Annotated in this window: 49 protein-coding genes, 2 tRNA genes and 1 riboswitch (1 of these 52 only partly in view); of the genes, 22 read left to right on the plus strand and 29 right to left on the minus strand. The window is 63.5% G+C overall.

Features of this window, described 5'->3' with window-relative positions; translation table 11 throughout:
• From IF10I1_RS12350 to rfbC, 5 genes are all read right to left on the minus strand, one after another.
• Positions 1-668: tetratricopeptide repeat protein (locus tag IF10I1_RS12350; RefSeq protein WP_186424519.1), on the minus strand; the 668-nt coding region annotated here is incomplete at its 3' end.
• Positions 669-1,769: 1,101 nt separating this feature from the next.
• Positions 1,770-2,639, minus strand: coding sequence for a glucose-1-phosphate thymidylyltransferase RfbA (gene rfbA / locus IF10I1_RS12355; RefSeq protein ID WP_186415239.1), 870 nt, complete (start codon positions 2,637-2,639; stop codon positions 1,770-1,772).
• 10 nt (positions 2,640-2,649) lie between these two features.
• The gene (rfbD, locus tag IF10I1_RS12360; protein ID WP_186393067.1) at positions 2,650-3,543 is read right to left on the minus strand and encodes a dTDP-4-dehydrorhamnose reductase; all 894 of its coding nucleotides are present in this window, start codon (positions 3,541-3,543) and stop codon (positions 2,650-2,652) included.
• Positions 3,543-4,589 carry a dTDP-glucose 4,6-dehydratase gene (gene rfbB / locus IF10I1_RS12365; protein WP_186393068.1) on the minus strand — a complete coding sequence of 349 codons (1,047 nt, stop codon included), beginning with the start codon at positions 4,587-4,589 and terminating at the stop codon, positions 3,543-3,545. Before rfbB ends, rfbD begins: the two co-directional genes overlap by 1 nt.
• Before the next feature lie 5 nt (positions 4,590-4,594).
• Entirely contained in the window at positions 4,595-5,167 is a 573-nt protein-coding gene (rfbC, locus tag IF10I1_RS12370; protein ID WP_186393069.1) for a dTDP-4-dehydrorhamnose 3,5-epimerase, read from the minus strand.
• 967 nt (positions 5,168-6,134) lie between these two features.
• On the opposite strand from rfbC, the gene galE reads away from it, so the two are divergent.
• Entirely contained in the window at positions 6,135-7,139 is a 1,005-nt protein-coding gene (galE, locus tag IF10I1_RS12375) for a UDP-glucose 4-epimerase GalE (protein ID WP_082205862.1), read from the plus strand.
• Between the two features lie 146 nt (positions 7,140-7,285).
• Here galE and IF10I1_RS12380 read toward each other — a convergent pair whose 3' ends face one another.
• The 3 genes from IF10I1_RS12380 to IF10I1_RS12390 all read right to left on the minus strand — a co-directional run bounded on the left by IF10I1_RS12380 (position 7,286) and on the right by IF10I1_RS12390 (position 8,953).
• The gene (locus IF10I1_RS12380; RefSeq protein ID WP_186393071.1) at positions 7,286-8,371 is read right to left on the minus strand and encodes a hypothetical protein; all 1,086 of its coding nucleotides are present in this window, start codon (positions 8,369-8,371) and stop codon (positions 7,286-7,288) included.
• The gene (locus IF10I1_RS12385) at positions 8,368-8,631 is read right to left on the minus strand and encodes a hypothetical protein (RefSeq protein WP_186393072.1); all 264 of its coding nucleotides are present in this window, start codon (positions 8,629-8,631) and stop codon (positions 8,368-8,370) included. The genes IF10I1_RS12380 and IF10I1_RS12385 overlap by 4 nt, the downstream gene beginning before the upstream one ends.
• Positions 8,632-8,878: 247 nt before the next feature.
• Positions 8,879-8,953, minus strand: a tRNA-Gln gene (locus tag IF10I1_RS12390).
• 313 nt (positions 8,954-9,266) lie between these two features.
• Between IF10I1_RS12390 and IF10I1_RS12395 the strand changes: the two genes are divergently transcribed.
• Positions 9,267-9,343 (plus strand) — tRNA-Pro (locus IF10I1_RS12395).
• A gap of 376 nt (positions 9,344-9,719) precedes the next feature.
• Here IF10I1_RS12395 and IF10I1_RS12400 read toward each other — a convergent pair.
• Positions 9,720-10,205 carry a peroxiredoxin gene (locus IF10I1_RS12400; protein WP_055455123.1) on the minus strand — a complete coding sequence of 162 codons (486 nt, stop codon included), beginning with the start codon at positions 10,203-10,205 and terminating at the stop codon, positions 9,720-9,722.
• 144 nt (positions 10,206-10,349) lie between these two features.
• A complete protein-coding gene (locus IF10I1_RS12405; RefSeq protein WP_186393073.1) occupies positions 10,350-11,258 on the minus strand; it encodes a protein-disulfide reductase DsbD domain-containing protein in 909 nt (302 codons plus the stop codon).
• Positions 11,259-11,430: 172 nt separating this feature from the next.
• Here IF10I1_RS12405 and IF10I1_RS12410 point away from each other — a divergent pair, with 172 nt between their 5' ends.
• From IF10I1_RS12410 to IF10I1_RS12430, 5 genes are all read left to right on the plus strand, one after another.
• Positions 11,431-12,027, plus strand: a complete 597-nt coding sequence (locus IF10I1_RS12410) for a YqgE/AlgH family protein (protein WP_244274451.1) — start codon at positions 11,431-11,433, stop codon at positions 12,025-12,027.
• A gap of 200 nt (positions 12,028-12,227) precedes the next feature.
• Positions 12,228-13,634 carry a threonine synthase gene (gene thrC / locus IF10I1_RS12415; protein ID WP_186424520.1) on the plus strand — a complete coding sequence of 469 codons (1,407 nt, stop codon included), beginning with the start codon at positions 12,228-12,230 and terminating at the stop codon, positions 13,632-13,634.
• A gap of 228 nt (positions 13,635-13,862) precedes the next feature.
• Positions 13,863-15,149, plus strand: a complete 1,287-nt coding sequence (locus IF10I1_RS12420; protein WP_186424521.1) for a pitrilysin family protein — start codon at positions 13,863-13,865, stop codon at positions 15,147-15,149.
• Between the two features lie 27 nt (positions 15,150-15,176).
• Entirely contained in the window at positions 15,177-15,815 is a 639-nt protein-coding gene (locus tag IF10I1_RS12425) for a GNAT family N-acetyltransferase (protein WP_186424522.1), read from the plus strand.
• A 58-nt stretch (positions 15,816-15,873) separates the two neighbouring features.
• Positions 15,874-18,747, plus strand: a complete 2,874-nt coding sequence (locus IF10I1_RS12430; protein ID WP_371341221.1) for an EAL domain-containing protein — start codon at positions 15,874-15,876, stop codon at positions 18,745-18,747.
• A gap of 256 nt (positions 18,748-19,003) precedes the next feature.
• Here IF10I1_RS12430 and IF10I1_RS12435 read toward each other — a convergent pair whose 3' ends face one another.
• From IF10I1_RS12435 to ispH, 4 genes are read right to left on the minus strand one after another with little or no spacing between them, the layout of a single operon-like run.
• Positions 19,004-20,029: a diacylglycerol kinase family protein gene (locus IF10I1_RS12435; protein WP_186424523.1), complete on the minus strand. Its 1,026-nt coding sequence runs from the start codon at positions 20,027-20,029 to the stop codon at positions 19,004-19,006.
• The gene (gene rnhA, locus IF10I1_RS12440; protein ID WP_186393076.1) at positions 20,026-20,502 is read right to left on the minus strand and encodes a ribonuclease HI; all 477 of its coding nucleotides are present in this window, start codon (positions 20,500-20,502) and stop codon (positions 20,026-20,028) included. Before rnhA ends, IF10I1_RS12435 begins: the two co-directional genes overlap by 4 nt.
• A complete protein-coding gene (locus IF10I1_RS12445; RefSeq protein WP_186424524.1) occupies positions 20,499-21,464 on the minus strand; it encodes a homoserine kinase in 966 nt (321 codons plus the stop codon). Before IF10I1_RS12445 ends, rnhA begins: the two co-directional genes overlap by 4 nt.
• A gap of 6 nt (positions 21,465-21,470) precedes the next feature.
• Positions 21,471-22,466, minus strand: a complete 996-nt coding sequence (ispH, locus tag IF10I1_RS12450) for a 4-hydroxy-3-methylbut-2-enyl diphosphate reductase (protein ID WP_058897807.1) — start codon at positions 22,464-22,466, stop codon at positions 21,471-21,473.
• Between the two features lie 196 nt (positions 22,467-22,662).
• On the opposite strand from ispH, the gene IF10I1_RS12455 reads away from it, so the two are divergent.
• The 6 genes from IF10I1_RS12455 (at position 22,663) to gcvPB (ending at position 28,795) form a co-directional block, all read left to right on the plus strand.
• Complete coding sequence (locus tag IF10I1_RS12455) at positions 22,663-23,301, plus strand: hypothetical protein (protein WP_123193669.1); 639 nt, start codon at positions 22,663-22,665, stop codon at positions 23,299-23,301.
• A 181-nt stretch (positions 23,302-23,482) separates the two neighbouring features.
• A riboswitch (glycine riboswitch) is annotated at positions 23,483-23,597 on the plus strand.
• Positions 23,598-23,766: 169 nt separating this feature from the next.
• Positions 23,767-24,933, plus strand: coding sequence for a glycine cleavage system aminomethyltransferase GcvT (gcvT, locus tag IF10I1_RS12460; RefSeq protein ID WP_186424525.1), 1,167 nt, complete (start codon positions 23,767-23,769; stop codon positions 24,931-24,933).
• Positions 24,934-24,975: 42 nt separating this feature from the next.
• Positions 24,976-25,347, plus strand: coding sequence for a glycine cleavage system protein GcvH (gene gcvH / locus IF10I1_RS12465; RefSeq protein ID WP_186393080.1), 372 nt, complete (start codon positions 24,976-24,978; stop codon positions 25,345-25,347).
• 3 nt (positions 25,348-25,350) lie between these two features.
• Positions 25,351-25,854, plus strand: a complete 504-nt coding sequence (locus tag IF10I1_RS12470) for an OsmC family protein (protein WP_050471953.1) — start codon at positions 25,351-25,353, stop codon at positions 25,852-25,854.
• 5 nt (positions 25,855-25,859) lie between these two features.
• Complete coding sequence (gene gcvPA / locus IF10I1_RS12475; protein WP_186393081.1) at positions 25,860-27,206, plus strand: aminomethyl-transferring glycine dehydrogenase subunit GcvPA; 1,347 nt, start codon at positions 25,860-25,862, stop codon at positions 27,204-27,206.
• On the plus strand, positions 27,203-28,795 hold the full coding sequence (gene gcvPB, locus IF10I1_RS12480) for an aminomethyl-transferring glycine dehydrogenase subunit GcvPB (protein WP_186393082.1): 1,593 nt from the start codon (positions 27,203-27,205) through the stop codon (positions 28,793-28,795). Before gcvPA ends, gcvPB begins: the two co-directional genes overlap by 4 nt.
• 110 nt (positions 28,796-28,905) lie before the next feature.
• On the opposite strand, the gene IF10I1_RS12485 is transcribed toward gcvPB, so the two are convergent.
• Entirely contained in the window at positions 28,906-29,193 is a 288-nt protein-coding gene (locus IF10I1_RS12485; RefSeq protein WP_050471950.1) for a YciI family protein, read from the minus strand.
• 3 nt (positions 29,194-29,196) lie between these two features.
• Entirely contained in the window at positions 29,197-29,814 is a 618-nt protein-coding gene (locus IF10I1_RS12490; protein ID WP_186393083.1) for a TetR/AcrR family transcriptional regulator, read from the minus strand.
• Between the two features lie 426 nt (positions 29,815-30,240).
• Here IF10I1_RS12490 and tyrS point away from each other — a divergent pair, with 426 nt between their 5' ends.
• Complete coding sequence (gene tyrS / locus IF10I1_RS12495) at positions 30,241-31,506, plus strand: tyrosine--tRNA ligase (protein WP_050471948.1); 1,266 nt, start codon at positions 30,241-30,243, stop codon at positions 31,504-31,506.
• Positions 31,507-31,656: 150 nt separating this feature from the next.
• Here tyrS and IF10I1_RS12500 read toward each other — a convergent pair whose 3' ends face one another.
• The 6 genes from IF10I1_RS12500 to IF10I1_RS12525 all read right to left on the minus strand — a co-directional run bounded on the left by IF10I1_RS12500 (position 31,657) and on the right by IF10I1_RS12525 (position 36,429).
• Complete coding sequence (locus IF10I1_RS12500; RefSeq protein ID WP_186393084.1) at positions 31,657-32,445, minus strand: hypothetical protein; 789 nt, start codon at positions 32,443-32,445, stop codon at positions 31,657-31,659.
• Between the two features lie 292 nt (positions 32,446-32,737).
• Positions 32,738-33,160 carry an arsenate reductase (glutaredoxin) gene (arsC, locus tag IF10I1_RS12505; protein ID WP_050471946.1) on the minus strand — a complete coding sequence of 141 codons (423 nt, stop codon included), beginning with the start codon at positions 33,158-33,160 and terminating at the stop codon, positions 32,738-32,740.
• 3 nt (positions 33,161-33,163) lie between these two features.
• Positions 33,164-34,222, minus strand: a complete 1,059-nt coding sequence (gene arsB, locus IF10I1_RS12510) for an ACR3 family arsenite efflux transporter (protein WP_186393085.1) — start codon at positions 34,220-34,222, stop codon at positions 33,164-33,166.
• Between the two features lie 3 nt (positions 34,223-34,225).
• The gene (locus IF10I1_RS12515) at positions 34,226-34,753 is read right to left on the minus strand and encodes an arsenate reductase ArsC (RefSeq protein ID WP_186393086.1); all 528 of its coding nucleotides are present in this window, start codon (positions 34,751-34,753) and stop codon (positions 34,226-34,228) included.
• 10 nt (positions 34,754-34,763) lie between these two features.
• Positions 34,764-35,147 (minus strand): helix-turn-helix transcriptional regulator, encoded by a 384-nt coding sequence (locus tag IF10I1_RS12520; RefSeq protein WP_186393087.1) that lies wholly within the window; start codon positions 35,145-35,147, stop codon positions 34,764-34,766.
• 142 nt (positions 35,148-35,289) lie between these two features.
• Positions 35,290-36,429, minus strand: coding sequence for a site-specific DNA-methyltransferase (locus tag IF10I1_RS12525; protein WP_050471942.1), 1,140 nt, complete (start codon positions 36,427-36,429; stop codon positions 35,290-35,292).
• 434 nt (positions 36,430-36,863) lie between these two features.
• Here IF10I1_RS12525 and IF10I1_RS12530 point away from each other — a divergent pair, with 434 nt between their 5' ends.
• From IF10I1_RS12530 to IF10I1_RS12550, 5 genes are all read left to right on the plus strand, one after another.
• Positions 36,864-38,372 carry an AMP nucleosidase gene (locus IF10I1_RS12530; RefSeq protein ID WP_371328547.1) on the plus strand — a complete coding sequence of 503 codons (1,509 nt, stop codon included), beginning with the start codon at positions 36,864-36,866 and terminating at the stop codon, positions 38,370-38,372.
• Between the two features lie 124 nt (positions 38,373-38,496).
• Positions 38,497-39,153: a ceramidase domain-containing protein gene (locus IF10I1_RS12535; RefSeq protein ID WP_186393088.1), complete on the plus strand. Its 657-nt coding sequence runs from the start codon at positions 38,497-38,499 to the stop codon at positions 39,151-39,153.
• Between the two features lie 78 nt (positions 39,154-39,231).
• Positions 39,232-41,526 carry an NADP-dependent malic enzyme gene (locus tag IF10I1_RS12540; RefSeq protein ID WP_058897795.1) on the plus strand — a complete coding sequence of 765 codons (2,295 nt, stop codon included), beginning with the start codon at positions 39,232-39,234 and terminating at the stop codon, positions 41,524-41,526.
• A 94-nt stretch (positions 41,527-41,620) separates the two neighbouring features.
• Positions 41,621-41,947 (plus strand): chorismate mutase, encoded by a 327-nt coding sequence (locus IF10I1_RS12545; RefSeq protein WP_122519442.1) that lies wholly within the window; start codon positions 41,621-41,623, stop codon positions 41,945-41,947.
• 370 nt (positions 41,948-42,317) lie between these two features.
• Positions 42,318-43,748: a DEAD/DEAH box helicase gene (locus IF10I1_RS12550; RefSeq protein ID WP_123195596.1), complete on the plus strand. Its 1,431-nt coding sequence runs from the start codon at positions 42,318-42,320 to the stop codon at positions 43,746-43,748.
• Positions 43,749-43,950: 202 nt separating this feature from the next.
• Here the strand turns inward: IF10I1_RS12550 and glyS are convergent, their stop codons facing one another.
• Positions 43,951-46,029, minus strand: a complete 2,079-nt coding sequence (gene glyS / locus IF10I1_RS12555; RefSeq protein WP_186393089.1) for a glycine--tRNA ligase subunit beta — start codon at positions 46,027-46,029, stop codon at positions 43,951-43,953.
• A gap of 365 nt (positions 46,030-46,394) precedes the next feature.
• Between glyS and IF10I1_RS12560 the strand changes: the two genes are divergently transcribed.
• On the plus strand, positions 46,395-47,885 hold the full coding sequence (locus tag IF10I1_RS12560; RefSeq protein WP_208977650.1) for a bifunctional diguanylate cyclase/phosphodiesterase: 1,491 nt from the start codon (positions 46,395-46,397) through the stop codon (positions 47,883-47,885).
• A gap of 175 nt (positions 47,886-48,060) precedes the next feature.
• On the opposite strand, the gene IF10I1_RS12565 is transcribed toward IF10I1_RS12560, so the two are convergent.
• From IF10I1_RS12565 to IF10I1_RS12585, 5 genes are all read right to left on the minus strand, one after another.
• Complete coding sequence (locus IF10I1_RS12565; RefSeq protein ID WP_058897792.1) at positions 48,061-49,017, minus strand: glycine--tRNA ligase subunit alpha; 957 nt, start codon at positions 49,015-49,017, stop codon at positions 48,061-48,063.
• Between the two features lie 424 nt (positions 49,018-49,441).
• Positions 49,442-49,624 carry a hypothetical protein gene (locus tag IF10I1_RS12570; RefSeq protein WP_050471935.1) on the minus strand — a complete coding sequence of 61 codons (183 nt, stop codon included), beginning with the start codon at positions 49,622-49,624 and terminating at the stop codon, positions 49,442-49,444.
• A 96-nt stretch (positions 49,625-49,720) separates the two neighbouring features.
• Positions 49,721-50,584: a S49 family peptidase gene (locus IF10I1_RS12575; protein WP_058897791.1), complete on the minus strand. Its 864-nt coding sequence runs from the start codon at positions 50,582-50,584 to the stop codon at positions 49,721-49,723.
• A 51-nt stretch (positions 50,585-50,635) separates the two neighbouring features.
• Positions 50,636-51,346, minus strand: coding sequence for a PilZ domain-containing protein (locus IF10I1_RS12580; RefSeq protein WP_186393091.1), 711 nt, complete (start codon positions 51,344-51,346; stop codon positions 50,636-50,638).
• 78 nt (positions 51,347-51,424) lie between these two features.
• On the minus strand, positions 51,425-52,459 hold the full coding sequence (locus IF10I1_RS12585; RefSeq protein ID WP_050471932.1) for a uracil-DNA glycosylase family protein: 1,035 nt from the start codon (positions 52,457-52,459) through the stop codon (positions 51,425-51,427).
• A gap of 269 nt (positions 52,460-52,728) precedes the next feature.
• Here IF10I1_RS12585 and IF10I1_RS12590 point away from each other — a divergent pair, with 269 nt between their 5' ends.
• Together IF10I1_RS12590 and IF10I1_RS12595 are read left to right on the plus strand one after the other, a co-directional pair.
• Positions 52,729-54,405: an electron transfer flavoprotein-ubiquinone oxidoreductase gene (locus IF10I1_RS12590; RefSeq protein WP_186393092.1), complete on the plus strand. Its 1,677-nt coding sequence runs from the start codon at positions 52,729-52,731 to the stop codon at positions 54,403-54,405.
• Positions 54,406-54,921: 516 nt separating this feature from the next.
• Positions 54,922-56,154, plus strand: coding sequence for a cell wall hydrolase (locus IF10I1_RS12595; protein ID WP_094462275.1), 1,233 nt, complete (start codon positions 54,922-54,924; stop codon positions 56,152-56,154).
• Between the two features lie 203 nt (positions 56,155-56,357).
• On the opposite strand, the gene nadC is transcribed toward IF10I1_RS12595, so the two are convergent.
• Positions 56,358-57,183, minus strand: partial view of a carboxylating nicotinate-nucleotide diphosphorylase gene (gene nadC, locus IF10I1_RS12600; RefSeq protein ID WP_186393093.1) — the 3' portion only. It continues 35 nt past the right edge of the window; the window shows 826 of its 861 coding nt (coding positions 36-861); the start codon falls outside the window, past its right edge; the stop codon is at positions 56,358-56,360.

Consider the following 57,183-nt stretch of genomic DNA (forward strand, 5'->3'; position numbering starts at 1 on the left):
TCGGTGCCCAGGCCTGCAATGAGTGCGCGGGCAACGTTGATCTGTCCGGATGTATGACCGGCATCGGCTGCCTCTTGGAAATACTGAAGGGCCTTGACGGGATCTTTGTCGACGCCAATACCGTCCCTGTAGATTTCCCCGAGACGGACATAGCCGGAGGCATTCCCAGCTTCTGCGGCGCGGGTCAGGTAGTCAGCGGCTCTGGCACCATCCACCGGAATGGGGCCACCGCGGGTATAAAGATCGCCAAGGGTGTAGAGAGCCCAGCGGTCGCCAGTCTCTGCCACTTCGCTCAACAGGGCCAAGCCCTCTTCGGGCTTTGCTTCGGTGCCCAGGCCTGCAATGAGTGCGCGGGCAACGTTGATCTGTCCGGATGTATGACCGGCATCGGCTGCCTCTTGGAAATACTGAAGGGCCTTGACGGGATCTTTGTCGACGCCAATGCCGTCCCGGTAGATTTCCCCCAGGCGGACGTTACTCCAGTCGTTCCCGGCTTCTACGGCACGGGTCAGATAGTCAACGGCCCTGGCGCCATCCACCGGAATGGGGCCGCCGCGCGAATAGAGATCACCAAGGATGTGGAGGGCATCCCTGTTGCCCGCCGAGGCCGCATCTTCCAGGTGCTGCAATGCGGTCTGCAACGCGGCTTCGTCCGTGCCCTGCCGCACGATCTCGCGCAGTTCCTGTATGCTCGGCGTCTCCGGTGCTGTCTGGGCGTAACTGTCAGAGGCTCCCGGCAGGACTGTTGCAGACGAGAGCAAAAGACATATGGCGGCCGTCCTGCCGAAACGGGGCAGAGCGGCGCGGCGCCAAAAAGAACTGGTCTTTCCACTATTTAGGTCAAGATTTAGATCAAGGTTCAGGTATGGTATTGGCATGGCAAATTGCCTCCGAAATGCAGGTGAAAATCAAGTATGAGAATGATCGTGATCATTAAAATTTTAAACAGGCATGTCAACCTTTGTCATTTGATTTGACGGCTGTTTATGTATTTCTGTGTATTTACTGAATATAGTTGATGTTCTTTATTTGGAGGGAATTTTTACCGCGTCAATGTTCGTGCCGGGTGATAAATAAAACAGCAAGTCTTACGGTGTGTAGCCGGGGCGGACAGGTGATGCCAACTCCCGATAAGCTTGACGCATCGGGATCCGGTACAGCCTGAGCGGCATCCGCGTATTTTCACGGCGTCATGCGGCAGCATTGCGGCGCCTTGATATTGAACGGCGTCATACCCGTCCTGACCGGACGCCACGGGCACATGACCCTGTAGGCCAGGAGCGGATTTCCAGAAGACGGGGCATCGTCCGCTGGCTGCGGCCTTCGCTGGCAGCAGGGCGTTGAAACCGGTCATGCAAATACGAGCCAGCAACGCAACGGCCGCAGACAGATTTGTACCTGCTGTTTTTTTGAGAAAAACATGCGCTTGCCGGAAATGGCTCGGGTCTGTGTGTTGAATGAATCTGCTAAAGCCGTGCTTGCAGTGTGCCGCCGGGGACCAGTCAGCATGAAACTCCGGCGGTGAAGTTTGCAGTGATGAGCAAAGTCTGGGCCGGGCTATCCGGGCTCGCTGTTGGGCAGAGGAGAGGAACTGCGCCACTGCGAAGCTTCACCTGGAAGGCGCTGGACATTTGGCAGGCGATTACAATTTCTATACACGAAACTGTTATACAAATGCTCGATGAGCTTGACTCATCGAGCATTGGTTAAGCCCATGCGGCGCTTGAGCATTTTCAAGGCGTGATGCGTCAGCGTCGAAAGCCTTGGTATTAGCTCCGGTGGGCCAGCGCACGCACATAGGTGGCATAGTTTCCCTTGCCTTGCGCGCCCGGTGAGGCCAAAAGCGCAGCGTCATCGATGAAGCCCATCCGCCAGGCTACCTCTTCCAGGCAGGCGATCTTGAAGCCCTGGCGCCGTTCCAACGTGGCAACAAACTCGGCCGCCTCCAGCAGGCTGTCCGGCGTGCCGGTATCAAGCCAGGCATAGCCGCGGCCCATGATCTCGACGGAGAGCGTGCCGGCGTCCAGATAGCAGCGGTTGAGGTCTGTGATCTCCAGTTCGCCGCGGGCGGAGGGCTTCAGGCTGGCGGCATAGTCGACGACCTTCTCGTCGTAGAAATAGAGGCCGGTGACTGCCCAGCTCGACTTCGGTTTTGCCGGCTTTTCCTCGATCGAGACCGCTCGCATCGAGGCATCGAAAGCCACCACGCCATAGCGCTCGGGATCATTGACATGATAGGCAAAGACGCTCGCGCCGTCAGGCCGTTCCGCTGCGCGGCGCGTCAGTTCTGGCATGCCGTGACCATAGAAGATGTTGTCGCCGAGGATCAGGCAGGATGGCCCGCCAGCGACGAAGTCAGCGCCGATGATGTAGGCCTGCGCAAGGCCATCAGGGCTTGGCTGTTCGGCATAAGATAGCTCAAGACCCCACTGTGAGCCGTCACCCAGAAGGCGCTGGAAGTTTGGCAGGTCGTGCGGCGTCGAGATGATCAGGATCTCACGGATGCCTGCAAGCATCAGCGTTGACAGCGGATAATAGATCATCGGCTTGTCATAGACCGGCATCAGCTGCTTCGATGTGACCAAAGTCATCGGGTGAAGCCGCGTGCCGCTGCCACCTGCAAGAATAATACCTTTCATGCTTCATCCCCTAAAACTGAGCTTCTGTGTTTATCGTCTTGACAATGTGACTGATTGAACTGTGCCAATCGGGAAGCTGCACGCCATGGACATTGAACAGCTTGGTGCCGTCCATCGTGGAATTAGCCGGGCGTGCTGCCGGAACCGGATAGTCGAGCGCTGCTATCGGATTGACCTGGACCCGTTTCCCCAGAAAGGGCTCGGCCTCAAGAAATACGGCACTGGCGAGCTCCGCCCAGCTTGCCGTGCCTTCCGGAACCATGTGAAAGGTTCCGCGCAGCGCGGTGTCTTCGGGGCTGCGCAAAAGATTAGCAGCAACGCTCAAGATGCCGTCTGCAACATCAAGTGCTGAGGTGGGCCCGCCATATTGGTCTGCGACGACATTGATTGCATCGCGAGTTGAACCAAGACGAAGCATCGTCTTGACAAAATTGTTCCCGAAAGGACTCACAATCCATGCAACGCGAAGGATCACATGATCCGGATTTGCGGCGGACACTGCAAACTCACCGGCAAGCTTGGAGGCTCCATAGACGTTCAGCGGCCCGACGGGATCGCTTTCCACCCAAGCTGTCTCTTTCGTGCCGTCGAAAACATAGTCGGTTGAGAGATGGATAACGGGCACGCCAAGATTGCGCGCAGCGGCGGCAATAAGGCCTGCCCCGCCCGCATTGATACGCCAGCACGAGTCGCGGTCCGTTTCGGCTTTGTCGACTGCCGTGTAGGCGGCTGCCGATACGATCACGTCCGGCTTGAGCCGCTCGAGCGCCGGAAAAACGGTAGCCTGATCGAGAAGGTCAAGATCAGGCCGCCCGGCCGGAAGGATGGTTGCTCCAGAAATCGGCCCCCGTTGGGCCAGGGCCGATACAACTTGTCCCTTCGAGCCGGTGACCGCGATCCGCATCACAGCGTCCCCAGTCTTTCACCGGTGTAGACCTTGTCGCGCAGCGGCCGCCACCACCACTCATTCTCCAAGTACCATTGAACAGTCTTCTCGATACCGCTGTCGAACGTTTCCTCTGCGCGCCAGCCGAGTTCGGTTTCAAGCTTCGTGGCGTCGATCGCGTAACGGTGGTCATGCCCCGGCCGGTCGGATACGAACGTGATCAGCTCGCTGCGCGGCCGGTCTGCAGGCTGCAGCTTGTCGAGAATAGCGCAGATCGATTGCACCACATCGATGTTCTTGCGTTCATTGCGGCCGCCGACATTGTATTTCTCGCCGAGCCGGCCAGCGCCGCCGATCAGATGCAGGGCCTTGGCATGATCCTCCACATAGAGCCAGTCACGGATGTTTGTGCCGTCGCCATAAACCGGCAGCGGCTTGCCGTGAAGCGCATTGAGGATGATCAGCGGGATCAGCTTTTCGGGGAAGTGATAGGGGCCATAGTTGTTGGAACAGTTGGATACCAGCGCTGGAAAACCATAGGTCCGCTGCCAGGCAATGGCCAGATGGTCGGAAGCTGCTTTCGAGGCGGAATAGGGCGACGACGGATCATAGGGCGTCTCCTCATGGAAGAGACCCTCCGGCCCGAGCGAGCCATAGACTTCGTCGGTGGAGACATGCAGGAAGCGGAAGGCCGCTTTCGCTTGAGCCTCCAGTCCGGACCAATATCTCCGGGCCGCCTCGAGCAGCGTAAAGGTGCCGATGACATTGGTCTGGATGAAGTCCCCGGCCCCCGTGATCGAGCGGTCTACATGGCTTTCGGCGGCCAGGTGATAGACCCGGTCCGGGCGGAAACTGGAAAAGGCCTCATCCATGGCAGCGCGGTCACAGATGTCGGCCTTCAGGAAACGGTGGTTCGGACGGTTGCTGACAGCCGTCAGTGATTGCAGGTTCCCCGCATAGGTCAGCTTGTCGACGGTCAGCACGTCGGCGCCCGCCTCTACAACAAGATGGCGCACAAGCGCAGAACCGATGAAACCGGCACCGCCGGTAACGAGAATACGCATAAGAATCAGGCTCCTGTGGCCATATACTGAAAGGGTGGGGCGATTGCGGCAAGGACTGGCGCAGCACGGTCCTTGGGCGAAAGGGTCAGTGCCTCTTCAGCCATGGGCCAGCCGATGCCGAGCGCCGGATCGTTCCAAAGGATGCCGCGGTCATGTGCGGCTGAGTAGTAGCTCGTCACCTTGTAGAGAACCGCCGTATCTGGCTTCAGCGTCACGAAACCATGAGCGAACCCCACAGGAATCCAGAGCCAGGCACCATTCTCCGGGGACAACTCGGCAGTGACATGCTGTCCGTAGGTGGGAGAGCCGGAGCGGATGTCGACAGCAACGTCGAGGATCGAGCCCGAGAGGCACCTGATCAGCTTGCCTTGGCCGGCAGGCTCCAACTGAAAATGCAGGCCGCGCAACGTGCCGGCCGCTGCCGACAGGGATTGGTTGTCCTGGACAAAACGGACAGGCCCCACCTCAGCCTGAAACAGGTCTTCGCGAAAGATCTCGCTGAAGAAGCCGCGATCATCTCCGTGGCGTTTGGGGGTGATCTTGATCACGTCTGGGATGGCTTGCCGTTCAAAAAGCACTTGGACCCCCGGGGCTTAATGGTTATCGGACTGTATTGTATACGTTCTTGCGCGCCAGCTTCAAACCCCTGTCCTCGCCCGCTCCAGCGAACCCAAATGGAGCGCTGTCATGCAGCTTGCGGGCGTGGCGCGATTGGAGACTTTAGCCTCCGCTAGGCCCTCCAGGCACGAAAGGCGATTGTGGGGGAAGTGCACCCTGCCCGCAGTCTTGAGAGCGGTCCAGTCCATCCGAATGCCACCAGCCTTCGTTCCGCCGGAAATAGTCCGGAAACCGAACCAAGCCACTCTTTAAATGATAGAAGGTCGTTTGTGTTGCCTTCATCTCGACTTCCTGGCCGCCCGATGCCGCAAGATTTACACTACCCCAATCTCTCGACACCAAGCAGGACAATGGCGTCAATCAGTGCTGCGGGGATTGATACACTCCAAAAGGTGCCATGAAGAGACAGTGCAAGATTCTTCGGCGCAGTTGGTAGCCGAGTTTCCTGCCGGTTTCAATTCGATATTGCCAACAGACTGGCTCAAGGTGGCTTGGCCAGCTTCCGAACTTGAGGGAAACGAACTTCCTGTTCCGGGCGGGTTTAAACACAGGAAGTGTATAGAAGGATGAGGAGACATGACCATATATCTGGGGGCGCTGCTGTGCAGCAATCCGCCTTCCAGCCGGCAAGAGCAGATGGCGCGGAAAATTTGCTTTTGGCCCTTGCCATAAAAGACCCATGCACCGAGAAGGACCCGTTGCGCTAGCTGAGCTAGCTTCGCGGTTTGAGCGGCTGCTGAGGTTTTTGGGCGAGCACGCGTGCTCTGAAGGAATTCATGCGCTTTCCGGAGATGTTGCTGACCCGCGTGTTGAATGGCAGGGCTTCCCCCGCGCTTGCAGTCTGCCGCCGCATGGGGCAAAGCTGCCATGTTTGCGGTGGCGGGCGGCCGCCGGTGCAGGCTTCGTTTCGAAGGAAAGACATCTGCCATGACGACACTCATCACCGGCGGCGCCGGCTATATCGGCAGCCACATGGCCCATTGCCTGGTGCGGGCGGGGGAGAAGGTTGTTGTGCTCGACAATCTCACCACCGGCTTCGGCTGGGCGCTGCCTGCTGAGGCACAGCTGGTGGTGGGCGATGTGGCCGATGCCGCGCTGGTGGGCCGCCTGCTGGCGGATCATGGCATCGAGGCGGTGATCCATTTCGCCGGATCCGTCATCGTGCCGGAATCGGTTTCCGATCCGCTGAAATATTACCGCAATAACACCTCTGCCTCACGCAGCCTGATCGAGGCCTGCGTCACGGCCGGGGTGGACAAGTTCATCTTTTCCTCCACGGCCGCCGTCTATGGCGATCCGCTCAGCGTGCCGGTGCCGGAGGATGCGCCGCTGGTGCCGCTGTCGCCCTATGGCATGTCCAAGCTGATGACGGAGCTGATGCTGAAGGATGTCAGCGCTGCGCATGATTTCCGCTACACGGCGCTGCGCTATTTCAATGTGGCCGGGGCTGATCCGGAGGGCGCGACGGGGCAGAGCACGCCGCAGGCAACCCATCTCATCAAGGTGGCCTGCGAGACGGCACTTGGCCAGCGGCCGCAGATGAGCCTGTTCGGCAGCGATTACGACACCGTGGATGGCACGGCGGTGCGCGACTATATCCATGTGAGCGATCTTGTGGAGGCGCACCGGCTGGCGCTTTTGCGCCTGCGCGATGGCGGGGCCAGCGCGGTGATGAACTGCGGCTATGGCGAGGGCTATTCCGTGCGCCAGGTCATTGAAACGGTGAAGGCCGTTTCGGGCATTGATTTCAAGGTGGAGGAAGCCCCGCGCCGGGCGGGCGATTCGCCAAAGGTGGTGGCGGACAGTGCCCGCGCCCGGCAGGAACTGGGCTGGCAGCCGAAATACAATGATCTTGAGCTGATCGTACGCCATGCTTTCGCCTGGGAGGAGACGCTGAAGGCCCGCCGGGTCAATTCGCTACAAGAGGGGTGACGGGAGGCGGCGGGAACGCATCAGGCTTCCGGTGCTGGCGCATCACGCCTTGAAAGGGCTCAACCGCCGCACGGGCTTGAGCACCTCCCGGTGAGCCGGGCTCACCGGGAGGTGGTATAAACGGGCCGCTGCCGCCACAGGCCGGGTCACCGCCAGCCCACAGCCGTCACCAAAGGCGCTGCGCCAAACGGGCTTTCCGGCACGGACAGGCCGGCCGGGCCTGCGGCCGTGGCGGCGCTTGTGTCCAGTGTCAGCGTTGCAGCGGTTGCGGCAGTCAGCGTCACACTGCGGGTGCCTTGCGGCAGATGCAGGGTGAGCGCGTCCGCCGGCCGCAGGACAGGGCTGCCGCGCGTCGGCACCGGGGCGGCCAGCCCCCGCGCGGACAGGCTCGCGGCGGGCGAAAGCTCCAGATGCGCACCGGCGATCCGCAAGGTCAGGTCGAAAGCGCCGGAAAGGGTCAGTTCCAGCCCGAATCTGAGGCGCGACGTCCCGCTGTTCTGGACCGTCCAGTTCTTGCTGAAGTGCGCAAGCTCCAGGGCGGCGGCGGACGGGACGACGGTTTCGATCTGCTTTGTGAGATAGACATTGCCTGCGGCCAGTTCTGTCAGACGCAAGCGGCAGGTGACGTTGCCGAGGCTGCCGGCCGCAAGCACCAGGTTCAGGTTGCTGAGAACTGCCGCGCTGCTCCCCGCTGTGATGCCGAGGTGCTGGTCTTCGGCATTGGAAAAGTAAAGCTGCAGGTCCGTGGCAGTGGAATTGCCCCAGAAGCGGACATCCACGTAAGGAAGGCCGCCAGAGCTGCCTTTGGCGGTGAGCCGGGCCCGGATGGTGGAGCCATCCACCCGGGATTGCCACCAGCTGCCGGGCAGTCCGTTCAATGTGTCGGTGGTGGAAAGGCTTGCCCCGGTTCCGGTGCTGTCCGCAATGGCATTGCTGACCGCCGGAGAGAGAAACAGGCCAAGGTCCGTGCGGGCAGGCACATGGGCGGCAAAACCCTGATAGCTGCCGGTACTGTCAGGGGCGAGGGCTTCGCCGCCGCGCGTCAGGCTGAAGGCGGCGGCCGGGGTGATGCTGCGCCCGCCTGTCATATAGCGGTGCTTGCGGAAGTCGGCGGCATAAAGGGCCCCGCGCGGCCACCAGCCGCCGCCCTGCATCGGGGCCGCAAGGCCAAGACCCAGCATCGGCCCCAGACAGAGGCTGGGTGCCGCGAGCGAGGGAACGGCGGCGCTCACAGCAGGCCAACCAGGCCGGAGGCGGTGGTGCCGGTGGCCTTCACCGCCGTGGTGCGCAGCGGCAGCAGGCAGCCATCGGGCACATTGGTGAGGGTGATGGCCGCGCCGCTGCGCAGGGTCAGGGCGAGCGAGCCGCCCGTGCCCACATAGATTGCGCGCACCACTTCGCTCAAGGCGGCGCTGTCGCTGGGGGTGATGGAAAAGCCGTGGCTGGCGGGGGCGGTCAGGCCGGCGCCATGGCTGTCGAAGCGGTCCGTCATCGCATCTGTCTCCTTGCAGCAGGCCGCGCCTGCGAGGAGGACAGAATAGGACTGCCGCGGGAGGCGGGGATAAGCTGCCGGCAGCGTGACGCTGGCAGGCAGCGGAGCGCAAACAGGCAGGCGGTGGGGCGGACCGGGGCAGGGATTTGAGTCTGGCCGGAACAGTGTGACCAGGATTTGCGATGATTTTCAGGTGCTTGTAGACGCCGTCTTTCGGCGGGGCTTCGGCAAAATTAGCGAAGACGGATGGCTGGGGCGGGAGGATTCGAACCTCCGAATGTCGGTACCAAAAACCGATGCCTTACCACTTGGCGACGCCCCAGAATGAGGAACAAGCGGTGTGTCACCGCGCCTCAGGCGCGCTGTATGCCTCAAGCCCGGCGCGGGCGCAAGTCTTCCGGTCAAACACCTTCCACACATCCACATGATGCGCAGGGCCGCATTTCGTGAAACAGGAGAGGCGGTGCAGGGACTTATCCACTGCCGGAGGGCTGATTGTGGAGCACTGGCAAACTTTCTTTGCCGATGTGCGAGAGGGGGCTTGCGGGGTCAAAAAAGCGGTGCTAATACCCGCCACATCGACGGGGCAGCGCCCCGGCGGTTCCCGGCCCGGGTTTCCCGGTGCTCGACTGGATCGGAGTGTAGCGCAGCCTGGTAGCGCACCTCGTTCGGGACGAGGGGGTCGAGTGTTCGAATCACTCCACTCCGACCATCCAGCTTTCTTCCGCAAAATCAGATAGATAGCCGCCCTTGGGCGGAGCCGTCATGCCGTTTGCGCCGCTATTCCGGATAAAGCCGCACACTCTGCGCCGCCCCGGGCGGAGCGAAGCGCAGACCCGGGGACCACTCGCTTGCAGAGCGTTGAGGCCTGAGCGCGGCGTTGAGGCTTGCTCAAGATGATCCTGCTGCCGCAGCACTCATGAAAACGTCCTCTCTCTGCAAGCGAGTGGATCCCGGCTCGCGCTGCGCTTGGCCGGGACGACCCGGAGGCGGTGTGCGCTCAGGGGAAAATGACTCATCCACAAAGAAAAAGCCGGAGACATGCGCCTCCGGCCTTATGCGTTCCCGTTCCGGTTTCCCGAACTGGATCAGAGCGCTTCCAGCATCGCAGCGGCGCCGGAAACGGTGGCCTGGCCGGGGGCGTCTTCCACGTTGAGGGCGGTGACAACGCCGTCCTTGGCGATGAGGGCGAAACGCTTGGAGCGGATGCCCATGCCGAAGCCGGAGGCATCCAGCTCAAGGCCCAGTTCCTTCACGTAGGACGCGCTGCCATCGGCGAGGAAAAGGATCTTGTCACCGGCGCTGGTGGCCTTCTTCCAGGCATCCATGACGAACATGTCATTCACGGAAACCACGGCGATGGTGTCCACGCCCTTGGCCTTGAAGGCATCGAAATGCTCGACAAAGCCTGGCAGGTGATTCATGTGGCAGGTCGGGGTGAAGGCGCCCGGCACACCGAACAGGACAACGGTCTTGCCGTTGAAGATGTCGCTGGCCTTCATCTCCACCGGGCCGTCGCCGCCGATGACCTTGAATACGCCGTCCGGCAGACGGTCGCCAATCTTGATGCTCATCCGGATCTCTCCACGTCCAAAGAAAAACGCTCGAGGACTGCCGCAGGCGTTGCACGCAAAGGCGGTCCGCCCTTCGACATAGGGTCATATGGCGGCGCCGTCGAGCCCTATTCAGCGGAAGGGGGCGTGCCGCCGGGCCGGATGCTACTGCGCCGGGCCGTCCGTCCGCCGGATGCTGCGGGTCCTGCTGTCGATCGTATAGGAGGCCTCGACTGCGCGCCCGTCCGTCACCAGCACGAGGCGCAGGGGCAGGGCCTCTTCCGGCCCGCTCAATCCCTTGAGGGACAGGCTCCAGCGGATTTTGCTGCCGTCCCGCGCGCCCGGCTTGGGCAGGCCGGTGGTGGCCTCTGCTGCGCCTTCGGCAAAGAGATCGGCCGAGGTGGCGTCTCCCACATCAGCGGTGATGTCGAGTTTCAGCGCGCTCTTGCCTTCCCGGAAACTGAAGCCGACAAGGCGCGGGCCTTCGGTCTCCTGCATGGCAACGGGCAGGGCTGCCTGGGCCGTGCTGATGAGCCGTGCGGCAATGCGGTCCGGCTGCGGATCGGCGGCCAGATCCAGCGTGAAACGCGCTTCAGCGGGCACACAGATCTTGTTGCAGACGCCGAAGAAGGCATTGGCCTCCAGCTTGAGCGGCCTGTCTGCCGCTTCGGGCGTCAGGCGGAGGGGCAGAAGAACGCTGTCCGTATAGACAATGGACTGGCTGAAGCCGTCGTCATAACGCTCCGGGGCGGGGAAGGAGAGGCTTCCATGCGCCAGATTCGCGCTTCCCTCGAAGCTGAGTTCCGGCGGAATGCCGGTTTCGCCCGGATAGCGCCAGTAAGTGTGCCATTCCGGGTCCAGGGCGATTTCAAGGCCGGCCTCGTAGCTGCCATCGAGCGCCTTGCCGGCCACCACCAGCCGCACGGCACCGCCCTCAATCACCTGCCACTCGGTAATGATGGCATCGGCGGGCGATGTTCCTGCCAGCAGCAGGGCGGAGCAGGCCGCTGCAAGGCGCTGTGCTGCAGAGCGAAGGGGCGTTGCCGTCTGATCGTGGGGCTGACGTGAAGACATGCGATAGGTGATAGCGCAAAGCCTGCGCGGCGTCCTCCCCTTCTGTGGCCGGGGAATGCTCATAACTCTGTGAACGCTGCAAAAATTGCAGCCCGCCACGGCGTGAAGCAAGTTAACAAATCACCTGGCAGCAGGTAATCTCTACAGGGGTGCAATGCAAAAGGGAGGCTGCATGACACAAGGTTCGGACACAGGCTGGCTCGACGGGCAGTTTCTGATTGCCATGCCGAACATGCCTGACAGCCGGTTCGCCCATACTGTCATCTATCTCTGTGCTCACTCTTCCGAAGGGGCGATGGGGCTGATCATCAATCAGCCATCCAATAGCCTGTCCGTGGCTGATCTTCTGGTGCAGCTCAACATCGTGCCGGAAGGCCAGTCGATCCGCCTGCCCAATGCCCTGCGCGGCATGAGCGTCTATCGCGGCGGCCCGGTGGAGACCGAGCGCGGCTTTGTGCTGCATTCCGATGATTTCCAGCTGGAAAGCTCCACCTTGCCCATTCAGGACGGCATCTGCCTGACGGCAACGATGGACATTCTGAAGGCGCTGGCCGAAGGGCGCGGCCCGTCGCAGGCGATGCTGGCGCTGGGCTATGCCGGCTGGGCGCCCGGCCAGCTGGAACAGGAGATCCAGTCCAACGGCTGGCTGACCGGCCCGGCTGATCCGTCGATCCTGTTCGATACCGAAATCGGCACCAAGTGGCAGAGGGCGATGTGGCAGATCGGCGTTGATCCTTCCATGCTCTCCGGCGATGCCGGTCATGCCTGATGCGGGGCAGGGCACCCGCCAGCCATGCTGAGCCGGGCGGGCAGATGTTCTCAAATGCAGTTTGCGCGCCTTGGCAAACTGTCTTATGGGTCATGGTCCCGGGACGCCCGTCCCGACGAAGATCAAACGCCTGTTGACTGCACCCGCCGCAAATTGGCCAGGGCGCAGGACTGTAGCCAGACATAAAGGGATCCGGCGCGGTGAGATATGTCAGTACGCGTGGTTGCGCACCTGTTCTCGATTTCGCAGATGTTCTTCTTCAGGGCCTTGCCCGTGACGGCGGGCTTTACCTGCCCGAGACCTGGCCGCAGTTTGACGCCAAAACCATCGCAGGCTTTGCCGGCAAGTCCTATCAGGATGTCGCCTTCGAGGTGATCCGCCCCTTCACCGGCGGCACCATCAAGGATGCCGATCTCAAGCGCATGATCGATGAGGCCTATGCCACGTTCCGCCATCCGGCGGTGACGCCGCTGGTGCAGATCGCGCCGAACCGCTTCGTGCTGGAGCTGTTCCACGGCCCGACGCTGGCCTTCAAGGATGTGGCCATGCAGCTGCTGGGCCGCCTGATGGACCATGTGCTGGCCGAGCGCAACCAGCGCGCCACCATCGTTGGCGCCACCTCCGGCGACACGGGCGGGGCGGCCATCGAGGCCTTCCGCGGCCGCGAGCGCACGGATGTGTTCATCCTCTTCCCCGAAGGGCGCGTGTCCGACGTGCAGCGCCGCCAGATGACGACGCCCACGGAAGCCAATGTTCATGCACTGGCGGTGGAAGGCAATTTCGATGATTGCCAGGCCATCGTGAAGGGCATGTTCAACCACTTCGATTTCCGCGACCGGGTGGGCCTGTCGGGTGTGAACTCGATCAACTGGGCGCGCATTCTGGCGCAGATCGTCTATTACTTCGTGGCAGGCGTTGCCGTTGGCGCGCCGCACCGTCCGGTGTCTTTCACCGTCCCGACCGGCAATTTCGGCGATATCTTTGCAGGCTACGCCGCCATGCGCATGGGCCTGCCGGTCGACAAGCTGGTGATTGCCACCAACCGCAACGACATTCTGGTGCGCACGCTGGAAACGGGCCGCTACGAGATGCGCGGCGTCTCGGCGACCATTTCCCCGTCCATGGACATCCAGATCTCGTCGAACTTCGAGCGGCTTCTGGCGGAAATGCATGGCCGCGATGGCGCCGCCGTGAAGGCCATGATGGGCAGCCTCTCCCAGTCCGGCAGCTTCACCATCGCTGATGGTCCGCTGGGCGAGATGCGGAAGCTCTTCGCGGCCGGGCGCTGCGGCGAGGATCAGACGGCTGCCACCATTGCCCGCACCCATGCGGAAACCGGCTACCTGCTCGACCCGCATACCGCCATCGGCGTGCATGTGGCCGAGGAGCTGGGGGCGGGCGAAGCGCCGATGGTTGTGCTGGGCACGGCCCATCCGGCCAAGTTCCCCGCCGCCGTCAAGGCTGCCAGCGGTGTCTATCCGGCTCTGCCCGAACAGCTGGAGCCGATGATGACCGCGCCGGAGCGCCAGAGCGTGCTGCCGGCGGATCTGGGCGCCATCGAGCGCCATGTCGAGGCAAACGCCCGCGCCGTGAAAGGCACGGCCTGAAATTGACGCAGAAAGGGGCGCAAGGCTGCTTGCGCCCCTTTCTGCTTGAGCTGCCATCTGGCCGTGCCCTAGGGTATGTGTCACAACAATGACAAGGGCTGGCAAAGGCCCGCAAGCCGTGAAACAGTATTGCCGCAGCCGGAGCGCCGGAATGCCTGAGGGCAGGATGGCTGAAACAAGGGCAGGCGTGACACGCCACCCGCTCCCCTGTGAGCCCGGGAGGACCGCATGGAAGTAAGGACGACCCGGTTGGCCAATGGGCTGACCGTCATCACGGACCGGATGCCGAGCCTGAAGACTGCGGCGCTCGGGGTGTGGGTGAGGACCGGGTCACGGGCGGAGGCACCAGAGCAGAATGGCATCACCCATCTGCTGGAGCACATGGCCTTCAAGGGCACCGCCACCCGCAGCGCCCGCCAGATTGCCGAGGAAATCGAGGCTGTTGGCGGCGAGTTGAATGCCTCCACCAGCGTCGAACACACCAATTACTATGCCCGCGTGCTGGCCGAGGACGTGCCGCTGGCGGCAAATCTTCTGGCCGACATCCTCAAGAACTCCGTTTTCGATGCGGAAGAGCTGGCGCGCGAGCAGCATGTGATCCTGCAGGAAATCGGCGCTTCGCTGGACAGCCCGGACGATCAGGCCTTCGACCTGTTCCAGTCCACCGCCTGGCCCGGTCAGCCGCTGGGCCGGCCGATCCTTGGCACGCCCGAAACCCTGATGAGCTTCGACCGGGATTCGCTGACCCAGTATCTGGCCAACCGCTACCGGGGGCCGGACATGGTTCTGTCGGCGGCAGGCGCCGTGGATCACGACGAGCTGGTGCGCATTGCGGAAGATCAGTTCTCCAGCTTCAGCGGCGAACAGGCGGCGCCTGTGGGCGAAGCCACCTATGCCGGTGGCGAGGGCCGTCTGGAAAAGGAGCTGATGGAGGCGCAGATCCTGCTGGGCTTCAAGGGCCAGTCCTATGCCTCGCCGGATTACTATGCCTCGCAGATCCTGGCCGCGGTGCTGGGCGGCGGCATGTCCTCGCGCCTCTTCCAGGAAGTGCGGGAAACGCGGGGCCTGTGCTATGCGATTTATTCGTTCCACTGGGCCTTCAACGACACGGGCCTTTTCGGCCTGCATGCGGCGACGGGCGAGGACAACCTCGAAGAGCTGATGCCGGTGATCTTGGGAGAACTGGAGCGCGCAGGCAGCGACATTTCCGAGGAGGAGGTAGCCCGTGCCCGTGCGCAGATCCGCGCCGGACTGATGATGGCACTGGAGAGCCCGGCCGCCCGCGCCGGTCAGATCGCCCGGCAGATGCTGATCCATGGCCGCACGCTGAGCCTTGAGGAAGTGTCGCAGCGCATCAATGCGGTGACGGCCGAGAGTGTGCGCCGTGTGGCATCGGACATCTTCACCTCCAGCCAGCCGACGCTGACGGGCCTTGGCCCCATCGGAGAGATGATGACACTGGACGAGGTGCAGGAGCGCCTCAGCGGCCCTGTGCCGCAGCGCGCCTTCGCCTGAACCGGGCCGGGATAAGGGGGGCGTCAGGTGGCCTTGCTTCTGTCCTTCGGAGCGTCGGAGACAGAGCCCACATTGCGGGGGCAGGGCTTCTATCTGCGCCCGCCGCTGATGGCGGACTTCCCGCAGTGGTCTGTGCTGCGGGAAGAAAGCCGCAGCTTCCTTACCCCGTGGGAGCCGCTCTGGCCGGTGGATGATCTGACCAAGCCCGCCTTCCGCCGCCGCCTTCGCCGTTATGCCAATGACCGCAAGGAGGGGCGCAGCTATCCCTTCTTCCTCTTTTCACAGGATGGAACGCTTCTGGGCGGGGCGACCTTGTCCAACATCCGGCGCGGTGTCTCCCAATGCTGCTCGCTCGGCTACTGGATGGGCGCACGGCACGCTGGAAAAGGTTACATGTCCAGCGCGGTCGCCTTGATCGCGCCATTCTGTTTCGATGTGTTGCGCCTGCACCGGATCGAGGCGGCCTGCCTTCCCAGCAACGGGCCGTCGATCCAGCTTCTACGCAAGAACGGGTTCACACGCGAAGGTTATGCGCGCCGCTACCTCAATATCAACGGTCAGTGGCAGGACCATATCCTCTTCGCACGCCTTGCTGATGATCCGGTGCCGGCCGTTGCGGCCGCCTCTCCACAATGGACCAGTGGCGCCTCGAAAGAAATCTTGTGACATGGCCGACAACCCTTTAACTGTTCGAGCCATGCTCGCCACTCCGCTTCAACTGCCGGTGACATTTCTCCGGTTCCTGGCTGCCGTACTGCTGCTGCTGACTGCGACCCTGTTCGCAGGCCGCGCCCTTGCGCTTGAGCCGATCCCGGTGCCGCTGGATGTGGAGGCGCTGGAACTCACCGGCGCAATCGATCTTTACCGCGATGCCGGACCGCGCCTGCAGGTTTCCACCGCGCCCGGTGCCGATGGCATTGTCCGGCGCATTGAGGTGGCCTCGCGCGACGGGCAGAATACAAACTGGGCGGTTTTCTCGCTGACCAACACCTCCGATGAGCAGGTCGACCGGCTCATCGTCGCGCCTTTCTATCAGCTGGCCGGGTCACGCATGATTTGGCCGGATCTGGGCACCTCCCGTGTGGCTTCGATCACGCCCAGCCAGGGCATTGCCCCGGAGCGGCAGAAAAGCCTTGAGGCCGATGTCTTCCTGATCACGCTCGACCCGGGCGCCATCGTCACCTATGTGGCCGAACTGCGCACGCCCGAGCTGCCGCAGATCCGCCTGTGGGAGCCCGATGCCTACAAGGAAACCGTCAACGCCTACACGCTGTACCGCGGCATCATTCTCGGCATTTCCGGTTTGCTGGCGCTGTTCCTGACCATTCTGTTCGTGGTCAAGGGTACGGTGATGTTCCCGGCAACGGCCTCGCTGGCCTGGGCGGTTCTGGCCTATCTGTGCATTGATTTCGGCTTCTGGAGCCGGGTGTTCAACCTCACGCAGGGCGAGGATCAGCTCTACCGGGCGAGCGCCGAAGTGATGCTGGCGGCCAGCCTCATCATCTTTCTCTATGCCTATCTCAACCTGAACCGCTGGCACATCCGCTACAGTCATCTGGCGCTGGGCACGCTCACCCTGCTGCTGGGGCTTCTCGGTGTCGCGGTTTGGGACCCCTCGATTGCGGCCGGCATCGCGCGCCTGTCGCTCGGCTTCATCGGCTTTGCCGGTTTTGCCACGATTCTGGTGCTGGCGCTTCAGGGCTATGACCGGGCGATCATGCTGATCCCCACCTGGTTCCTGCTGATCGTCTGGCTCATTGGCTCGGCGATGACCGTTCTGGGCGTGCTCAACAACGACATCGCCCAGCCGGCGCTGGGTGGCGGTCTGGTCCTGATCGTCCTGTTGATCGGCTTCACGGTGATGCAGCACGCCTTTGCGGGCGGTGCCATCGTCCAAGGCCTGATTTCGGATGTGGAGCGGCGCGCTCTGGCCCTCACCGGCGCAGGAGATATCATTTGGGACTGGGACATCGACCGTGACCGCATCTACACCGGCCACGAAGTCGAGGATCTGTTGAACCTTCGCCATGGCACGCTGGATGGCCCGGCGCGTGACTGGCTGGATGTGCTGCATCCGCAGGACCGCGACCGCTTCCGCGCCACGCTGGATGCAGTGGTGGATCAGCGGCGCGGAAAGGTGCAGCAGGATTTCCGCCTGCGTTCCGAGGATGGCCATTTCCGCTGGTTCCGCCTGCGTGCCCGCCCCATTCTGGGCTCGGATGCCGAAGTCATCCGCTGCGTTGGCACGCTGCTGGACATCACCGAGCAGAAGACCGCCGAAGAGCGGCTGCTGCATGACGCTGTGCATGATAACCTGACGGGCCTTGCCAACCGCGAACTCTTCATGGACCGGCTGGAGGCAGCTCTTGCCCGCTGCAAGGCGGACAGCAGCATCGCCAAGCCGACGGTGCTTCTGCTCAATCTCGACCGGTTCAAGCAGGTGAATGACGGCATCGGCCTGTCGGCAGGGGATTCGATCCTGCTGACCATCGCCCGCCGCCTCGACCGCATGCTGCAGCCGCAGGATTCCCTCGCCCGGCTCAGCGGCGACCAGTATGGCATGATCCTGCTGTCGGAGCAGGAGGCCGGACGCATTGCCCAGGTGGCCGACGCCTTTCGCAAGGCCGTGCGCGCGCCGGTGACCTATGGCGACCGCGAGGTCTTCCTCACCTGCTCCATCGGTTTTGCCCTGTTCGAAGGCGGGCGCCAGACGGCGGAAGAGCTGGTGACGGATGCGGAAATCGCGCTGAACCATGCCAAGCGCCTCGGCGGTGACCGCCAGGAGGTCTTCCGCCCGATCCTGCGCCCGCTGGGCCGCAATGTAATCGATCTGGAAGGCGACCTGCGCAAGGCGATCAAGGACGGCGAACTCGCCGTCCATTTCCAGCCCATCGTGCGCCTTTCGGATCAGTCCGTCGCCGGGTTCGAGGTTCTGTCCCGCTGGAAACACGCCAAGCGCGGGCCGATTGCTCCGAGCGAATTCATTCCGATTGCCGAGCAGTCCGGCCTCATCAACGAACTGGGCGTCTATGTGCTCGACAAGGGCGCGCGCCAGCTGGCCGAATGGCAGGACAAGATCCGCACGCCGGTGCCGTTGTTCCTCTCGGTCAACATCTCCTCCCGCCAGCTGCTGCGTCATGACCTCATCAACGAAGTGAAGGCCATCCTGTCGCGCTCGCGCATTGTTCCGGGCACGCTGAAGCTGGAGCTGACCGAATCCATGGTCATGTCCAACCCGGAATATGCGGCCAAAGTGCTGGAGCGCCTGCGCGGTCTGGGGGCAGGGCTGTCGCTGGATGATTTCGGCACGGGCTATTCCTCGCTGGCCTATCTGCAGCGCTTCCCCTTCGATACGATCAAGATCGACCAGTCCTTCGTGCGGCACAACGGCCAGTCGGCCCGACCGGTCATCCTGCGCTCCATCATCGCCCTCGGCCATGATCTGGGCATGTCCATCGTCGCGGAAGGGGCGGAAAGCGAGTCCGATGCGCTCGAGCTGTTCCAGCTCGGCTGTGAATATGCGCAGGGCTATTTCTTCGGCGAAGCCATGACCGCAGAAGAGGCCACCGCGTATCTGCGTGAGCACCACGAGGCTTGAGGCAGCAGAAACGGCCGTTTTTCGCGCCCGGGTGCAGGCAACGCTCCGATCTCTCCATCGTCATCCCGGACGCGCCCCGCGCGATCCGGGACCGGAGAGCCGGGGTGCAGCTTAATCACATGAAATCCAAAGCATAAGCCGTGACTCACCGGTCCCGGATCTCCGCTTCGCTGCGTCCGGGACGACGCCGGAGAGGTTTAACCTGGAGTTTGTGCTGAACTGGCTGGCCAAGCTCGGAACGCTCTTCCAGTAAACGTCACCCCACCAGCAGGGCCAGCGGACGGTTGCCGTCCGTCAGGGTCAGCGGCGTGACGCCGAAGGGATCGCCGTCGATCTGGGCGGGCACGGCGCGGCGGCTGGTGAGGGTGAGGCTGTTCACCGGCACCAGCGTGACACCCTTCGTCTTGTGCAGGCGGCCCGTCAGCAGCGCGAGGCCGAAGCGCAGGGCGGCAAGCGGCGTGTCCTTTTCCAGCGCCAGAAGATGCAGGCCGGGCCGTGTCACGCCGCCATCCGGGCAGATGACGAAAGGGCCGCCATAGTGGCGGGCCTTGGTGACGACGGCGAGGCGGCACGTGAGTGTCCGGCCAGCCTGTTCGCCGTTCTCCGGCTCATCGCCGATCCGCACGAAGAGGTCTTCCCCATGGCGCGAGAAGGCGATGTCGAGCGCGGTGAGCACATAGGCGAGCTTGCCGAGGCGGCGCTTCAGCGCCAGCGGCACCGCGTGAACGACTTCCGCATCAAACCCGGCAGAGGCCATCAGCACGAAGGGCCGGCCATTGGCGAGGCCGTAATGCAGCGGCACACTGCGCCGTTGCAGCATCATGCGCGCGATGCCTTCGGCGCTGCGCGGAAGCTTCAACTCGGCGGCCAGAACATTGGCGGTGCCGCAGGGAATGACCGCCAGTTCGGGAGCCGCCGCTGCTGTGTTCTGCTGAAAGCCGCGGATCGCTTCATTGACCGATCCATCGCCGCCGGCCACCGCCAGAATGCCGGTCCGCAGGGCCGGATCGGCACAGATCTCACCGATTTCTCCGGCCCGGCGCGTCAGGCGGATGGTCACCGTGCAGCCCCTGGCTTCCAGCCTTGCGGCAATGTCCTGCAGAAGGCGCGGGCGGTAGCCGCCGGAAGCCGGATTGGCGAGGATCAACACGCTGCGGGCAAGGGAGGCGGCATTGTCATGCGCGCCGGATCCGCCTTCCTGGGAATGAGCGGCGGCCCGAGCCTCTTCCGGCCCGGAGCTGTCATCTCCCGCCATGAAATCTGCCTTGCGCAGGGGCTTCATCCGTTGCTGTCTCCAGCTGCCTTGCGGCCTTTCTGATAGGGCTTCATGCCGAGCCGGGCCAGTTCGTCGGCCCGTTCATTCTCCGGGTGTCCGGCGTGACCTTTCACCCAGTGCCAGGAAATCTGATGCTGGCGCTGCGCGGCGTCGAGAGCCTGCCACAGGTCGGCATTCTTCACCGGCTTCTTGTCCGCGGTGCGCCAGTCGTTGCGCTTCCAGTTGAACATCCACTTGGTGATGCCATCACGCACATAAACGCTGTCGGTGTAAAGATCGACGGCGCAGGGGCGCTTGAGGGCGCTCAAGGCCTCGATGGCCGCCGTCAGCTCCATGCGGTTGTTGGTGGTGTCCGCCTCGCCGCCGTTCAGCTCCTTCTCGTGCGGGCCGAAACGCAGGATCGCGCCCCAGCCGCCCGGCCCCGGATTTCCCGAGCAGGCACCGTCCGTGTAGATGACGACCTTCGCGTCCTCGCTCATGCGTCCAGTCCGTAATCATGAGCGGAGACAGCGCCCCGGTGGAAGCGCAGCTTGCGCAGATATTCGGTGGGGTCCTTAGGCGTCACCAGCGCGCCGGGGGGGACGTTGAGCCAGTCATAAAGGCGCGTCAGCAGGAAGCGGATGGAGGCGCCGCGTGCCAGCAGGGGCAGGGCAGCGAACTCTTGCTGTGTGAAGGGGCGGATCTTGCGGTAGCCATTGAGGAAGGCGCGCGCCTTGGTGACGTTGAAGGCGCCATCTGCCTCGAAGCACCAGGCGTTGATGCAGATGACCGCGTCATAGGCAAAGCTGTCGGTGCAGGCGAAGTAGAAGTCGATCAGGCCGGACAGTTCGCTGCCAAGGAAGAACACGTTGTCGGGGAAGAGATCCGCATGGATCACGCCGCCCGGCAGATCCTTCGGCCAGTTGGCTTCCAGATAGTCGAGTTCGCCGGCAAGCTCTTCGGCAAGGCCGGGCACCACCGTATCGGCGCGCTCCGCCGAGCGGTTGAAGAGGGGGCGCCAGCCGCTGACATCCAGCGCATTGTGCCGCGTCATCGGGAAGTCGGCACCGGCCAGATGCAGCCGGGCAAGCGCTTCGCCAAGGGCGGCGCAATGCTCGAGGCGCGGGCGGCGCACCCACATGCCTTCCAGGAATGTGACCATGGCAGCGGGGCGGCCCGACAGCGTGCCAAGCATGGTGCCGTCTTCGGCCACCAGCGGCTGCGGGCAGTTGATGCCCTTCTTCGCCAGATGCTGCATCAGGTTGAGGAAGAAGGGCAGATCGTCCGGGTTCACCCGCTTTTCATAGAGGGTGAGGATGAAATTGGCCTGATCCGTGCGCACCAGAAAGTTGGAGTTCTCCACGCCCTCGGCAATGCCCTTGTAGGACAGGAGACGGCCAACGCCGTATCGGGCGACAAAGGCGGCAAGGTCTTCGTCGGCAACTTCGGTATAAACGGCCATTGGGGGCTACTCGGCTGCGCTGGGAACGTCTGCCATGGTGCGAAGTTCGCGCGGCAGGTTAAAGGCGATGGTTTCTTCCGCGGTGCGCACCTCGTTCACCGTCACGGTGAAGCGCTCTGCAAAGGCGGCGATGATTTCCTCGACCAGCGTTTCGGGCGCAGAGGCGCCTGCCGTCAGGCCGAGGCTGGAAATGCCCTCGAAATCGGTCCAGTCGATGTCCGAGGCCCGCTGCACCAGAACGGCCTTGCGGCATCCGGCACGCTCTGCCACTTCGCGCAGGCGCTGGGAGTTGGACGAGTTGGGCGCGCCCACCACGATCATCGCATCCACCTGCGGCGCCACCACCTTCACCGCATCCTGACGGTTGGTCGTGGCGTAGCAGATGTCTTCCTTGTGCGGGGCGACGATATCGGGGAAGCGCTGCTTCAGCACCTCGACAATGCCCTTGGTGTCGTCCACCGACAGGGTCGTCTGGGTGATGAAGGCAAGCTGACGGCCGGTGCGCGGCTGATAGTTGCGCGCATCCTCTTCCGTCTCGATCAGGAATACCGTGCCCTCCGGCAGCTGGCCCATGGTGCCGATCACTTCCGGGTGGCCGGCGTGGCCGATCAGCAGGATCTCACGGTCGCGCCGGTCGTGGATCTCGGCTTCCTTGTGCACCTTGGAGACGAGCGGGCAGGTGGCGTCGAGGAAGAACATGTTCCGCCCGCGCGCATCTTCCGGCACGGATTTCGGTACGCCATGGGCGGAAAAGATCACCGGGCGGTCGCGCTGGTCTGCCGGGATCTCGTCAAGCTCCTCGACGAAAACGGCGCCCTTGGCCTTCAGCCCGTCAACCACAAACCGGTTATGCACGATCTCGTGGCGCACATAGACCGGGCGGCCGAACTTCTCCAGCGCCAGTTCGACGATCTGGATGGCACGGTCCACCCCTGCGCAGAAGCCGCGCGGTGCACACAATTTCACGTCCAGCGCCGGAAGAGCGCCATGATTGCCGGTCATGTCAGGTCCTTGAGCGTGGCTCATGGGGGCAATAGAGTGATCACCCCATGGCCTGTCAAGGGGAAGCATGCGCATTGCTGCAGGGCAAGCCCTGCATTCTGCGCCGTGCATCCATAGAGGCAGGCTGCGTCTCGCCAAAACGGATATGGCCTGTTATAGACCGGCGAACAGGTTTCGAGTGAAGTGGAACTTCTGAATGCTGCAAGTCGAACGCATTTCCGCCCGTTCTGCCGCAGGCCGCGTGGCCACCTTTGCCGCGCTGGCGGGGCTCCTTTCCGGCTGCATGTCATTCGGCGGTGGTGATTCCGCTGATACGGGCGGTGCGCCGGCAGGCCCCAGCCTGACGCAGAAGATCGTCAGCGGCGGGCAGGGGCCGATCCAGGTGGACCCGCAGGCCTTCGAGAAGCAGCCTTATTGCCCGCCGATCGAGTTGCAGTCGGACACGTTCCTCATCACCAAATATGAGCGCGGCAAGGAGCATGACGCCCGCGCGCTGCTCTATCAGGCCAATCTTGAAGACTGGGCCCGCGAATGCCGCCGCGAAGGCGACCAGACCCGCATCAAGGTCGGCCTTGCCGGGCGCGTGACGCCGGGTCCTGCCTGGCCGGGCGGTGAAATCAAGCTGCCGGTGCGTGTTGCCATCATTCCGCAGGGCGTTTCGGATGCCGCCCCGGTGGTTTCTCAGCTTCTATCCGTGCCCGTGACGGCGGCGGCAGGGGCTCCGGCCATAACCTGGTCGCTGGTCGAAGACTCCTTCGTGGTGCCGCGTGATGCCTCGCTCAAGATCGTCTTCGGCTTTGACGAAGGCGCGCCGCAGCGGACGAAGCGCCGCTGAGGCATGTGCACATGTCCTTAACCCTTGCCGTCAAACGGGACGGGAATACCTATCCATCTCAGGATGGCGGATATTGACAAGGGCAGGACGGGAATAGACAATCACGCCGCTCATCTGGGTCGTGACAGGTGGGCGGAACGGCGGTGCTGGCATTTCATCGGGCAGGTGCCGCCGGTTCAAAAAGGCGACAGCGGGAGAGGCTGGAGAGGTGCCTTGCAGCAATGCGGGGGATCTGAGACAGCGCCGAAGGAGCAACCGCCCCGGAAACTCTCAGGCAAAAGGACCGCTTCGTTTTGACGCTCTGGAAAGCAGGCCTCGCATGCTGATGCGTGAGGTCTCACCGAAGGAGTAACCTTCCGGCTGCCTCCGTGCGCCGGGCGGGAAATCTCTCAGGTACTCGGACAGAGGGGGTGCGGATGGGCCGTTACAGGTCTGTCCTTGCGCCACTGACGACGAGGACCCTTGATGGCCACGACTGATTCTGCGGCCGCCCCTGAGGCGGACCTGAAGCGTACCCCCCTTCATGACCTGCATGTGGCGCTTGGCGCCCGCATGGTGCCTTTCGCGGGCTATGAGATGCCCGTGCAATATCCCGCCGGCATCCTGACCGAGCACCTTCACACCCGCGCCGCCGCCGGGCTCTTCGACGTGTCGCACATGGGCCAGGCCTGGCTCATTGGCCCGGACCATGCCACCACCGCCCGCGCGCTTGAGGCTCTTGTGCCCTCCAATATGGTGGAACTGGGCCGCGGCAAGCAGCGCTACACGGTTCTGCTCAACGCAGAAGGCGGCATCGTTGATGACCTGATGGTCACCCGCCCGGTGGCTGAGGAAGACGATGGCCGCCTGTTCCTGGTGGTCAATGCCTCGCGCAAGGATGTGGACTATCCGCTGATCGAAGCCGCGCTCCCCGAAGGTGTCCGCCTTGAAATTGTCGAGGACCGCGCGCTGATCGCCGTGCAGGGGCCGGAGGCTGTTGCCGCTGTTGCCCAGCACGCGCCGGAGGCGGCAGACCTTGCCTTCATGAGTGCGGCCTGGATGGACTTCGACGGCATCCGCTGCCACGTGTCGCGCTCCGGTTATACCGGCGAAGACGGGGTGGAAATGTCTGTTCCGGCAGAGGCTGCGGAAGCCGTCGTCAAGGCGCTGCTGGCGGATGAGCGGGTGAAGCCGATCGGTCTTGGCGCGCGCGACAGCCTGCGCCTTGAAGCCGGGCTCTGCCTTTATGGCCATGACCTTGACGAGACCACCTCGCCGGTCGAGGGCGACATCACCTTCATCCTGCAGAAGCGCCGCCGCGAGGAAGGCGGCTTCCCCGGCGCCACCCGTGTTCAGGGCGAACTCGCCGCAGGTCCGGCCCGCAAGCGCGTCGGCCTGAAGCTGGAAGGCCGTGCGCCAGCGCGCGAGGGCGCGGAAATCCGCGTGCCCGGCGGCAGCGAGGCCATCGGCACCGTCACCTCCGGCGGCTTTGCCCCGACCCTCGGCCAGCCCATCGCCATGGGCTATGTCGCCGCTGCCCATTCCGCCCCCGGCACGAAGCTCGCACTCATCGTGCGCGGCAAGGAGCTGGAAGCCACCGTCACCACGATGCCTTTCGTGGAGCACCGTTACGTGCGCGCCGCCAAGGCGTGAGCCGTTCAGAAACAGAAGATCATCCAGTCTGGAGACCAGAGAATGACGACCTATTACTCCAAGGATCATGAATGGGTTGCCGTGTCCGGTGGCGTTGCCACCGTCGGCATCACCACCTATGCCCAGAGCCAGCTTGGCGATGTGGTCTATGTGGAACTGCCGGACGTCGGCCGCAGCGTGTCGCGGGGCGATGACGCCGCCGTTGTGGAATCGGTGAAGGCCGCCAGCGAGGTCTATGCCCCGGTCAGCGGTGAGGTGACCGAGGTCAACAGCGTCCTGACGGACAGCCCGGCCATGGTGAACGAGGATCCGGAAGGGGCGGCCTGGTTCATGAAGCTGCGCATCTCCAACGAGGGCGAGCTGGCAGAGCTGATGGACGAGGCGGCCTACAAGGCCTACGTGGACACGCTCTGACCCATGCCCGGCCATCTCTACACCGCCGAAGTGATCTGGCGCCGCGAGGGCGAGTTCCGCAATGGACGCTACTCCCGCGGCCACACCTGGCGCTTTGACGGCGGTGTGGAGGTGCCAGCCTCTGCCTCGCCCACCGTCGTGCCGCTGCCCCATTCGGTGCCTGAAGCCGTGGACCCGGAAGAGGCCTTCGCTGCCGCCATCTCCTCCTGCCACATGATGACCTTCCTCGATTTCGCCCGCCGCGACGGGTTTCTGATCGAGGCCTATGAGGACCGGGCAGAGGCGGAAATGCACCGCATCGCGCCGGGGCGCATGGGCATCACCCGTGTCACCCTGCGCCCCGTGATGACCATCATCGCGGACAGCCAGCCAGACCCGGCCCGGCTCGCCGAACTGCACGAGAAGGCGCATGAAATGTGCTTCATTGCCAACTCGGTGAAATGTGAAATCGTCGTGGCGCCCGGTCCGGTGCGCCTCGTTGCTCCGCAACCGCATGAAGGGACGTAAACCCGATGCGTTATCTGCCGCTTTCCGACACTGACCGCGCCGACATGCTGGCGCGCGTCGGCGTGTCTTCGATTGATGACCTGTTTGCCGATATTCCGGAAGCCGCCCGCCTCAAGGGCCTCGTCGACCTGCCCAGGCGCAAGTCCGAGATCGAGGTGGAGCGCCACCTGAACCGCATGGCCGGCAAAAATGTCGCTGCCGGTTCCGTGCCCTTCTTTGTGGGTGCAGGCGCTTACCGCCATCACGTTCCGGCGACGGTGGATCACCTGATCCAGCGCTCCGAATTCCTCACCTCCTACACGCCCTATCAGCCGGAAATCACGCAAGGCACCCTGCAGTATCTGTTCGAGTTCCAGACGCAGGTCGCCCGCCTCACCGGCATGGAAGTGGCTAACGCCTCCATGTATGACGGCTCCACCGGCACCGGCGAAGCCGTGCTGATGGCCCACCGCGTCACCCGCCGCAACAAGGCGGTGCTCTCCGGTGGGCTGCATCCGCAGTACCGCGCCGTGGTGGAAGGTCTGTCGAACCTCTCCGGCGACAAGGTGGAAGCGCTGCCCGCCGATCCGATGGGCACCGAGGACATTCTGGCGGCCATCGACGGCGAGACGTCCTGTGTCGTCGTGCAGTCCCCGTCCTTCTACGGCCAGATCATCGACCTGAAGCCGATTGCCGAGAAGGCCCACGCCCATGGGGCGCTGCTGATCGCCGTCTTCACCGAGGTGGTTTCGCTGGGTCTGATCGAGCCGGCCGGTACGCAGGGCGCGGATATCGTCGTCGGCGAAGGCCAGTCCATCGGCAATGGCCTCACCTTTGGCGGCCCTTACGTTGGCCTCTTCGCCACCAAGCAGAAGTACATGCGCCAGATGCCGGGACGGCTTTGCGGCGAGACCGTGGATGCGGAAGGCAAGCGCGGCTTCGTGCTGACGCTCTCCACCCGCGAGCAGCACATCCGCCGCGAAAAGGCGACGTCGAACATCTGCACCAACTCCGGCCTCTGCGCGCTGGCCTTCACCATCCACCTGACGCTGCTGGGCGAGGCCGGGCTGACGCGCCTGGCCCGGATCAATCACGCCAATGCGGTGAAGCTGAAGAAGCTGCTGGCCGCCGTGCCGGGCGTCGAAGTGCTGAACAAGGCCTATTTCAACGAGTTCACCATCGCCCTGCCAAAGGTGGCCGATCAGGTTGTCGAGGCGCTCGCCGAACGGGGCATCCTCGCCGGTGTACCGGTGTCGCGGCTGGAGCCGCGCAACAAGGACCTTGCGAACCTTCTCGTTGTCGCCTCGACCGAAATCAACACCGATGAAGACCGCGCTGCCTTCGCAGCCGCGCTCAAGGAGGTGCTGGCATGAGCATGAACACTCAGGGACGCCCGACCGCTGCGGGCGACGCGGGCGCGGCATTCCGGCCCAAGACCTTCACCGGCAACCGTGCGCTCGACATGGAAGAGCCGCTGCTGTTCGAGATCGGCCGCCTCGATGTGACGGGCGTTGATCTGGATGAGCCGGAGGCTTTCGAGGCGGAGCTGGGCGCCCACGCCCGCACGGCGAAGATCGGCCTGCCGGGCCTCTCCGAGCCGGAGACGATGCGCCATTACGTGCGCCTGTCGCGCAACAATTACGCCATCGACAGCGGGCTTTATCCGCTCGGCTCCTGCACCATGAAGCACAACCCGCGCCTCAACGAGAAGATGGCGCGCGTGCCGGGCTTTGGCGACATTCACCCGCTGCAGCCGCTGTCGACCGTCAAGGGCGCCGTGGAACTCATCTCCGAGCTGGGTGACTGGCTGATGGAGCTGACCGGCACCACCGCCGTGGCCATGAGCCCGAAGGCGGGCGCCCATGGCGAGCAATGCGGCATGATGGCAATCAAGGCCGCGCATATCGCTGCGGGGCGTGATCCGAAGATCGTGCTGGTGCCGGAAAGCGCCCATGGCACCAACCCGGCCACCGCTGCGCTGCTCGGCTTCAAGGTCGTCGCCATCGACGCCAAGGACGACGGCACGGTTGATCTGGCCACGGTGAAGAAGGCGATTGCGGAGAATGACGGCAACATCGCCGCCATCATGCTGACCAACCCGAACACCTGCGGGCTGTTCGAGCGGGACATCATGGAGATTGCCGCCGCCATCCACGCCGCCAATGCCTATTTCTACTGCGACGGCGCCAACTTCAACGCCATCGTCGGCAAGGCGCGGCCGGGGGATCTGGGCATCGATGCGATGCACATCAACCTGCACAAGACCTTCTCCACCCCGCATGGCGGCGGCGGACCTGGCTCCGGCCCGGTGGTTCTGTCGAGCCGTCTTGCCCCGTTCGCGCCGCTGCCCTTCGTCCGCAAGTCGGAAGGCGGGCTGGAACTGGTGGAAACGGAAGCCGGCCTCAAGGATGGCGAGAAGCCGTTTGGCCGCATGACGGCCTTCCACGGCCAGATGGGCATGTTCGTCCGGGCGCTGACCTACATGCTGAGCCACGGCTCGGACGGGCTGCGTCTGGCGTCCGAAGATGCGGTGCTGAACGCGAACTATGTGCGCGTTGGCCTGCAGGACCTGATGAGCCTGCCCTTCGGCGAGCGCCCCTGCATGCACGAGGTGCTGTTCGATGACAGCTTCCTCAAGGACACGGGCGTCACCACTCTCGACTTCGCCAAGGCGATGATCGACGAGGGCTATCACCCGATGACCATGTATTTCCCGCTGGTTGTCCATGGGGCAATGCTGATCGAGCCGACCGAGTCCGAAAGCCGGGCTTCGCTCGACCTGTTCGTCGCCACGCTGCGGGATCTCGTGATGTCCGCCAAGCGCGGTGAGACGGAGCGCTTCACCGGCGCGCCGTATCTTGCCCCGCGCCGCCGCCTTGATGAAACCCGCGCTGCCCGCAGCCCGGTTCTCACCTGGAGCGAACCGGCCCCTGCCAGCGTCACCCCGGCTGCGGCGGAGTAAGCGGAAACGCAAAGCCCCCGGAGCCGGAAGGCTCCGGCCAGCGTCACTCCGGCTGCGGCGGAGTGAGCGGAAACGCAAAGCCCCCGGAGCCGGAAGGCTCCGGGCGGTATTCAGGCCTGCAGGAACGCAAGCCTTTCATCCAGCCGCGAAGGCTGGATCTCGTGAATCTCGGCGCTGACAATCTTCTCCCGGACAAAGGGATCTCCGGCGACACGTGCCTCCAGATCTGTCCGGCTGATCTGATGCGCGAGAACCATTCCGCCTTTTCCAGGAACAAGGCTGCCGGTCATCAGAAAGACCCCATCCTCGAAACCCTTGCGTATCCAGTCATTGTGGGCGGCCATGTGGGCCGGTGCGGCGCTCCGGTTGGGGCCGAATGCAAGAAACACGGCATACATCTTTCAGTCCTCTTTCTGCTGCTCAAGGGGGGAAAGGGGGGAGGTTGCTGGCGGCAGCGCCGCGATCTGCTGATCAAGCCAGAGCGACATGGCTTCCGCTTCCCGCCGGACGAATTCGGCATCCTTATAGGCGTTGGCGAGCGCGGCCACGCCCTGACTGCGCATGAGAAGATGCATGGCCAGGGCGTCTGACTGACCTGCAAAACCAAGAGCCTCGAATTGCTGCCTGAGCCAGGTGCGGAAGACCGTGAACAGCTCATTGGCCTGATCGAGTGCCGGATGGTTCAGCTTCGCCAGTTCTGCAGACAGGGTTCCGACCGGACAGCCGAAGGCCATGATCTTGCTCTGGTTGGTGATCAGTATCCCGATGAAGCAGCGGATCCTGTCCTCTGGCGGGAAGGCCTCCGCCCAGCCTTGCAGCAAGGCCTCCCGGTCTGCGATCCGCTTGGCGATGACGGCTTCCAGGATCTCGTTCTTCGTCTTGAAATGGTAATAGAAGTTCCCGCGCGAGATCTTCACCTCAGACGCGATGCTGGCAAAGGAGGCCGCCTCAAAGCCGCGCTCATAGAAAAGCTGGTCGGCTACGGCCGTTATGATTTCTCTGGTGGATCTGGAGCTCATCACATTCACGAATTAGGACATTTGACCTAATAATCATTAGGTCAAATGTCCTAATTCCGCAAGCTCCCATTCATTCCGCTTTTGGAAAGTACTTATATCATTGATTTAAAATTATAATTTTAAGGCCTGCGGCGTGGGCCGGCGCGGTGAGGCTCAACGGGAGAAGGCTCCATGCCGGGGCCGCCGGAATTCTGCTTTTCATGGCCGCTTGACAGACGGGATGGTTCCGGGGCATCTATCCTGCCATGATCAAGACCGCCGCCACCTTTGTGTATTTTTATTACGTCACCTCCATACCGGCGGCTGCGTAGGATCTTGCTCATTTGATCAAACCCGAAAAAGCCGCCGCGTCAGGCGGCTTTTTGGTTTTCAAAGGCTCTCCTGACAGGGGCAAACTCCCGAAGGAAGCCGCAAGTGACCCAGCATATGATCGAGGCCGGAAAACCGGCCAGCCCGCTCAAATCCGAAGCTCTGCAGGTGCTGTTCGAGCGCGGGCTCGTCAACCAGACCACGGAACTGGAGGCGCTGGATGCGCGCCTCGCGGAAGGGCCTGTCACGGTCTATGCCGGTTTTGATGCCACGGCCGCGAGCCTGCATGTCGGCCACCTGATGCCGCTGATGACCATGCGCTGGCTGCAGAAACTCGGCCACCGGCCCATCATCGTTCTGGGCGGCGGCACCAGCCAGGTGGGTGATCCCAGCTTCCGCAACGAGGCGCGTCCTATCCTCGAAAAGCAGCAGATTGCCGCCAACATCGCCGGTATCCGCCGCTCGGTGGAGACGCTGATCGACTTCTCCGGCGCAGAGGGCGCCCTGCTGGTGGACAATGCCGACTGGCTGACGGAAGTGAAGTTCCTCGAATTCCTGCGCGATTACGGCAGCCATTTCACCGTCAACCGCATGATGACCTTCGACAGCGTCAAGTCCCGGCTTGAGGCGCAGATGCCGCTGACCGTGCTGGAATTCTGCTACATGATGCTGCAGGCGGTGGATTTCCTGGAGCTCTCCCGCCGCCATGGCTGCAGCCTTCAGGTCGGCGGCTCGGACCAGTGGGGCAACATCATCAACGGCGTCGAGCTTGGCCGCCGCGACGGGCGCAAGCTGCATGGGTTGACCGTGCCGCTGGTGACCACGGCGAGCGGGGCCAAGATGGGCAAGACGGCGGCCGGTGCCGTGTGGCTGCATCCGGAGCATCTGTCGCCCTTCGGCTTCTGGCAGTTCTGGCGCAACACGGCAGATGCGGACGTGCCGCGCTTCCTGCGGCTTTTCACCGAGCTGCCCCTGAGCGAGGTGGAGCGCCTGTCCGATCTGCAAGGCGCCGAACTCAACGAGGTGAAGAAGCTGCTGGCCACCCACGTCACCGGCATCGTCCACGGTGCCGATGCCGCCCGCCATGCGCTGGAGCAGGGCGATGCGCTGTTCTCCGGTGACGAGATGAGCGCCGAGCCGACCCATACCCTGCCGCTCGCCATGCTGGCGCAGGATCTGGGCTTGCTGGAGCTGCTGGTCGCCACCGGCTTTGCCGCCTCCAACAGCGACGCCCGGCGTCTGGTTGAGGGCGGCGGCGTGCGCCTCAACGGCAATGTCGCCGACGATCCGCGCCGCCGCATTTCCAGCGGAGATCTGGGCGCCAACGACCGCCTCACCCTCGCCGCCGGCAAACGCCGCAAGGCGCTGGTGGCGTTTGGGTGAGGATATACCCACTCCCGATAAGCTTGACTCATCGGGAGTTGGTCAAGCCCGTGCGGCGCTTGAGCCGTTTCAAGGCGTGATGCGTCAGCATCTCAGCGCCTTGGCATTGGCGGCGAGGCGGCGGGCAACAGCCCGCCGCCTGCCAATCCGTCAGGAGAAGCTGCGGATCATTGTCATCAGGAAGGATTGCTGCTCCGCGCTGGAATCGAACATAGTGCGCGGGAAATACTGCACATTGCTGCGGATCGGGATCGACAGGCTGCGGCCGGTGGAGGGCAGGGGAATGGTCAGTTCCTGCTTGCTCTGGCCTGCTTGCAGCAGGGCGGTCATCAGCCCGGGGAAACGGCTCTCATAGAAGCTTGTGATTGACTGGGGCATGGCAACCGAATGCCCCCAGTGAGCGCCAGTGGTGGTGTTGATGTTTGCCAGATCCAGATCCAGCATGTTGAGGGGCTGATACTTATTATTTGTCGCGGTTGCGCTGCCACCGAAGAACAAACCCTGCAAGGGACCTGCGTTGATATAGACCGTGTTCTGTCCCGCCTGTATCGGATTGTTGGCCGCGTTGAATGTGTTGAGCTGCTGGGTGCTCATCTGATTTGCTTGCGAAGCCAGCAGGTTGGCATTGATCGTTGTCTTGTTGTTGCCAAGCTGGACCGAGTAGATCGTGTTGGCGGCAAGGTTCGCCTGAATCGTCAGGGCATCGTTCCACTGGCCTGCATACATGTAGACTTCGCGGCCCGCCTTCTCGGAGATAAGAAAGCCGTCCCGGTGCAAGGGGCGGTAACGGATGAAGTTCACGACATTGTCGATGAAGTAGAGGCTCGGAAACTGGCCGTCTTCGATGCTGTACTGACCGGCATTGTTGGCAAGGCGCAGGGTGCCAAGCAGGAAGTTGGCCGGAACGACGGGCCGGATCGGCGTGGGATTTGCAGGCATGTCAGTGGTCCTTTCGGCAGGAAGGCTTGGGGAAGGTGGCAAGCTGTCCTGGGGAAGGGCCGGCAGAAGCGAGGCCAGCATGGCCGCAGCCGCTTCCTCGGGAGAAAGAGGCTGTGTCTGCTGGCGGTTCTGCCTGAAAAAGCGGTAGGCCAAAGCGGCCAGCATCAAGTCCATCTGGGTCACCGTTCCGGGCAGGACATGCCCACACGTGCAAGGACGCCTGATGCTCATTCATGTGAAAAAGGCCCGGAGTGGGTTCTCCGGGCCTTGAAAGCTGCTTGCAGGAGCGCGCTCAGCTGATCCGCTTGCCGTCCGCGTCCAGAACCTTTTCGCCGTCTTCCTTGGTGAAGGCGCCCTTGTGGGTGTCCGGAAGGATCTCCAGCACCACTTCCGAGGGGCGGCAGAGGCGGGTGCCGAGCGGGGTGATGACGAAGGGGCGGTTGATGAGGATGGGCTCGCGCATCATCGCGTCGAGCAGTGCCGCATCATCGAGATCCGGATTGCCAAGGCCCATCTCCTCGAAGGGCGTGCCCTTCTCGCGCAGGGCACCGCGCACGGTGAGACCTGCGGCGGCGATCATCGCGGCCAGGTCCTCGCGGGCGGGCGGGGTCTTCAGATATTCGATGACCGTGGGCTCGATCCCGGCGTTGCGGATCATCTCCAGCGTGTTGCGCGAGGTGCCGCAGGCGGGGTTGTGATAGATCGTGGCATCCATGGTTCAGGCCTGTCCTTCTGTGATGCTGCGGGCAGAAACGGCGCGGGAGGCCTCGTACCAGCCCTTGCTGCGGTTGACGACGGCAACGAGCGCCAGCATCACCGGCACCTCGATGAGCACGCCGACAACGGTGGCGAGCGCTGCGCCGGAATTGAAGCCGAAGAGGCTGATGGCGGTGGCGACCGCCAGCTCGAAGAAGTTCGACGCGCCGATCAGGGCGGAAGGGCCTGCGATGCAATGGGCCTCACCGGTCACCCGGTTGAGGATATAGGCAAAGCCGAAGATGAACACGGTCTGCAGCAGGATCGGCACGGCCAGCAGGGCGATCACCAGCGGCTGGGCAAGGATCTGGCTGCCCTGGAAGGCGAAGAGCAGCACGACGGTCAGCAGCAGGGCGCCGATGGACAGCGGCTGGATCTGCTCCTGAAAGCGCGCCAGCGCCCGGCCATCACCTGTGCCCAGCACCTTGCGCAGCATCTGCGCGGCAATCACCGGCACGACGATGAACAGGGCAACCGAGATCAGCAGCGTATCCCAGGGCACGATGATGGAGGAGACGCCCAGCAGCAGCGCGACGATAGGGGCGAAAGCCAGCACCATCACAGCGTCGTTGAGGGCAACCTGCGTCAGGGTGAAAGGCGCATCGCCCCGGGTCAGGTTCGACCAGACGAAGACCATGGCCGTGCATGGCGCGGCCCCCAGGAGGATCAGCCCGGCGATGTAGCTGTCGATCTGGTCCTGCGGCAGCAGCGGGGCAAACAGCCAGCCGATGAAGATCCAGCCGAGCACCGCCATGGAGAAGGGCTTCACCGCCCAGTTCGAGAACAGCGTGATGCTCATGCCGCGCCAGTGCTGGCCGACCTGCCGGATGGCGGCAAAGTCGATCTTCATCAGCATGGGGATGATCATCAGCCAGATCAGCACGGCGACGGGCAGGTTGACCTTGGCGATTTCCAGCGTGCCGATCACCTCGAACACCTGCGGCAGCAGGTGGCCGAGGGCGATGCCGGCGATGATCGCCAGCCCCACCCACAGCGTCAGGTAGCGTTCAAACAGGGACATGGATCACTTCACCTTTTCAGCAAGGGTGGTGGCACCTTCAAGGGTACCGATGTCGGTAAGCTTCTTCTTCAGGGCCATGGCGTCGATGGAGGCCAGCGGCAGATTGAGGAAGGCGCTGATGCGGTTCTTGAGATAGCGGGCGGCCTGGCTGAAAGCCTGCTCCTTCTCGAACGCTGCGCCTTCAAAGGCGGCAGGATCCTCGATGCCCCAATGGGCTGTCATCGGCTGACCCGGCCACACGGGGCAGGCTTCGCCAGCGGCGTTGTCGCAGACCGTGAAGACGAAATCGAACTGCGGTGCGCCGGGCACGGCGAATTCGTCCCAGCTCTTGGAGCGGAACCCTTCTGCCGGATAACCAAGGGCATCCAGCGTCTTGAGGGCAAGCGGATGGACCGCGCCCTTCGGCTGGCTGCCCGCAGAATAGGCGCGGAACCGGCCGCCGCCTGTCGCGTTCAGGATGCCTTCGGCGAGGATGGAGCGGGCGGAATTGCCGGTGCAGAGGAACAGCACATTGTAGGTCTTCTCGGTCATGGCGGGCTCCTTATGGCATCCGGCTGTCAGGCAATGGGGCACAGGCCGGAGAACAGGTATCCGTGTAGCTTCTGGTCAGTTCGGCGATCAGCGGCTCGCACAGGCTGGCCTTGCCGCCGCAGCAATCTTTCAGGAGGTAGAGCATCATCTGCCTGAGCTGCTCGGGATTCGCGTGATAGACGATAGAGCGTCCTTGCCGCAGTCCTGTGACAAGTCCTGCTTGCGAAAGAACCGTCAGATGCGCGGAAAGCGTGTTCTGTGGCACGCCGAGGCGCTGGGCGAGGTCACCGGCGGCAATGCCATCGGGTTCTGCCTGCACGAGTGCGCGGAAGGCCTGAAGGCGGGTCGCCTGAGCAAGGGCTGCAAGGGCAGCGATGGTTTCTAGTTCATCCATATATCCAGAATTATGGATATATAAGGAGCGAGTCAATCCCCCTGCGCCGGGCTGGCGCACAAAAAAACACCCCCGGCCTCGGGGAGCCGGGGGTGTTCCGGGAATTCGCGGGGACGCGAATGTCCGGCCTTTCGCCTATGGATCAGGCGAAGAGGCGGGATCTGAGTTCCTTGCGCAGGTCATCCACCGGGTTGAAGCTGCCCCGGTCCTTCAGGTGCCAGAAGGTCCAGCCATTGCAGCTTTCCGCGCCCTGAACGAGCGCACCCACCTTGTGGATGGAGCCGGAGTGCTGGCCGCTGACCAGCGAACCGTCAGCGCGCACAATGGCCAGATGCTTGCCCTTCGGGCAGATGAGTTCGGTGCCCGGTTCCAGCAGGCCAGCTTCCAGCAGCGAGCCGAAGGGAATGCGCGGTTCGGCGCGCTTGCCCTTCTGCATGTCGAGGGACACGCCCTCGGCCGGCACGATGGCATTGATGCGGGCAGTGGCCGCATCGATGTAGCTCTGCTCGCGCTCGATGCCGATGTAGTTGCGGCCAAGGCGCTTGGCGACGGCGCCGGTGGTGCCGGTGCCGAAGAAGGGATCGAGCACCACATCGCCCGGACGGGACGAGGCCGTCAGCACCCGGTAGAGCAGGGACTCCGGCTTCTGGGTTGGATGAACCTTCTGCCCGTCCTCATCCTTCAGCCGTTCCGCACCCGTGCACAGCGGCAGGTGCCAGTCGGAGCGCATCTGCAGATCTTCGTTGAAGGTCTTCAGCGCATCGTAGTTGAACACCGGCTTGGAGGCCTTCGACTTCGACGCCCAGATGATCGTCTCATGGGCGTTGGTGAAGCGCTTGCCACGGAAATTCGGCATCGGGTTGGACTTGATCCAGACGATGTCGTTCTGGATCCAGAAGCCCAGATCCTGCAGGATCGCGCCGACGCGGAAGATGTTGTGATAGGAGCCGATGACATAGAGCGAGGCATCGTCCTTCATCACACGGTGCACGGCCAGCAGCCATGCGCGGGTGAAGGCATCATAGGCCTCGAAGCTCTCGAACTGGTCCCAGTGATCGTCGCAGGCATCCACCTTCGACTGATCGGGACGGTGAAGATCGCCGCCGAGCTGAAGATTGTAGGGCGGATCGGCAAACACCAGATCCACCGACTTCGAGGGCAGCTTGCTGAGGGCGGCAACGCAGTCGCCCTTCAGGATCGTGTTCAGCCAGGCCGGAGTGGCGGCATTGTCTTGGGTTTCAAGGGGTGTCACAGAGGACACCCCAGTACGCAGAACTTTCATTGCGACGCAGCACCTCACGCAATTTCGAGGCTCATGGTTACCGGATCTGGTAAATCGCGGGTTAAGGCGCGCTCTAATTTTTCTTTTTGATTTCAATGCTTTCTTTAGGTTTGTGAAACCCGTGCGGCAGGTTAACTTTTGGCCTTGGAAAAACTGGCGGAAATAGCGTGCTTTTCCGGCCGGCAGGGCCGGGAAGGGCCTGTCCGCATTAACCATGATCCCGGGCAGCGGAGGCGGAAAGAAAGCGGAGCCGGGGCCCTGATGTGTCCGGGCGGATTCACCATGCTGGCTCTGTCATGCCCCTGCAATGCGATCCCATCAAACTGCAAAATCATTCGCGCGATGAAAAATATTTCAAAAAATGACGTCTTTGGCTTGACGAAAGCGGGCCTCTGTTAGAGCCTGTCCGGTTAAGAACAATAAGGAGAACGCATTTGAAAAACCGGCCCTACCGAAATCCCCTCACGGATCCCCGCCCGTTCGTACTGGCGCCCGCTGCGCCGCTGGAACCCTTCACCGATGCGGCCGCCGCCGTCGCCCGGCTGATGGAGCTGTTCGAGCGCAACACCGCCTTCATCCGGGACGCTTTCCGCGATCTCGTGGCAGGGACGGCGCCCGAGGGCCGGGTGAGGGCCTATTATCCGCAGATCCGTCTGATCACGGAGAGCCATTCGCGCCTCGACAGCCGCCTGCCGTTCGGGTTTGTCTCCGGCCCCGGCATCCATGGCACCACGATCACCCGGCCGGATCTGTTCCAGCAGTATCTGACGCAGCAGATTGCCCTGCTGATCCGCAATCACGGGGTGCCGGTGCTGGTGGGGGACAGCACGACGCCAATTCCGCTGCACTTCGCCTTCTATGATGGCACCCATGTGGAAGGGGCAGGGGATCTGGCCGGAGAGCGGCCGCTGGCGGACATGTTCGACCTGCCGGACCTGACACTGATGGACGACGCCATCGCCAACGGCACCTATGAGCCGGTGGACGGCATCATGCCGCTGGCGCCTTTCACCGGTCCGCGCATCGACTATTCCCTGCACCGCCTGCAGCACTACACCGCGACGGCGGCAGAGCATTTCCAGAACTACGTGCTTTTTACGAACTACCAGTTCTACATCGACGAGTTCTGCCGCATGGCGGAAGCAGCCATTGCCGATCCGGAAAGCGGTTACACTGCCTTCGTCGAGCCCGGCAACCTGCTGACGCTGGCGGGGCAGAAAACCCCGTCGTCCGGCACGGCGCCGGCCAAGCTGCCGCAGATGCCGGCCTATCACCTGAAGCGGGCCGACAGTTCCGGCATCACCATGGTCAACATCGGCGTCGGCCCTTCCAACGCCAAGACCATCACCGACCATATCGCCGTGCTGCGGCCCCATGCCTGGCTGATGCTGGGCCACTGTGCGGGCCTGCGCAACAGCCAGACGCTGGGCGACTATGTGCTCGCGCACGGCTATGTGCGCGATGACCATGTGCTGGATCAGGACCTGCCGCTGTGGGTGCCGATCCCGCCTCTGGCCGAGGTGCAGGTGGCGCTGGAAAGCGCCGTTGCCGAGATCACCGGTTTCTCCGGCTATGAGTTGAAGAAGGTGATGCGCACCGGCACGGTGGCCTCCATCGACAACCGGAACTGGGAATTGTGGGACCAGCGCGGCCTCGTGCAGCGCTTCTCCCAGTCACGCGCCATCGCGCTGGACATGGAATCGGCCACCATCGCCGCCAACGGTTTCCGCTTCCGTGTGCCTTACGGCACGCTGCTCTGCGTCTCCGACAAGCCGCTTCACGGCGAGTTGAAGCTGCCGGGCATGGCGACCGATTTCTACAAGCGGCAGGTGGCCCAGCATCTGGAAATCGGCATGCGGGCCATGGAACTGCTGCGATCGATGCCGCCGGAACGCCTGCATTCGCGCAAGCTGCGCAGCTTTGCGGAGACGGCTTTCCAGTAAGGTCCGGATATGACGGCAGGCGGGCGCTGCCTGCCGTCTTTGCCCTGTAAAAAAGGGCAGGCACTCTTGCCACTGTCGGTCCGGCGTCACATTTGACCTGAGGCACTGGCGTGGAGGCGAAGGCATGAACTGGACGGAACCGCTGAACAATTACTGCGAGCGGCTGGACGCCAGTTTCTGGTCCGAGCCGGTCAATGCCATCACCAATGCCTCCTTCATTCTGGCGGCGCTGGTGGCCTTCCTGATGTGGCGCAAGCGGGCGCCGGGCGACTGGCTGGCTCTGGCGCTGATCCTGATCACACTGGCAACAGGCATCGGTTCCTTCCTGTTCCACACCTTCGCCAACCGCTGGTCGCTGCTGGCGGATGTCATCCCGATTGCCCTTTTCATCCATGTCTATCTCTTCGCGGCGCTGAGCCGCTTCCTGGGGCTGCGCTGGTACTGGGCGGTGGGCGTCACGCTTGTCTTCTTTGCCGCATCGCCCTTTGCCGGCCGGCTGTTTGCGCCGCTGGTGGGGTCTTCGGCCGGTTATGTTCCGGCGCTTGCCGCCATCTTCGTTGTCGCGGCGCTGGCCTTGCGCTCCAGCGCCCGGCTGGCGAAGGGCCTTGCGGCTGCCGGAGTGGTTTTTGCCGCCTCGCTGACCTTCCGCATGCTGGACATGCCGGTGTGCGACAGCCTCGCGCTGGGCACCCATTTCATGTGGCATATCCTCAACGGGTTGGTTCTCTTCCTGCTTTTGCGGCTGCTTTTGCCTGCAACCGGTGGAGCAGGTGCGAAATAAGGTTGAACCGCACGCGCGGATGGGCCATGCCTCCTTGAGGGAAAGGCGGCTGAGACCGCTGTTGAGACGAGAGGCGACATGAGCGACAAGAAACCGGCTGGAAGCGATCTCACAGAATCCGCACTGTTCTTCCACATGCATCCGCGCCCGGGCAAACTCGAGATCAAGGCCACCAAGCCGCTCGGTAACCAGCGCGATCTGGCTCTGGCCTACTCCCCCGGTGTTGCCGCTCCCTGCCTTGAAATTGCCCGTGACCCGTCCACGGCCGCGCTCTACACCTCCCGCGCCAATCTTGTGGCCGTGATTTCCAACGGCACCGCCGTGCTGGGCCTCGGCAACATCGGCCCGCTCGCCTCCAAGCCGGTGATGGAAGGCAAGGCCGTTCTGTTCAAGAAATTCGCCGGGATCGACGTCTTCGACATCGAGGTGGACGAACTCGACGTCGACCGGTTTGTCGATGCGGTTGCCGTTCTGGAGCCGACCTTCGGCGGCATCAACCTTGAGGACATCAAGGCGCCGGAGTGTTTCCAGATCGAGGCCAAGCTGCGCGAGCGGATGAACATTCCGGTGTTCCACGACGACCAGCACGGCACGGCGATCATCGTCGGTGCGGCGGTCAAGAATGCGCTGGAACTGGCCGGCAAGCCGATCGATCAGGTGAAGATCGTCGCCTCCGGCGCCGGTGCCGCCGCGCTCGCCTGCCTCAATCTCATCGTCTCCCTCGGCGCCAAGCGCGAGAACATCTGGGTCTCGGACATCGAGGGCGTTGTCTATGAAGGCCGCGAAGCCCTGATGGACCCGTGGAAGGGCATCTTCGCCCAGAAGACGGACAAGCGCACGCTGGGCGAGATCATCGAGGGTGCCGACGTGTTCCTCGGCCTGTCTGCCGCCGGTGTGCTGAAGCCGGAGATGGTCGCCAAGATGGCGCCGAACCCGCTGATCCTGGCGCTCGCCAACCCCAATCCGGAAATCATGCCGGAAGCCGCGCTGGCCGTGCGCGACGACGTTATGATGTGCACCGGCCGTTCGGACTTCCCGAACCAGGTGAACAACGTCCTGTGCTTCCCCTACATCTTCCGCGGCGCGCTGGATGTGGGCGCGACGGCGATCAACGAAGAGATGAAGCATGCAGCGGTGAAGGCCATCGCCGATCTTGCCAAGGAAGAGCCGTCAGACGTTGCCGCCCGGGCCTATGGCGGCGTGACCGAGACCTTCGGGCCGAAGTACCTGATCCCGTCGCCGTTCGATCAGCGCCTGATCCTGCGCATTGCACCGGCAGTCGCCCGTGCGGCCATGGAAACCGGTGTCGCCACGCGCCCGATCGAGGACTTTGACGCCTATCTCGACACGCTGAACCGCTTCGTCTTCCGCTCCGGCCTCGTGATGAAGCCGATCATCCAGGCCGCCACCCGCGAGCCGAAGCGCATCATCTATGCGGAAGGTGAGGACGAGCGCGTGCTGCGCGCGGCGCAGGTGCTGATCGAGGACAAGGTCGCGGTGCCGGTCCTCGTCGGCCGTCCGGACGTGCTGAAGGCCCGCTGCGAGCGTTTCGGCCTGAAGATCCGCCCGGGTGTGGACTTTGAGTTCGTCAACCCGCAGGACGATCCGCGCTACCGCGATTATGTGGAGGAGTATTTCTCCTGCGTCGGCCGCAAGGGCGTGCCGCATGATGCGGCGCGAACCATCGTGCGGACCAACTCCACCGTCATTTCGGCGCTGGCCGTGCGGCGCGGGGAAGCCGATGCGGTGATCTGCGGTCTTGAAGGCCGTTTCATCCGCCATCTGCGCGATATTCGCCAGATCATCGGCCTCAAGGCCGGTGTGCGCGACCTCTCGGCCCTGTCGCTGCTGATCAACGACCGTGGCGCGATCTTCCTCACCGACACCTTCGTCTCCGAGGATCCGGACGCGGAAGAGCTGGCCGAGATGGCACGGCTTGCTGCTGAGGAAATCCGCCGCTTCGGCATCGAGCCGAAGGTGGCGCTGCTGTCGGCCTCCAACTTCGGCTCGCGCGAACTGGCCTCTGCCGACAAGATGCGCAAGGCGCTGGACATCCTCTGGAAGGAATGCCCGGAGCTGGAAGTGGACGGCGACATGCACGGCGATTCGGCCCTGTCCGAACTGCTGCGCCAGCGCGTCATGCCGGACAGCCGCCTGAAGGGCGAAGCGAACCTGCTGCTCTTCCCGAATCTGGACGCGGCCAATATCGCGCTGAACCTGCTGAAGGTGGCGACGGAGGCCCTGCATGTCGGCCCGATCCTGCTCGGCACGGCCAAGCCCGCGCATATCCTCACCGGCTCGGTGACCTCGCGCGGCGTGGTCAACATGTCGGCTCTGGCCTGCGTCGAGGCGCAGAAGAAGGCGGAAGCCTGAGCCATCCATCCCGTCCACCTGCCGGAGCCAGCAGCACCGGCAGGCGCAACGGCGTTCATCCTCTCCGGCTTGGACAGGCAAAGGGCCTTTTGGAATGAAACCTGCGAAGGACTGCGTCACCAAGGGTGACATCCGGACCGAGATCGACCGGATCGACCAGCTTCTTCTGAAGCTTTTCGCCGAGCGGCAGACCTATGTGCGCCAGATGGCGCAGATCAAGCAGCACCCGGACGAAGCCTTTGATGCGGAGCGGATCGAGACCATGATCGAGCGCCTGCGCGGGCGGGCGGAAGACCTCGGACTGGAAGCCGGTCAGGCCGAAGCCGTCTGGCGTGTGCTGATCGACTGGAATGTCGATTATGAACGCCGCACCATTGCCGCCCGGCTGGGGCTCGCGCCGCAGGGCACCGTTTTATCTTGACTTTCAGGCTTCAGGCGCCGATACAGGCGCCAAGATACGGTTTGGCCGCCGCGTGAGCGGCCTGCGTCCTCTCCACGCGCCTGCCCCTCACATGTTGTTGCGGGGCGCCCGCAGATCCTGCGGTCTGGCAGATCCGGCCCTTCCCGAAAGGTGATCCGCGACGGAGACAGACAGGATGCGTGAGCCGTTCCGCGTCGCGCCAGAGGCTGCGATGCCTTTTCCCAGGTTCCCATTTCACGCGGGGTTCTGACGGTCCGGATTGCCATTTGGCCCGTGCCGTAACCGCCACGAAAGGCTGGTCCATCACGGGCCGGTCTACCTTGTGCGCGTGCCCTTTGATGCGGCAGGCGCGACAGTTGAAGGTTTTCATTTGACTCAGTTTGAAGCTCTCGGGCTTTCCCAGTCGATCCTCAAGGCCATCGCCGCTATCGGCTACGACCAGCCGACCCCGATCCAGCGCGAAGCCATCCCCCTCATTCTCGCCGGCAATGACCTGATGGGCCTTGCCCAGACCGGCACCGGCAAGACCGCCGCTTTCGGCCTGCCGCTGGTCGAGCGCATGCTCGCCAACCCCAAGCCGGCTCCGGCCCGCGCCACCCGCGCCCTGATCCTGGCGCCGACCCGCGAACTGGTGAACCAGATCGCACAGAACCTCATCGGCTTCATCAAGTCGACGCCGCTGCAGGTTGCCACCATCATGGGCGGTGTTTCCATCGGCCCGCAGATCAAGCGCATGTCCCGTGGCTGCGATATTCTCGTCGCCACGCCGGGCCGTCTGCTCGATCTGATCGACCGCAACGCCCTGCGCCTTGACCAGGTGGAATATCTGGTGCTGGACGAAGCCGACCAGATGCTGGACCTCGGCTTCATCCACGCCCTGCGCAAGATCGCCAATCTGGTGCCGAAAAAGCGCCAGACCCTGCTGTTCTCGGCCACCATGCCGAAGCAGATCGAGGAACTGTCCCGCTCCTACCTGACCGATCCGGTCCGCGTGGAAGTGGCCCCGGCTGGCCGCACGGCAGACAAGGTGACCCAGTGCGTTCACTTCGTCTCGAACGGCGACAAGATCAGCCTGCTGATCAACTGCCTGTCCGAGCGCCCCGACGATCTGTCGCTGGTCTTTGCCCGCACCAAGCATGGCGCGGACAAGGTGGTGCGCCGTCTGGAAGCTGCCGGTTTCAAGGCCAATGCCATCCATGGCAACAAGAGCCAGAACCAGCGTGACCGCGCCATCAAGGAACTGAAGTCCGGCGAGACCCGCATTCTCGTGGCCACCGATGTGGCTGCGCGCGGTATCGACATTCCGGGCGTCAGCCACGTCTACAACCTCGACCTGCCGGATGTGCCGGAAAGCTACGTGCACCGCATCGGCCGTACCGCCCGTGCAGGCGCCGATGGCGATGCCATCGCCTTCTGCGCACCGGACGAAATCGGCCTGCTGCGTGACATCGAGCGCCTGACCGGCCTCCGCATCCCCGTCGCCAGCGGTGAAGCTCCGGCCGAAGGCCGTGGTGCTGCCAAGCGCCCGGCACGCGGCGGCGGCCAGCAGGGCCGTGGCCAGGGCCAGGGACGCGAACAGGGACGTGGTGAACAGGGCCGTGGCTACGGTGCCCGTTCCGAAGGCGGCCGTGGCCGTGGTGAAGGCGGCAAGGGTGGCTTTGGCAATGGTCATGGCAAGCCGCATGGCGGTCAGGCCCGTAAGCCCGGCAGCGGCGGCCAGCGCCGCCCGCAGAACGGCGGCCCGGCCCAGATTGCCGCGCAGGTCCAGTCCCGCAGCGACCGCCGCGACGCCCGCCCGTAAGGGTAAGGCTGCTTCCGGTGTGAAAGTTTCAGGGCCCGGCGGGAAACCGCCGGGCCCTATTGATTGAAAGCCTTCTCCATCGTCTTCCCGGACGCGCTTGCGCGATCCGGGAAGACGATGGAGAAGCTTCATGTTCTCCAAACAAAAGAAAGCCCGCAGCGGTGGCGTTCCGCTGCGGGCTTTCTGTTTCAGGTGGCTGAACTCAGCCGGCGACCTTGGAGAAGTCGGCGACGAGGCCGGCGATGTCGCGGATTTCGGCGAGGAGCTTCAGGCGGTTGGCGCGCAGCTCCGCTTCATCGGCGTTGACGAGGATGTCGGCAAAGAACCGGTCGACCGGGGCGCGCAGGGCGGCGAGGGCCTCCATCGCGGCGGCGAAGTCTTCGCCCGAAAGCGCCTCGCTGACCGCAGCGCGAGCCGTGTCGATGGCGCTGGCCAGTGCAATCTCGGCCTCTTCGCGGAAGTGGCTTGCGACCGGGCGTCCGGAAACGGCGGCGCCGTCCTTCTTTTCCTCGGCCTTGAGGATGTTGACCGCACGCTTGTAACCCGCCAGCAGGTTGGCGCCGTCCTCGGTGGCAAGGAATGCCCCCAGAGCCTCGACGCGGCGCACGACCATCAGCAGGTCATCCTGCCCGCCAAGGGCAAAGACCGCATCGATCAGATCATGCCGCGCACCTTCCTCCTTCAGATGGACCTTGAGACGGTCGGCGAAGAAGGAGAGGAGGTCCGCCGTGGTGGCAGAGGCATCGGCACCGCGCGCGCCAATCTGCGGCGCGGCGATGCCGCCAAGCCGCAGCCGCAGCTTGTTTTCCAGAATGATGCGGATGACGCCAAGGGCGGCGCGGCGCAGGGCGAAGGGGTCTTTGGAGCCGGTCGGCTTTTCGTCGATGGCCCAGAAGCCGGCGAGAAGATCCAGCTTGTCGGCGAGCGCAACGGCGATGGCCACCGCATCGGTGGGCACGCGGTCGGACGGGCCCTGCGGCCGGTAATGGTCCTCGATGGCCGTAGCGACGGCGGCGCTTTCGCCCTGGTGTGTGGCGTAGTAGCGGCCCATCAGACCCTGCAGCTCGGGGAACTCGCCAACCATGCCGGAGACGAGGTCGGCCTTGGCCAGACGCGCAGCGCGGCGGGCCTCGTCAGCGTCAGCACCGCATGAAGGGGCCAGTCCTGCAGCCAGTGCCTCAAGGCGCTTCACGCGCTCGCCCTGCGAGCCGAGCTTCTCGTGGAAGACGATGCTGTCCAGCTTCGGCAGGTTATCTTCCAGCCGGGTCTTGAGGTCCGTTTCCCAGAAGAAGCGCGCGTCGGACAGGCGGGCGCGGATCACCTTCTCGTTGCCTGCGATGATCGTCTTGCCGCCATCGGCCGCAATCAGGTTCGAGGTCAGCACGAAGCGGTTGGCAAGGCGGCCCGTTGCCGGGTTGCGAAGCACGAAGCACTTCTGATTGGCGCGGATGGTCAGGCGGATGCACTCGTCCGGGATCGACAGGAACGCCTCGTCGAAGGAGCCCGTCAGCACCACCGGCCATTCCACCAGTCCGGCGACTTCCTCCAGCAGGCCTTCGTCTTCCACCAGCTCCAGCCCCAGCGCCATGGCCTGATCGCGCGCATCATGCACGATCACGTCCTTGCGCCGGTCGGCATCGAGGATGACCTTCTGCTTTTCCAGCTTGGTCATGTAGTCGTCGAAGCGGCGGACGGTGAAGGTCTCGTTGCCGTGGAAGCGGTGGCCGCGCGTCGTGTTGCCCGCGGTGATGCCGTCGATGTCGAAGGCGATCACTTCCGGCTCTTCCGTTTCCGGGCCGAAGGTGGCGACGATGGACTTCAGCGGGCGCACCCAGCGCAGGGTGCCGGAGCCCCAGCGCATGGATTTGGGCCAGGGGAAGTTGCGGATGATGCCGGGCACCACCTCCGCGATGATCTGTTCCGCCGGGCGGCCCGGCTTCTCGATGACGGCGATATAGAACTCGCCCTTCTTCGGGTCGCTCTGGATCGTGGCTTCCTCGATGGAGGAAAGGCCCGCGCCGCGCAGGAAGCCTTCCAGCGCCTGCGCCGGGGAGCCGACGCGCGGGCCCTTGCGCTCTTCGCGGGTGGCCTTCGAGGCAACGGGCAGGCCGGCGATATGCAGGGCAAGGCGGCGGGGCGTGGCAAAGGCCTTTGCGCCCTCATAGGTCAGACCGGCTTCCACCAGCGCATTGGTGACCAGTGACTTCAGGTCATCGGCAGCACGGCGCTGCATGCGGGCAGGGATTTCCTCGCTGAACAGTTCAAGCAGGAGATCGGGCATGGGTCTGAACCTTCGATAGAAAACATCAGGGCAGGGCGCGGGCAAGCACTCGCACACCGCAGCGCGTGTGCCTACCAAGCCCGGCCAAAAATGTCACCCCCAACCTTGCGGCAGCGCCGCGAAATGGCGCCTTTTCCGCCTTCAGCGCAAATTCCGTTGGGGCATGTTTGGGGAGCGTGTGCAGATTTAAGAGGTTCGTTTCATGCTTTCTCAATGGGATTCAAGAGATAATCTATTGAACGCAGACTGGAGCTGGCCCGGACGTGGCAAAAATAACAGTAACAAAGAGATTAGAAGGCGCAATACTTTTAGTTGCTCGAAATAAGTTGTGCTTACCAATAATTGTGTTTGTTGCGCTGTTTGTGATGTCTTTGGCTGCATCTTCTGCTTTAGTCACCGAACGGCGTGACTGGCTATATGCTGCTGTAATCGTTCTTTCTTTTCTATTCAGCGCTGCTGCCGGTGCCTGGGTTGGCTCTGTCCGCAAGACACATGAACTGTCTGATGCCCTGGAAGAAGCAGAGGCCTCGCTGACGCAGGCGCAGGCGCAGGCCCAGCATGATCCGCTGACCGGCCTGCCGAACCGGCGTCATATCGAGATGGTGTTTCCATCCATGGTGCACATGATGGAGCCGGACGAGTTCCGCGCTGTCATCATGATGGACATTGATGGCTTCAAGCCGGTCAACGATGTCTATGGCCACAGCTTCGGCGATCTTCTGCTCAAGGAGTTCGCCGGCCGCCTGATCGAGGCCGTGGGCGAGGGCGGGCTTGTCGCCCGGCTGGGCGGGGATGAGTTTGCCATCGTCACCGGGGTTCTGGCCAACAAGGATGCGGCTGCGGGCGTCGCGCGGCGGGTGCTGAACCGGGTGCAGGAGCCCTTCCTCATCGGCGCCCGGCAGGTCACGGTGGGCTCTGGCATCGGCATCGCCGTTTTTCCGGACAATGGCTATTCCATCGTCGAGCTGCTGCGCCGGGCCGATGTGGCGCTGTACCGAGCCAAGACGTCCGGCCGTTCCACGTTCCGCTTCTTCGAGACGGAAATGGATGCGGCGATCCTGCACCGCACGCTGCTGGAGCAGCGGTTGCGCGGAGCGATTGCCAGCAACCAGATCAGCCCCCACTTCCAGCCGATCTGGAACCTGCGCAGCGAGAAGATTGCTGGCTTCGAGGCTCTGGCCCGCTGGACGGACCGGGACTTCGGCAAGGTGCCTCCTTCGCATTTCATTCCCATCGCGGAAGACTGCGGCCTGATGCCGGAGCTGACCGACCACCTTCTGACGAAATCCTGCGAGGCGGCACTGCGCTGGCCTGACGACGTCTATCTGTCTTTCAACCTGTCGCCGGTGCAACTGCACGACCGGATGCTGCCGCTGCGCATCCTGACCATTCTGGGCAACACCGGCTTTCCGCCGGAGCGGCTGGAAATCGAGATCACGGAGAATGCCCTCATCAAGGACCCCAAGACGGCGCGGGAGATCCTCGGCCAGCTTTCGGATGCGGGCATCCGCATTGCGCTGGATGACTTCGGCACCGGACATTCCAGTCTCAGGTATCTCAGGGACTTCCGTGTCGACCGCATCAAGATCGACCGGTCCTTCATCGCGGGCATGGGAGAGGGGGGCGAGAACGCCGCCATCGTCCGCGCCATTCTGGGGCTTGCGGCGGGCCTTGGTATCGAGGCCATTGCCGAGGGGATCGAATTGCAGGAGCAGCGGGCGCAGCTGCGCCACGAAGGCTGCAACTACGGGCAGGGTTTCCTGTTTTCCCATGCGGTCAGCGCGGAAGATGCTTATGCCCTGCTCTGCGCCAACATTGCCCGCCAGCAGAGCCTGGATGCCTCGTCTCCTGCTTGAGCATTTTCAAGGCGTCAAGCCCGTGCGGCGCTTGAGCATTTTCAAGGCGTGATGCGTCAGCATCGAAAGCCTTGGTATCAACATCGAAAGCCCTGGTATGAGGCGCAAAAAGGGGCACCCGCTGTGCGGATGCCCCTCTGTCATGTCTGCCGGATTTTGACGGTGAAAGGCGGTCTCAGCCCGAATAGCCGACGCCGCCCGCTGCCGTCTGCAGGAAGGCGCCGCCGCAGGCCTTGGCCAGCTCGCGCACCCGCAGGATGTAGCTCTGGCGTTCGGTCACCGAAATCACGCCGCGTGCATCCAGCAGATTGAAGGCGTGGCTGGCCTTGATGCACTGGTCATAGGCGGGAAGCACCATCTGATGCACATCGGCGCCGGCGGCTTCCTTCGCCGCTTCGCCAGCAGCGAGCAGGCGGCGGCATTCTTCTTCCGCATCGCGGAAGTGGCGGAACAGCATCTCTGTGTCCGCATGCTCGAAATTATGCCGGGAATACTCCTGCTCGGCCTGCAGGAACACATCGCCATAGGTGATCTTGTCCGCGCCTTCGCGGCCGTTGTAATTCAGGTCATAGACGTTATCGACGCCCTGAATATACATGGCCAGGCGCTCCAGCCCGTAGGTCAGTTCCCCGGAGACGGGTGAGCACTCGAAACCGGCCACCTGCTGGAAATAGGTGAACTGCGACACTTCCATGCCGTCACACCAGCATTCCCAGCCAAGGCCCCAGGCGCCGAGGGTGGGGCTCTCCCAGTCGTCCTCCACGAAACGCACGTCATGCACCGACGGGTCGAGGCCGATGGCGTAGAGGCTGTTGAGATAGAGTTCCTGCAGGTTCTCCGGCGAAGGCTTCAGGATCACCTGAAACTGGTAATAGTGCTGCAGGCGGTTCGGGTTCTCGCCATAACGGCCGTCGGAGGGGCGGCGCGAGGGCTGCACATAGGCTGCCTTCCACGGGCGCGGCCCAAGCGAGCGCAGCGTCGTCGCCGGATGGAACGTGCCTGCTCCCACTTCCATGTCATAGGGCTGCAGCACGACGCAGCCCTGATCCGCCCAGTAGCGCTGCAGGGTCAGGATCAGCGCCTGAAAGGAATTTTCAGGGCGCATGTGGTCCGGAAGGGTTTCATTCGGCATCTGGCATTTCCCGGTCGTTCGAGACGGAGAGGGCACGGCGCAGCTGGCCGCCGCCCTGATTGGCCGGAGAGGTGCCACGGAGGCGGGACAAGGTCAAGCCGCCCCGCACGCAGGCGCGTGATTTGGGTGCGAGTCTGCCGGAGGCAAAGCCCCGCCTATGGCCGCAGCGACCCTCTCCCCCCTTGAGGGGGAGATGTCTGCGCCAGCAGACAGAGGGGGGAGCTGCGCTTCGGAAACGCAGGAGCTCTCTCACAAACGGACAGTCAGTTACCCCTCTCTGCCCCCTGCCGGGGGCATCTCCCCCTCAAGGGGGGAGAGGAACTGGTGCCTGGCTGACAGTCCGGAATGAATGCTGACAGCCGCCGGAGGATCAGTCCTGCGGCCGGTAACGGCCCGATCAGTCCTGCGGCTGGTAACGGCCCGATCAGTCTTGCGGCCGGTAACGACCGGTGCTGGGGTCGAGCTTCAGCGTCACCGGAATGGGCGTGCCCGGCGCGGGACGAACCTTCGACAGGCGCTGGTCCACCTTGGCCATCTCACGGCGCATGACGCGAGCAAGAAGGAGACCGGCGGTTCCGGCAAGGGCGAGGATGGCGAGAGGATGCATGAGGAATATCTCCAGATGATGTGCAATCCTCCCGCCCGATCGTGGCGGAGGCAAGGCAAAAGGGGCCTCAAGCTGTGGCGTCCCGGTCAAAAAATGTCACAGACCGTAACGGGCCCACAGGCTGCGGCTTTCGAGAGCGCCCAGCACGTCCTCCGTCAGGGCGCCTGCGTTCAGCGTGGCCCCGATGCCGCCGCCAACGCCGCCTGAGGATCTGCGGCCGAACAGCCCGCGCGGCTGGCTGATCAGCACCGGCTGCGCCTTCTCACCGAACCGTTCCTTCAGCACGGAGACAAGATCTCCCTCCCTGTCGGCAAGGCCGAGACTGCAGGCGGTGCGTCCGGTCCAGAACAGGCCGCTGAACAGATCCGGATCCTGTGAGAGCAGCTCCCCGCGCCGGTCCTTGACCATGGAGATGAACACGTCGTGGATTTCGGCCTGCAGCGACTTCAGATGCGCCACGTCTTCCGGGTTCTCCGGGCTGAAGGCGTCCAGCGACACCTTGCGGGTGCCTGCGGTATAGACGCGCCGTTCCACGCCGATCTTGCTGATGAGTTCGGTAAAGCCAAAGCCAGCGGAGACGACGCCGATGGAGCCGACCACGGAGGACGGATCGACGATGATTTCATCGCCTGCGATGGCGATCATATAGCCGCCGGATGCCGCCACATCCTCCACGAACACAAGCACCTGCTTGCCATGTTCTTCGGCAAGGGCGCGGATGCGGGTGTAGATGAGGCGGGACTGCACGGGTGAGCCGCCGGGGGAGTTGATGATCAGCGCCACGGCGGGGGCCTTCTTCATCGAGAAGGCCCGTTCGAGCGGTTTGGCCACGGACGCGAGCGTGAGGCCGCTGCGCAAAGGGCCGGTACTGCCAATGACGCCCTGCAGGCGGACCACAGGAATGGCGGCGCCGCCACGCCCGAGGAGTTTCTTCAGTCTGGTTTTGATTGCTGTCAGCATGAAATCCCGTTCCGGCTTGCCAGGGCAGGCGGTGATGCCTGCCAGTGAGCATTAGATAGTGCCGCGCGCGAGAAAATCAGCCTTTGTCTTGGCCGCCAGCTGGCTGACAGCTTCCCAGTTGAGGCGCAGGCCCGCCCCCTCATCGTCGCACCACATGACTTCCGCGACGATGGCGCGGGGCATGCCCAGCACGCGCAGATGGATGGTTTTGCCCAGATGCTTGACGCCGGCCGCCTGTACGCGGCATCCGGAACGGGCGGCATCGACGATGCGCCCCGTGACGCGGCGTGTGCGTTCAGGGTCCGTCAGCACCACCTGGATCGAGACGGCGCGGCGCGCTTCCTTGCGCTGGCTTTCGGCATCGCCCGCCACCCCTGCAAAGACAATCGTTGCATCATTGCCGTTGATCGAAGTCACCGTCGCTGCGCGGAGGCTTTTTTCGTCGCTGAAGCGCAGGGCGATGTTCTTCTGCAGCAGCGTGATATCGGGAGAGGAGAGAAGGCACCCCCACTGTGTGAGGTTGCTGATGGACGCCGGAATGCAGGTCAGGCGCTCGATGTCGATGGCCAGAACAGTCTGAGCCGCTTGCGTATCAGGTGCAGGCTTGGCCCTGCGGGGGGCTGCGAAACCGGATGGGGTCCCGGCCGCTGCAGGCTTGACCACGGCCACAATTCCGCCGTCCGGCCCGGATGGTTTTTCCGGCGCCTTTTCCGCTGTCTGGTCCGGCCTTTGCCGCCTTGTCGAGAATGCCGTATCTGTCATCGCCCACGATGCCCCGCCCAACATAATAGAGCTAGCTGATACAACTTTAACAATGGGTATACTTAAGGGCTCGCCCGGTCATCCAATTGCGTCACTTGCGCTGGAAAGTGCTTGTCTCAACGCAAGGAAGTCCCGCCAGGCAAGCCGTTTTTCCAGTGGGCTGCGCAGGAGATAGGCCGGGTGATAGGTCGCGATGGCGCGGATCTTCCGCCCGCCCGCATCATAATCCATCCAGCGCCCGCGCATGCGCCGGATACCATCCGTGTTGCCTGTCAGCGCCTTGGCGGACGCAGCGCCCAGAAAGACCAGAAAGTCCGGGTTGGCGAGTTCGATCTGCCGGGCGATGAAAGGACGGCAGATTTCCGTTTCCTGCGGTGTCGGCGTGCGGTTGCCCGGCGGGCGCCAGGGCACGACATTGGCGATATAGACGGACGATCTGTCGAGCCCGATGGCCGCCAGCATCCGGTCCAGCAACTGCCCGGAGCGGCCGATGAAGGGCACGCCGGACAGATCCTCGTCCCGGCCCGGCGCTTCGCCCACCAGCATCACCCGGGCGGACGGGTTGCCATCGGCAAAGACCAGCGACTTGGCTGTGAGGCGCAGATTGCAGCCGTTGAAGGCGGCAAGGCAGGCCTTCAGGTCTTCCAGCGTTGCGGCTGACTTTGCCGCTTCGCGGGCAGACTTCACCGCCTGTTCGCCGGGGATGACCGCCGGATCCGTGGAGGCAGAAACAGGTGCCTGCGCCTGCGGTTCGGGCGCGGCATTGCGGTTGAGTGACGGCAGATTGAGAGGCGGCGGGGCGGCTTGACCGGCAATGCGTGACTGAACCGGACCCTGACCGTAATCTTGCGGGCTGAAACCGCCGCCGCGCGGGTCCGCCATGCCAGGGCCTGCATCAAAGCTGCGGCCCGGCGCTGCCGGCATGCCCTGCGGTCCCGGCGCTCCGCGCGACTGGCGCGCCATCGCAGCCTGCTCTGCTTCCAGCGCCGACTGGGCAAAACGGTCGATGACGTCATCTTCCACCCAGCCATCCACACCGGCGCCCTGAAGAAAGTCCAGAAGCGCCTCGATGTGCCGGGCCGTCAGGCCAGATGCTGAGAAAGACGTGATCATGCCGCCAATGTAACGGGAGATGGCGCAAACACAACATGCCTTGCCCCGCTCTCCCGTGATATCGGTTCCATTCCTGCGGCAAGCTGACGGGTTGACTAACGCTTACGTTAACGTAAAGTCTCAACCAGCCGAAACGGAGGAATTGCAGGTCCACTTGAGCTGCTCTAAAGAGGACGCGACGCTTAGACAGTCAAGCGGGCAGGGTGGGGCCGCCTGCTGCAATTGCGCCAGTCTGTTCGCAGTCTGGCGTGCTTGAGAGGGAGAGTGCGATGACGGAAGAGCTTGAGCTGCCCGAGCGCGAAAGCATGGATTTTGACGTGGTGATTGTCGGTGCTGGCCCCGCAGGCCTTTCCGCCGCCATTCGCCTCAAGCAGATTGCCAACGAGAAGGGCGAAGAGCTGTCCGTCGTGGTCCTGGAAAAGGGCTCGGAAGTGGGCGCGCACATTCTCTCTGGCGCAGTCATTGACCCGATTGCCTTGGACCGCCTGCTGCCGGACTGGCGCAGCGAGGACACGCCCATCAAGACGGCGGTGACGGCTGACCATTTCCTCGTGCTGGGACCTGCCGGTTCCATGCGCCTGCCGAATGTTTTGATGCCCAAGCTGATGAACAACCACGGCAATTACATCGTTTCGCTGGGCAATGTCTGCCGCTGGCTGGCCACCAAGGCCGAAGAGCTGGGCGTGGAGATCTACCCCGGCTTTGCCGCCGCCGAAGTGCTCTATGACGGCGAGGGCAAGGTTGTCGGCGTTGCCACCGGTGACATGGGCATTGGCCGTGATGGCAAGCCCAACCACAGCTACACCCGCGGCATGGAGCTGCGCGGCAAATACGTGCTGATTGCCGAAGGCGTGCGCGGTTCGCTGGCCAAGCAGCTCATCTCCCGCTTCGAGCTGGACAAGGATGCGGATGTGCCGAAATTCGGCATCGGCATCAAGGAACTGTGGCAGATCGATCCGGCAAAGCATCAGCTGGGTCTGGTGCAGCATTCCTTCGGCTGGCCGCTGGACAACCGCACGGGCGGCGGCTCCTTCCTCTACCATCTGGAGGACAATCAGGTCGCCGTCGGCTTCGTGGTGCATCTCAACTACCAGAACCCGCACCTGTCGCCCTTCGACGAGTTCCAGCGCTTCAAGACCCATCCGGCGATCCGTGACACCTTCGAGGGCGGCAAGCGCCTTGCCTATGGTGCTCGCGCCATCACCGAGGGTGGCTACCAGTCGGTGCCGAAGCTCTCTTTCCCCGGTGGCCTGCTGATCGGCTGCTCCGCCGGTTTCGTCAACGTGCCGCGCATCAAGGGCTCGCACAACGCTATGCTCTCCGGCATGATCGCAGCCGAGCATGTGATGGAGGCGCTGGGCCGGGGTGAGGCGAATGCCGAACTGACGGCCTTTGACACCGCCTGGCGCGAAAGCGACATCGGCAAGGACCTGAAGAAGGTGCGCAACGTCAAGCCGCTGTGGTCGCGCTTCGGTGCGGTCATGGGCGTCATGCTGGGCGGCCTCGACATGTGGACGAACGAACTGTTCGGCTTCTCCTTCTTCGGCACCATGAAGCACGGCAAGACCGACGCGCAGAGCCTGAAGCCGGCCGCAGAGTGCAAGCCGATTGCCTATCCCAAGCCCGATGGGGTCGTGTCCTTCGACAAGCTGTCCTCGGTGTTCCTGTCCAACACCAACCACGAGGAGGATCAGCCGGTCCACCTGAAGGTGAAGGACATGGCGCTGCAAAAGGCGTCCGAGCACGACGTCTACGGCGGCCCATCGAACCGCTATTGCCCGGCCGGCGTCTATGAATGGGTTGAGGAAGGCGAGGGCGCGCCCCGCTTCCAGATCAACGCGCAGAACTGCGTCCACTGCAAGACCTGCGACATCAAGGACCCCAACGGCAACATCACCTGGACGGTGCCCGAAGGCTCCGGCGGTCCGAACTACCCGAACATGTGATCCTTCTTCAGCCCCCGGCGAGCCCAGCTTTCCGGGGGCTGTTTTTTGGGGGGGGCAAACAGGAGCACTCCCGCGCCGTCCCGCAGATTCTGCGTCGTCCCGGACGAAGCGAAGCGGAGATCCGGGAACCACTCGCTTCCAGAGCGATGAGACGTGTTGACGCCGGAACGGCTTGCATCGGGCGAGAGCCTGCCGCCAGGCTCTGGGCAATCGCCCTTCTCTGCAAACGAGTAGTCCCCGGCTCGCGCTACGCTTGGCCGGGGTGACTCAGTGCTGGTTACAGCGCCGGTGCATGGGCGTATGGCGGCAGGCGGGGGCTTCGCTGTTCAAATCATTCAACGCCTTAACCATGTCCAGCGTCCGCAAGAAAAATTAACGCAGGGGCAGACTGGAAATTTCGCGGCATTAACTCCTTCTCAAGGTTAACAGGACAAACTCAAGATCAAAGCTTGAAGGAATGTCCCCCGTTGCGTTCGCGGTCCTGTAAAGGCGCGGAAGGTTGGAGTTGCGTTGCGTATGTTCGGCCCCGTTTATCTCTGCGGCAAGCCCATCCGTCCGCGCCGGCGCTTCAAGCTCCGTCACGCGCTGGCCGCCGCCCCCCTCGCTTTCATCGGTCTCACCGGCTCCATCGGCCAGCAGGATATCAGTGCACTGATGTCAGCAGGCGGCATGCCATCCTGGATGCAGGCGCTGGAGACCGTCGATTTCAGCTCGCAGCTGCCTCCCACTTTGACACTGGCACAGGCAACGCCCCTGCCGGCGCCGGAGCTGACGCTGGAAGGCGTCACTGTATCGGCACCGCAGGGCATGCAGAACACCGTGATCAAGGGGCTTGAGCCTCTGGTGCGCGAGACGCTGCCGACGGAAGTGCCGGACGAGATCCGGATCAACCGCACCGGCAAAGGCGACCGTTTCATGTCGATGGCGCCGGACCGGGAGATGCTGGAGCAGGCTTCCGGCTCGGTCTATGCCATGGCCAGCCTCATTGGAAACGGCGGTCAGGCCGACATGCCGCGCGTTGCCTTCGTCAAGCCCGAGCCGCTGACGGCCGATCAGCGCAATCAGTTTGCCAGCGCCGCCAAGCAGCCGAAGGGCAGCCGCAGCAAGGGCACGGAGGAAGCGGGCGAGCCGATGGATCTGCAGCGCATGATGATGGCGCGCAACGCGGCTGCGGCAGGCTTCTCGCTCGTCTCGGCCTATGCGCCGGAAGCGGCCGATACCTCCCGCGATCCGTTTACGGCTCTGTTCGGTCCGCAGTATGAAGTGGACCTGCCGCCGCCGGAAGATCCGCAGAACCCGCATTGGTGGGCGCAGAAGCCGTTGCCGCTGTCTGTTGTGGAGCCCAAGGAACAGCGCTGCATGGCCGAGGCGATCTACTTCGAGGCACGGGGCGAATCCGAGGAGGGGCAGGTCGCGGTGGCTCAGGTGGTGCTGAACCGGGTGAAGAACCCGGCCTATCCGAACTCCATCTGCGAAGTGGTCTATCAGAACCAGAACAGGCGCAACCAGTGCCAGTTCTCCTTCGCCTGTGACGGCATCCCGGACCGGATCACCTCGCAGGCCGCCTGGACCAAGGCGCAGCGCCTTGCCAAGGAAGTGGTCTCGGGTCAGCAATATCTGAAGATGGTGGATGCCTCCACGCACTATCACGCCACCTACGTGAAGCCGCGCTGGGCCGGTGAAATGAACAAGCGCGGCCAGATCGGCCTGCACATCTTCTACAAGACCAAGGCCGGCGGCTGGAACTGAGGCTGATCAGGAAATGTGAGGGGCGGGAGAACTGCCCCCGTCGTCGTCCCGGACGCAGCGAAGCGGAGATCCGGGACCGGTGAGCCGAGGTTTGCCTGTTCTATAACGTCCTGAACCAATTGACACTCTGGCTCGCCGGTCCCGGATCGCGCGGGGCGCGTCCGGGATGACGATGGAGAGGTCAAGGCACTGGTTCTGCCCAATTACCCGATGCCGATATCGAGCCCCAGATCCAGAACCGGGGCGGAGTGGGTGATCCAGCCGGAGGAGATGAGGTCGACGCCAGCCTCGGCCACGGCGCGCACGGTGGTTTCGTCGATGCCGCCGGAAGCTTCCAGCAGCACCTTGCCGCCGGCGATGGCCACAGCCTCGCGCAGGCGGTCCGGGCCCATGTTGTCCAGCATGATGACGTCGGGCTTTGCCTCCAGCGCCTCGCGCAGCTGGTCCAGCGTGTCCACTTCCACCTCGATCTTCACCAGATGCCCGGCAAAGGCCTTGGCCGAGTGGATGGCTTTGGCGACGCCCCCCGCAACGGCGATGTGATTGTCCTTGATCAGGATCGCATCATCGAGGCCGAAGCGGTGGTTGGAGCCGCCGCCGCAGCGTACGGCATATTTTTCGAAGGCGCGCAGGCCCGGTGTCGTCTTGCGGGTGCAGACGATCTTCGCCTTCGTATGCGCAATGGCATCGGCAAAGCGGGCGGTCGCCGTGGCGATGCCGGAGAGGCGTCCGAGATAATTCAGCGCCACGCGCTCCGCCGCCAGCAGCGCCCGTGCCGGGCCGTCGATACGGGCGACGATGGCGCCCGGCGTCAGCCTTGCACCATCGCGGACCAGAACGTCCACCTTGAGCTTTGGCGAGGTGAGGGCAAAGGCGGTGATGGCAAGGTCGATGCCTGCCAGCACGCCGTTCTTGCGCGCGGCGATGACGGCGCTTGCCGATACATCCGGGCCGATGGTGGCCTGAGAGGTGATGTCCCCGGCACGGCCCCAGTCTTCCAGCAGGGCAGCGCGCACGGCGTCTTCCACC

The sequence above is a fragment of the Pannonibacter sp. I15F10I1 genome (genome assembly GCF_900185665.1).
GTDB lineage: Bacteria > Pseudomonadota > Alphaproteobacteria > Rhizobiales > Stappiaceae > Pannonibacter > Pannonibacter indicus.

Coding starts and splice junctions, on each gene's coding strand:
- rfbA (WP_186415239.1), bottom strand. CDS start 2,639: ATGAAAGGTATTATTCTTGCAGGTGGCAGCGGCACGCGGCTTCACCCG.
- rfbD (WP_186393067.1), bottom strand. CDS start 3,543: ATGCGGATCGCGGTCACCGGCTCGAAGGGACAAGTTGTATCGGCCCTG.
- rfbB (WP_186393068.1), bottom strand. CDS start 4,589: ATGCGTATTCTCGTTACCGGCGGTGCCGGTTTCATCGGTTCTGCGCTT.
- galE (WP_082205862.1), top strand. CDS start 6,135: ATGACGACACTCATCACCGGCGGCGCCGGCTATATCGGCAGCCACATG.
- IF10I1_RS12385 (WP_186393072.1), bottom strand. CDS start 8,631: ATGACGGACCGCTTCGACAGCCATGGCGCCGGCCTGACCGCCCCCGCC.
- IF10I1_RS12400 (WP_055455123.1), bottom strand. CDS start 10,205: ATGAGCATCAAGATTGGCGACCGTCTGCCGGACGGCGTATTCAAGGTC.
- IF10I1_RS12405 (WP_186393073.1), bottom strand. CDS start 11,258: ATGTCTTCACGTCAGCCCCACGATCAGACGGCAACGCCCCTTCGCTCT.
- IF10I1_RS12410 (WP_244274451.1), top strand. CDS start 11,431: ATGACACAAGGTTCGGACACAGGCTGGCTCGACGGGCAGTTTCTGATT.
- IF10I1_RS12420 (WP_186424521.1), top strand. CDS start 13,863: ATGGAAGTAAGGACGACCCGGTTGGCCAATGGGCTGACCGTCATCACG.
- IF10I1_RS12435 (WP_186424523.1), bottom strand. CDS start 20,029: ATGAAGCCCCTGCGCAAGGCAGATTTCATGGCGGGAGATGACAGCTCC.
- rnhA (WP_186393076.1), bottom strand. CDS start 20,502: ATGAGCGAGGACGCGAAGGTCGTCATCTACACGGACGGTGCCTGCTCG.
- IF10I1_RS12445 (WP_186424524.1), bottom strand. CDS start 21,464: ATGGCCGTTTATACCGAAGTTGCCGACGAAGACCTTGCCGCCTTTGTC.
- ispH (WP_058897807.1), bottom strand. CDS start 22,466: ATGACCGGCAATCATGGCGCTCTTCCGGCGCTGGACGTGAAATTGTGT.
- IF10I1_RS12455 (WP_123193669.1), top strand. CDS start 22,663: ATGCTGCAAGTCGAACGCATTTCCGCCCGTTCTGCCGCAGGCCGCGTG.
- gcvT (WP_186424525.1), top strand. CDS start 23,767: ATGGCCACGACTGATTCTGCGGCCGCCCCTGAGGCGGACCTGAAGCGT.
- gcvH (WP_186393080.1), top strand. CDS start 24,976: ATGACGACCTATTACTCCAAGGATCATGAATGGGTTGCCGTGTCCGGT.
- IF10I1_RS12470 (WP_050471953.1), top strand. CDS start 25,351: ATGCCCGGCCATCTCTACACCGCCGAAGTGATCTGGCGCCGCGAGGGC.
- gcvPA (WP_186393081.1), top strand. CDS start 25,860: ATGCGTTATCTGCCGCTTTCCGACACTGACCGCGCCGACATGCTGGCG.
- gcvPB (WP_186393082.1), top strand. CDS start 27,203: ATGAGCATGAACACTCAGGGACGCCCGACCGCTGCGGGCGACGCGGGC.
- IF10I1_RS12485 (WP_050471950.1), bottom strand. CDS start 29,193: ATGTATGCCGTGTTTCTTGCATTCGGCCCCAACCGGAGCGCCGCACCG.
- IF10I1_RS12490 (WP_186393083.1), bottom strand. CDS start 29,814: ATGAGCTCCAGATCCACCAGAGAAATCATAACGGCCGTAGCCGACCAG.
- tyrS (WP_050471948.1), top strand. CDS start 30,241: ATGATCGAGGCCGGAAAACCGGCCAGCCCGCTCAAATCCGAAGCTCTG.
- IF10I1_RS12500 (WP_186393084.1), bottom strand. CDS start 32,445: ATGCCTGCAAATCCCACGCCGATCCGGCCCGTCGTTCCGGCCAACTTC.
- arsC (WP_050471946.1), bottom strand. CDS start 33,160: ATGGATGCCACGATCTATCACAACCCCGCCTGCGGCACCTCGCGCAAC.
- arsB (WP_186393085.1), bottom strand. CDS start 34,222: ATGTCCCTGTTTGAACGCTACCTGACGCTGTGGGTGGGGCTGGCGATC.
- IF10I1_RS12515 (WP_186393086.1), bottom strand. CDS start 34,753: ATGACCGAGAAGACCTACAATGTGCTGTTCCTCTGCACCGGCAATTCC.
- IF10I1_RS12520 (WP_186393087.1), bottom strand. CDS start 35,147: ATGGATGAACTAGAAACCATCGCTGCCCTTGCAGCCCTTGCTCAGGCG.
- IF10I1_RS12525 (WP_050471942.1), bottom strand. CDS start 36,429: ATGAAAGTTCTGCGTACTGGGGTGTCCTCTGTGACACCCCTTGAAACC.
- IF10I1_RS12535 (WP_186393088.1), top strand. CDS start 38,497: ATGAACTGGACGGAACCGCTGAACAATTACTGCGAGCGGCTGGACGCC.
- IF10I1_RS12540 (WP_058897795.1), top strand. CDS start 39,232: ATGAGCGACAAGAAACCGGCTGGAAGCGATCTCACAGAATCCGCACTG.
- IF10I1_RS12545 (WP_122519442.1), top strand. CDS start 41,621: ATGAAACCTGCGAAGGACTGCGTCACCAAGGGTGACATCCGGACCGAG.
- glyS (WP_186393089.1), bottom strand. CDS start 46,029: ATGCCCGATCTCCTGCTTGAACTGTTCAGCGAGGAAATCCCTGCCCGC.
- IF10I1_RS12560 (WP_208977650.1), top strand. CDS start 46,395: ATGTCTTTGGCTGCATCTTCTGCTTTAGTCACCGAACGGCGTGACTGG.
- IF10I1_RS12565 (WP_058897792.1), bottom strand. CDS start 49,017: ATGCCGAATGAAACCCTTCCGGACCACATGCGCCCTGAAAATTCCTTT.
- IF10I1_RS12570 (WP_050471935.1), bottom strand. CDS start 49,624: ATGCATCCTCTCGCCATCCTCGCCCTTGCCGGAACCGCCGGTCTCCTT.
- IF10I1_RS12575 (WP_058897791.1), bottom strand. CDS start 50,584: ATGCTGACAGCAATCAAAACCAGACTGAAGAAACTCCTCGGGCGTGGC.
- IF10I1_RS12580 (WP_186393091.1), bottom strand. CDS start 51,346: ATGACAGATACGGCATTCTCGACAAGGCGGCAAAGGCCGGACCAGACA.
- IF10I1_RS12585 (WP_050471932.1), bottom strand. CDS start 52,459: ATGATCACGTCTTTCTCAGCATCTGGCCTGACGGCCCGGCACATCGAG.
- IF10I1_RS12590 (WP_186393092.1), top strand. CDS start 52,729: ATGACGGAAGAGCTTGAGCTGCCCGAGCGCGAAAGCATGGATTTTGAC.
- IF10I1_RS12595 (WP_094462275.1), top strand. CDS start 54,922: ATGTTCGGCCCCGTTTATCTCTGCGGCAAGCCCATCCGTCCGCGCCGG.